The 45,365-nt window shown below is 72.7% G+C and carries 35 protein-coding genes; 16 read left to right on the top strand and 19 right to left on the bottom strand.

The features are described from left to right. Window positions 1-537: 537 nt before the first annotated feature. The gene (locus ACFW5B_RS30860) at window positions 538-1,545 is read right to left on the bottom strand and encodes a stage II sporulation protein M (RefSeq protein ID WP_386446825.1); all 1,008 of its coding nucleotides are present in this window, start codon (window positions 1,543-1,545) and stop codon (window positions 538-540) included. Between the two features lie 112 nt (window positions 1,546-1,657). On the opposite strand from ACFW5B_RS30860, the gene ACFW5B_RS30865 reads away from it, so the two are divergent. Beyond that, complete coding sequence (locus tag ACFW5B_RS30865) at window positions 1,658-2,806, top strand: RDD family protein (protein ID WP_386446828.1); 1,149 nt, start codon at window positions 1,658-1,660, stop codon at window positions 2,804-2,806. A gap of 501 nt (window positions 2,807-3,307) precedes the next feature. On the opposite strand, the gene ACFW5B_RS30870 is transcribed toward ACFW5B_RS30865, so the two are convergent. Continuing rightward, a complete protein-coding gene (locus tag ACFW5B_RS30870) occupies window positions 3,308-3,922 on the bottom strand; it encodes a hypothetical protein (protein WP_386446831.1) in 615 nt (204 codons plus the stop codon). 174 nt (window positions 3,923-4,096) lie between these two features. Continuing rightward, entirely contained in the window at window positions 4,097-5,554 is a 1,458-nt protein-coding gene (gene ahcY, locus ACFW5B_RS30875) for an adenosylhomocysteinase (protein WP_386446834.1), read from the bottom strand. A 525-nt stretch (window positions 5,555-6,079) separates the two neighbouring features. On the opposite strand from ahcY, the gene ACFW5B_RS30880 reads away from it, so the two are divergent. Further along, complete coding sequence (locus ACFW5B_RS30880) at window positions 6,080-8,272, top strand: fructose-specific PTS transporter subunit EIIC (RefSeq protein WP_386446916.1); 2,193 nt, start codon at window positions 6,080-6,082, stop codon at window positions 8,270-8,272. A 578-nt stretch (window positions 8,273-8,850) separates the two neighbouring features. Here the strand turns inward: ACFW5B_RS30880 and ACFW5B_RS30885 are convergent. The 6 genes from ACFW5B_RS30885 to ACFW5B_RS30910 all read right to left on the bottom strand — a co-directional run bounded on the left by ACFW5B_RS30885 (window position 8,851) and on the right by ACFW5B_RS30910 (window position 14,876). Next, the gene (locus ACFW5B_RS30885) at window positions 8,851-9,810 is read right to left on the bottom strand and encodes a cation diffusion facilitator family transporter (protein WP_386446837.1); all 960 of its coding nucleotides are present in this window, start codon (window positions 9,808-9,810) and stop codon (window positions 8,851-8,853) included. Between the two features lie 181 nt (window positions 9,811-9,991). Next, on the bottom strand, window positions 9,992-11,215 hold the full coding sequence (gene manA / locus ACFW5B_RS30890) for a mannose-6-phosphate isomerase, class I (RefSeq protein WP_386446840.1): 1,224 nt from the start codon (window positions 11,213-11,215) through the stop codon (window positions 9,992-9,994). Between the two features lie 117 nt (window positions 11,216-11,332). Continuing rightward, a complete protein-coding gene (locus ACFW5B_RS30895) occupies window positions 11,333-12,469 on the bottom strand; it encodes an SIS domain-containing protein (protein WP_386446842.1) in 1,137 nt (378 codons plus the stop codon). Window positions 12,470-12,546: 77 nt separating this feature from the next. Further along, complete coding sequence (locus tag ACFW5B_RS30900) at window positions 12,547-12,735, bottom strand: Trm112 family protein (protein ID WP_386446845.1); 189 nt, start codon at window positions 12,733-12,735, stop codon at window positions 12,547-12,549. A gap of 184 nt (window positions 12,736-12,919) precedes the next feature. Next, window positions 12,920-14,278 carry a phosphomannomutase/phosphoglucomutase gene (locus ACFW5B_RS30905; RefSeq protein ID WP_386446848.1) on the bottom strand — a complete coding sequence of 453 codons (1,359 nt, stop codon included), beginning with the start codon at window positions 14,276-14,278 and terminating at the stop codon, window positions 12,920-12,922. Window positions 14,279-14,435: 157 nt separating this feature from the next. Further along, window positions 14,436-14,876 (bottom strand): DUF3499 domain-containing protein, encoded by a 441-nt coding sequence (locus ACFW5B_RS30910; protein WP_078885876.1) that lies wholly within the window; start codon window positions 14,874-14,876, stop codon window positions 14,436-14,438. A gap of 259 nt (window positions 14,877-15,135) precedes the next feature. On the opposite strand from ACFW5B_RS30910, the gene ACFW5B_RS30915 reads away from it, so the two are divergent. Continuing rightward, entirely contained in the window at window positions 15,136-15,594 is a 459-nt protein-coding gene (locus tag ACFW5B_RS30915) for a metallopeptidase family protein (RefSeq protein WP_386446852.1), read from the top strand. Window positions 15,595-15,627: 33 nt separating this feature from the next. Here ACFW5B_RS30915 and ACFW5B_RS30920 read toward each other — a convergent pair whose 3' ends face one another. From ACFW5B_RS30920 to ACFW5B_RS30930, 3 genes are all read right to left on the bottom strand, one after another. Next, window positions 15,628-17,211: a DUF5719 family protein gene (locus ACFW5B_RS30920; protein ID WP_386446855.1), complete on the bottom strand. Its 1,584-nt coding sequence runs from the start codon at window positions 17,209-17,211 to the stop codon at window positions 15,628-15,630. Further along, window positions 17,208-20,948 (bottom strand): glycosyltransferase, encoded by a 3,741-nt coding sequence (locus ACFW5B_RS30925; protein WP_386446858.1) that lies wholly within the window; start codon window positions 20,946-20,948, stop codon window positions 17,208-17,210. Before ACFW5B_RS30925 ends, ACFW5B_RS30920 begins: the two co-directional genes overlap by 4 nt. Before the next feature lie 316 nt (window positions 20,949-21,264). Beyond that, the gene (locus ACFW5B_RS30930) at window positions 21,265-21,528 is read right to left on the bottom strand and encodes a WhiB family transcriptional regulator (RefSeq protein WP_003983763.1); all 264 of its coding nucleotides are present in this window, start codon (window positions 21,526-21,528) and stop codon (window positions 21,265-21,267) included. Window positions 21,529-22,222: 694 nt separating this feature from the next. Between ACFW5B_RS30930 and ACFW5B_RS30935 the strand changes: the two genes are divergently transcribed. The 3 genes from ACFW5B_RS30935 to ACFW5B_RS30945 are packed head-to-tail and all read left to right on the top strand — an operon-like array spanning window position 22,223 to window position 25,050. After that, window positions 22,223-22,732, top strand: coding sequence for a cysteine dioxygenase (locus ACFW5B_RS30935; protein ID WP_386446861.1), 510 nt, complete (start codon window positions 22,223-22,225; stop codon window positions 22,730-22,732). A 33-nt stretch (window positions 22,733-22,765) separates the two neighbouring features. Further along, window positions 22,766-23,722 (top strand): 2-phospho-L-lactate transferase, encoded by a 957-nt coding sequence (gene cofD, locus ACFW5B_RS30940; protein WP_386446863.1) that lies wholly within the window; start codon window positions 22,766-22,768, stop codon window positions 23,720-23,722. Next, complete coding sequence (locus ACFW5B_RS30945) at window positions 23,719-25,050, top strand: coenzyme F420-0:L-glutamate ligase (protein ID WP_386446866.1); 1,332 nt, start codon at window positions 23,719-23,721, stop codon at window positions 25,048-25,050. Before cofD ends, ACFW5B_RS30945 begins: the two co-directional genes overlap by 4 nt. Window positions 25,051-25,068: 18 nt before the next feature. Here the strand turns inward: ACFW5B_RS30945 and ACFW5B_RS30950 are convergent, their stop codons facing one another. From ACFW5B_RS30950 to ACFW5B_RS30960, 3 genes are all read right to left on the bottom strand, one after another. Beyond that, a complete protein-coding gene (locus ACFW5B_RS30950; RefSeq protein WP_386446869.1) occupies window positions 25,069-25,974 on the bottom strand; it encodes a DNA-3-methyladenine glycosylase family protein in 906 nt (301 codons plus the stop codon). 201 nt (window positions 25,975-26,175) lie between these two features. After that, window positions 26,176-27,258 (bottom strand): sugar phosphate nucleotidyltransferase, encoded by a 1,083-nt coding sequence (locus ACFW5B_RS30955; RefSeq protein WP_386446872.1) that lies wholly within the window; start codon window positions 27,256-27,258, stop codon window positions 26,176-26,178. A gap of 222 nt (window positions 27,259-27,480) precedes the next feature. Next, window positions 27,481-28,818: a peptidoglycan recognition protein gene (locus ACFW5B_RS30960; protein ID WP_386446874.1), complete on the bottom strand. Its 1,338-nt coding sequence runs from the start codon at window positions 28,816-28,818 to the stop codon at window positions 27,481-27,483. 129 nt (window positions 28,819-28,947) lie between these two features. Here ACFW5B_RS30960 and ACFW5B_RS30965 point away from each other — a divergent pair, with 129 nt between their 5' ends. From ACFW5B_RS30965 to ACFW5B_RS30980, 4 genes are all read left to right on the top strand, one after another. Continuing rightward, window positions 28,948-29,709, top strand: coding sequence for a TIGR03089 family protein (locus ACFW5B_RS30965; RefSeq protein WP_386446877.1), 762 nt, complete (start codon window positions 28,948-28,950; stop codon window positions 29,707-29,709). A gap of 161 nt (window positions 29,710-29,870) precedes the next feature. Further along, entirely contained in the window at window positions 29,871-31,109 is a 1,239-nt protein-coding gene (locus ACFW5B_RS30970; RefSeq protein WP_386446880.1) for an LCP family protein, read from the top strand. Between the two features lie 224 nt (window positions 31,110-31,333). Further along, window positions 31,334-33,106 (top strand): LCP family protein, encoded by a 1,773-nt coding sequence (locus tag ACFW5B_RS30975; protein ID WP_386446883.1) that lies wholly within the window; start codon window positions 31,334-31,336, stop codon window positions 33,104-33,106. A 71-nt stretch (window positions 33,107-33,177) separates the two neighbouring features. After that, window positions 33,178-34,878, top strand: a complete 1,701-nt coding sequence (locus ACFW5B_RS30980) for an LCP family protein (protein WP_386446886.1) — start codon at window positions 33,178-33,180, stop codon at window positions 34,876-34,878. Between the two features lie 306 nt (window positions 34,879-35,184). Here the strand turns inward: ACFW5B_RS30980 and ACFW5B_RS30985 are convergent, their stop codons facing one another. Then, window positions 35,185-36,216 carry a glycosyltransferase family 2 protein gene (locus ACFW5B_RS30985; RefSeq protein ID WP_386446888.1) on the bottom strand — a complete coding sequence of 344 codons (1,032 nt, stop codon included), beginning with the start codon at window positions 36,214-36,216 and terminating at the stop codon, window positions 35,185-35,187. 282 nt (window positions 36,217-36,498) lie between these two features. On the opposite strand from ACFW5B_RS30985, the gene ACFW5B_RS30990 reads away from it, so the two are divergent. The 3 genes from ACFW5B_RS30990 to ACFW5B_RS31000 all read left to right on the top strand — a co-directional run bounded on the left by ACFW5B_RS30990 (window position 36,499) and on the right by ACFW5B_RS31000 (window position 39,141). Then, window positions 36,499-37,962: an LCP family protein gene (locus tag ACFW5B_RS30990; RefSeq protein WP_386446891.1), complete on the top strand. Its 1,464-nt coding sequence runs from the start codon at window positions 36,499-36,501 to the stop codon at window positions 37,960-37,962. A 100-nt stretch (window positions 37,963-38,062) separates the two neighbouring features. Next, window positions 38,063-38,521, top strand: a complete 459-nt coding sequence (locus ACFW5B_RS30995) for a hypothetical protein (RefSeq protein WP_386446894.1) — start codon at window positions 38,063-38,065, stop codon at window positions 38,519-38,521. A 38-nt stretch (window positions 38,522-38,559) separates the two neighbouring features. Next, a complete protein-coding gene (locus ACFW5B_RS31000) occupies window positions 38,560-39,141 on the top strand; it encodes a VanZ family protein (RefSeq protein ID WP_386446897.1) in 582 nt (193 codons plus the stop codon). On the opposite strand, the gene ACFW5B_RS31005 is transcribed toward ACFW5B_RS31000, so the two are convergent. Further along, window positions 39,092-39,646: an acyl-CoA thioesterase gene (locus ACFW5B_RS31005; RefSeq protein WP_386446900.1), complete on the bottom strand. Its 555-nt coding sequence runs from the start codon at window positions 39,644-39,646 to the stop codon at window positions 39,092-39,094. The genes ACFW5B_RS31000 and ACFW5B_RS31005 overlap by 50 nt on opposite strands. Before the next feature lie 271 nt (window positions 39,647-39,917). Between ACFW5B_RS31005 and ACFW5B_RS31010 the strand changes: the two genes are divergently transcribed. Further along, entirely contained in the window at window positions 39,918-41,246 is a 1,329-nt protein-coding gene (locus ACFW5B_RS31010) for an LCP family protein (RefSeq protein WP_386446903.1), read from the top strand. 61 nt (window positions 41,247-41,307) lie between these two features. On the opposite strand, the gene ACFW5B_RS31015 is transcribed toward ACFW5B_RS31010, so the two are convergent. Next, window positions 41,308-42,483 (bottom strand): acyl-CoA dehydrogenase family protein, encoded by a 1,176-nt coding sequence (locus ACFW5B_RS31015; protein WP_386446905.1) that lies wholly within the window; start codon window positions 42,481-42,483, stop codon window positions 41,308-41,310. 361 nt (window positions 42,484-42,844) lie between these two features. Between ACFW5B_RS31015 and ACFW5B_RS31020 the strand changes: the two genes are divergently transcribed. After that, entirely contained in the window at window positions 42,845-44,185 is a 1,341-nt protein-coding gene (locus tag ACFW5B_RS31020) for a UDP-glucose dehydrogenase family protein (RefSeq protein WP_386446908.1), read from the top strand. A 7-nt stretch (window positions 44,186-44,192) separates the two neighbouring features. Here the strand turns inward: ACFW5B_RS31020 and ACFW5B_RS31025 are convergent, their stop codons facing one another. Next, window positions 44,193-44,762, bottom strand: coding sequence for a CGNR zinc finger domain-containing protein (locus ACFW5B_RS31025; protein ID WP_386446911.1), 570 nt, complete (start codon window positions 44,760-44,762; stop codon window positions 44,193-44,195). A gap of 74 nt (window positions 44,763-44,836) precedes the next feature. On the opposite strand from ACFW5B_RS31025, the gene ACFW5B_RS31030 reads away from it, so the two are divergent. Next, complete coding sequence (locus ACFW5B_RS31030) at window positions 44,837-45,214, top strand: VOC family protein (RefSeq protein WP_386446913.1); 378 nt, start codon at window positions 44,837-44,839, stop codon at window positions 45,212-45,214. Window positions 45,215-45,365: the final 151 nt, after the last annotated feature.

A 45,365-nucleotide genomic window follows, 5' to 3' on the forward strand; every position in this document is an offset into this window, starting at 1 on the left:
AAGGAACGGACGCTTCCTTTGTGCCTGTTTCACCAGGCTCTCCGGGCGCTTCCCTTCGGTCTTGCGTTTCCGACTCTATCAGATCCTTGCGGTTCCGATTTTCGCCGGTGCGTTTCGGCCTTTCGGCTTCTTCGCGGTTCCAACCGTACCAGATCCGTTTCCGTCTCTGGCCCCCTGTTGGAACGGGGTCGGCCGTTCGGCTTTCACTTTTCGGCCTTTCCGACTCTATCAGATTCGTTTCGGTCCGTTGCCGGTCCGAATTCGTTTCCGAATCCCCGTCGGAGGGGGGGTGCCTTTTGGCTTTTCCGACTTTATCAGAAGGAGTGCGACCGAATTAAATCGGCCGGGGCTTCCGGTAAGTGGTCGGTTGCGCTTCGCCGAATTGAAATTCCGGCCGAAGCGGAGAAGAGGCTAACGCGTCGCCGATGAACTTGTCCAGTTCGTTGCAACCGTTCGAATCTACCTCCCCCTGATGCCTGTGTCAACGGGCTTCTGGGGCGAAGAGGAGATTAGCAGGTCAGCGGGGCCCGATGCACATCACGCGGCGGTCGGCAGGGCGGCTTCGCGGTCGGCGAGGTCGACGTCGCCGGTGGCTCCGGCACGTACGGCACGGCCGCCCAGGACGTAGACGTACAGGAGGAAGGCCAGTTCGGCGGCTGTGCCGATGCCTATGCGGGCCCAGGTGGGGAGGCCGGAAGGCGTGACGAAGCCTTCCAGGGCGCCGGATATGAAGAGGACGGCGGCGAGTCCGATGGCGACGCCGAGGGCGGAGCGGCCTTCCTCGGCGAGGGCCGTGCGGCGGGTGCGCGGGCCGGGGTCGATCAGGGTCCAGCCCAGGCGGAGGCCGATGCCGGCGGCGACGAATACGGCGGTCAGTTCGAGGAGGCCGTGCGGAAGGATCAGGCCGAGGAAGGTGTCGAGGCGGCCCGCTGAGGACATCAGGCCGATGCCGACGCCCAGGTTGAGCATGTTCTGGAAGAGGATCCACAGGACGGGGAGGCCGGCGAAGGCCCCGAGGACGAGGCACAGGGCTACGGCCTGGGCGTTGTTCGTCCATACCTGGGCGGCGAAGGACGCGGCGGGGTGGCTGGAGTAGTAGGTCTCGTACTGGCCCCCGGGGCGGGTCATGGCGCGGAGGTCCTCCGGGGCGCCGATGGCTGCCTGGACCTCGGGGTGTGCGGCTATCCACCAGCCGAGGAGGGCGGCGACCGCGGTGGAGAGGATCGCGGTGGGGATCCACCAGTGGCGCAGTCGGTAGACGGCTGCCGGGAAGGCCGTGGTGAAGAAGCGGGCGGTGTCTCGCCAGGAGGCCTTGCGGGCGCCGGTCACGGTACTGCGGGCGCGGGCCACGAGGGCCGTGAGGCGGCTGGTCAGCGCGGGATCGGGGGCGCTGGAGAGGAGGAGGGAGAGGTGGGTGGTGGTGCGTTGGTAGAGGGCGACCAGTTCGTCGGCCTCGGCTCCTGTGAGACGGCGTTTGCGGCTCAGCAGTGCTTCGAGCCGGTCCCATTCGGCGCCATGGGCCGTGACGAAGACATCGAGGTCCATAGGTGTCGCTCCTCGCAGCGCCGTGGGTGAGTGCCGGGTCAGCTTGGCAGACTGGCCGTGTCCGGCGTGGGGTGGGCGGGAATTCGGGGATCGAGAGGGAGTGGGGCGCGGCGTGAGGGAACTCGTCACGGGTGAAGCGGTGGTGCTGGGGCTGCGGCCGGCCAGGCTGCCGAGCCGGGGGCTGGCGGTGGCGGTCGATGTGGCCGTGGCCTGGGTGATCTACATCGGCATCTCGCTGATGCTGGTGAGCGCGACCTCTTCCATGGACAGTGCGGCGGTGGCGGCCGTTTCGGTGGCGTCGTTCGTGCTGGTGCAGGTCGGGATCCCGATCGTCGTCGAGACGCTGAGCCAGGGGCGGTCGCTGGGAAAGCTGATCTGTGGACTGCGGGTCGTACGGGAGGACGGCGGGCCGATCCGGTTCCGGCATGCGCTGGTGCGTGGGGCCATGGGAGCCATCGAGATCGTGATGACCATGGGGGTGGTGGCGGCCATCGCGTCGCTGGTGTCGGCGCGGGGGCGTCGGCTGGGTGACGTGTTCGCCGGGACGTTGGTCATACGGGAGCGGATGCCGGTGGCGGCGGCCGGGACGGCGCTGCCGCCACCGCCGCCGTGGCTGGTGGCGGAACTCGGGGCGCTGGACCTTTCGCGGGTCCCCGATGGGTGGTGGCTGACCGTACGGCAGTACCTGGCGCGGATGGGGCAGCTGGATCCGCAGGTCGGCGGGGCGATGGCAGGGCGGCTGGCGGAGGACCTGCGCGGGTTCACCGGGGTGCCGGTGCCTGCGGGGGTGTATCCGGCCGCCTACCTGGCGGCGGTGGCCGGGGAGCGGCAGGCACGGGAGTCGCAGCGGGCGTTCGGGGCGTCGGTCGTCGGGCCTGCGGCGGGCGACGGGGCGGCGAGGCCTGTCGGCGCGGTGTCTGCGGAGCGCGGAGAGGGCGCGCCCGGTGGGCAGGCCGGTGCCGGTGGGGGCGGGGCTCGGGCCGGTGCGACTTGGTCGTCGGCTGCGCCTGTGGAGGCGGCGGGGGACGGCGTGGCATCCGGGCACGCAGGTGCGGCGCCGGCGGCGGGCGGAGCGTGGGCTCCGCCAGACGGTGGCGCGGGGGCACCTGCCGCGGTGGCCGGCGGCGGAGTTGCTGGTGGCGGGATGCCGCGTGGGGACGGTGGCGGGCTCACGGGCGCGTCGGGGACGGTGCCGGCGGGTCATGAGGGGGACGGCGGGGGTGAGCGGGCGCCGCGTACGGGGTTTGCGCCGCCGGTGTGAGGCGGGCTGTGAGGAGGCTGCCGGCGGGGCGGGGCGGGGGTTGTTGAGGTTTGCCGGGCGGGCGTGTGGTGAGGGCGCCGTCCGGGGTTCGCCGCGTGTCACATGTCGGCGGCGGGGCCACGTAGAGCCCGGTGCTCTGGCCCTGGTGTGGCCTGGCCCTGGGAGGGCGGAGCCGCAGTGCTGGGACGTACGTGCTGGCTGCTGGGTGCGTACGACGGGACAGGAGCCTGGCTCGGCTCGGGTTCGGCCAGGGTGTGCCCGGTGCCGGGAGGCGAGCCGGAGCGGCCAGGGGCGGTGGCCTCGTCGGCGCTACCCCTGCTGTCTGCCGTGGGGTGGGGTTGGAGCGTGCGGCCGCCGGCCCCGTAGCACGTTCGGCACGTTCGGCATGTGGAGTCGGCGCCGCGAGCCGCGGGAGCGCAACCGGCGGGCATGAGCCGGACGAGCACGGCGTGCGGCCAGCGGACCAGAGCGGGAGGGGAGCAACCGGCTGCGCCGGGCCGCTCAGGAGAACGTCGACGGTGGGGACTCGAGGGATTCGAGTTCGATGCCGGGGGCGGAGAGGACCACGTCGCCCGCGAGGTGAACGGTGTGCTGTTCGCCGGTCTCCAGGTCGTTGACCTGGTATTCGTCGGCGATGAGCGGGGCGTTGTCAGTGGCGTGTGGTGTGCTTTTCACCAGGGCCCAGGACTGGTCGAGCGTGCGGGGGGCGAGGACGGGGCGTGTGAAGGCGACGAGGCGGGTGCGGACGGCGCCGGCGCCGAGGGCGGGGCGCAGGAGGCGGGAGGTGGCGATGAGGAACGCGGGGGACGCGCCGGTGAAGGAGTGGGCCCGGACGTTGCCTTCGGTGGCGTGCTCGCCGGTGGGGTCGGTGCGTACCCAGGTGACGCCGTCCAGGGCGGCGCCGCGGACCTGCCAGGCGGAGGCGTGCAGTTCGAGGCGGAGGGGGCGGCCGAGTTCGTCGAGGGTGAGGTCGACGGAGCCGGTGTGCTCGCCGGAGGGGTTGACGATCTGGGAGACGTAGCGCCAGCCGGAGGGGCCGGTGGCGCAGTGGAAGTGCTCTTCACCCAGGGGGGTGTGATCGTGCGGGTCGTGGAGGGAGTAGTGGCCGCGGGGCATGGGGGTGCAGTCCTTCGGCCGGCGGTGCGGGCCGGTGAGTCGGGGATGGCGGGTCTGTACGGAGACCTTATGGGCCAGGCCCCCGCCGGGGGAGGCGAGGGCCTGGTGTCACCAGCTGCTGAGGAGGGGCACCGGCCGGTCAGGGGTGCTGACCCGCCGGTGACCGCCGCTGGATCAGTAGCGGTAGTGGTCGGGCTTGTACGGGCCCTCGACCTGGACGCCGATGTAGGCGGCCTGCTCGGGACGCAGCTCGGTGAGCTTGACGCCGAGCGCGTCGAGGTGGAGCCGGGCGACCTTCTCGTCGAGGTGCTTGGGCAGCACGTAGACGTCGGTCGGGTACTCCTCGGGCTTGGTGAACAGCTCGATCTGGGCCAGCGTCTGGTCCGCGAACGAGTTGGACATCACGAAGGAGGGGTGACCGGTGGCGTTGCCCAGGTTGAGCAGACGGCCCTCGGACAGCACGATCAGGACCTTGCCGTCCGGGTGGGTCCAGGTGTGCACCTGCGGCTTGACCTCGTCCTTGACGATGCCCTCGATCTGGGCCAGACCGGCCATGTCGATCTCGTTGTCGAAGTGACCGATGTTGCCGACGATCGCCTGGTGCTTCATCCGGGCCATGTCGGACGCCATGATGATGTCCTTGTTGCCCGTGGTGGTGATGAAGATGTCGGCGGTCTCGACCACCTCATCCAGGGTGGTGACCTGGTAGCCGTCCATCGCCGCCTGAAGGGCGCAGATCGGGTCGATCTCGGTGACGATGACGCGGGCGCCCTGGCCGCGCAGCGACTCCGCACAGCCCTTGCCGACGTCGCCGTAGCCGCAGACCACGGCGGTCTTGCCGCCGATGAGGACGTCGGTGGCGCGGTTGATGCCGTCGATGAGGGAGTGGCGGCAGCCGTACTTGTTGTCGAACTTCGACTTGGTCACGGCGTCGTTCACGTTGATCGCCGGGAAGAGCAGGTCACCGTCGCGGTGCATCTCGTAGAGACGGTGCACACCGGTGGTGGTCTCCTCGGTCACACCGCGGATCTCGGAGGCCAGGTTGGTCCACTTCTGCGGGGACTCCGCCAGCGTGCGGGTCAGCAGCTCCAGGATGGCGCGGTGCTCGTCGCTCTCCGCGGTCTCGATCGCGGGGACCTTGCCGGCCTTCTCGTACTCGACGCCCTTGTGGACGAGGAGGGTGGCGTCGCCACCGTCGTCGAGGATCATGTTCGGGCCGCCGGTGGGCGAGTTGGGCCAGGTCAGCGCCTGCTCCGTGCACCACCAGTACTCCTCCAGGGACTCGCCCTTCCAGGCGAAGACCGGGATGCCCTGCGGCGCGTCGGGCGTGCCGTTCGGGCCCACCGCGATGGCCGCGGCGGCGTGGTCCTGGGTGGAGAAGATGTTGCAGGACGCCCAGCGGACCTCGGCGCCCAGAGCGGCCAGGGTCTCGATCAGGACGGCGGTCTGCACGGTCATGTGCAGCGAACCGGTGATGCGGGCACCGGCCAGCGGCTGGGCGGCGGCGTACTCCTTGCGGATCGCCATCAGACCGGGCATCTCATGCTCGGCGAGGGTGATCTCCTTGCGGCCGAAGGCGGCGAGGGACAGGTCGGCGACCTTGAAGTCCTGGCCGGTGGCTGCTGTGGTCATGCGGGCTGCTCCTCGAGCGTCGAGGTGGATGGGCGGGCAGTCTGCGGCGCGGGCCTGGGTCTCCCCAGCTACCACTGGGGGAGTTCGAGCGTACGCGGAAGCGGACGCACCTCTCCCCCTGGCCGCAGCGCAGTCCGTCGGAGGCCCTCTCTCCCTCGGCCGGTCCGCGGTGCGGACCGCCCGACCGCCATCAGCAGCGACGTCTGGCACTGGGCACGAATCTACACCGGTCGGCCCAGTGAACCCCAGCCCGGAGGGGCCGGTCCGGTGTGGTCCCAGCCATGAAGGGAGGTGGAAGCGGCGTGTGATTCCAGGGGACCGGGGGCCGGGCGGCCCGCGTCCCGGCCGCCGCGGGCCGGGGTGGCCGGAGGGGTTTGCCTGCGCTGTGCCGTCGTGCAGGATGCCCGGAGCGCGGAACACTCGCACGACCGCGCGCACGTTCCTAAGGAGAGCCACGTGACCACCAGTCCAGCTGAGCCCCTCAAGGGCGCGGGGACGAGCGGAAAAGGGCTGAAGCTGCTCGCAGTGACCGCCTGCCCGACCGGTATCGCCCACACGTACATGGCCGCGGAGAAGCTGGCCGAGGCGGCCCGGTCCCTCGGGCACGAGATCAAGGTGGAGACGCAGGGCTCCATCGGGGCTGAGAATCAACTGTCTGACAACGATGTCAGCGACGCGGACGCCATCATCATCGCCGCGGACAAGGACGTCGACCGCAGCCGGTTCGTCGGCAAGCGGGTCCTGGCGGTCGGTGTCGCCGAGGGCATCCGGCACCCCGAGCAGCTGATGGAGCGGGCGCGGAACGCGCCGGTATACGGAGGCGAGGAGGGCGCCGGGGCCGGTACGGGCAACGGCGCGGCCCCGGCTACCGGCGGCAAGGAGCGCAGCGTCACGTACAAGGCGCTGATGAACGGCGTCAGTTACATGATCCCGTTCGTGGTGGTCGGCGGTCTGCTGATCGCGGTCTCGCTGGCGCTGGGCGGGCATCCGCAGGCCGACGGCGGGCTGGTCATCCCCGACGGGTCGTTCTGGAAGCACGTCAATGACATCGGCGTCGTCGGCTTCACGCTGATGGTGCCGGTCCTCTCCGGCTATATCGCCTATGCGATCGGCGACCGGCCGGCGCTGGTGCCGGGCATGATCGGCGGCTGGATCGCCAACACCGGCTCGCTGTACGACTCCAAGGCGGGCGCGGGCTTCATCGGCGCGATCGTCACCGGTTTCCTGGCCGGCCATCTGGTGCGGTGGATCAAGAAGGTCCAGGTTCCCAAGTTCGCCCGGCCGATCATGCCGATCATCGTGATTCCGATCGTGTCGACAACGGCACTCGGGCTGTTCTTCATCTACGTGATCGGGAAGCCCATCTCCTGGGTGTTCACCCAGCTCACGGGGTTGCTCAGCGGGATGACCGGGTCCAGCGCGATTCTGCTCGGTGCACTCCTCGGCCTCATGATCGCGTTCGATATGGGCGGTCCGGTCAACAAGACCGCGTTCCTGTTCGGTGCAGGGCTGATCGCGTCCGGCAACCAGACCGTGATGGGCATGTGCGCCGCGGCGATACCGGTGATGCCGCTCGGCCAGGGGCTGGCCACACTGGTCCGTCGCCGCCTGTACTCCGAGCAGGAGCGCGAGACGGGCATGGCGGCGCTGTTCATGGGGCTCTTCGGGATCTCGGAGGGCGCGATTCCGTTCGCCGCGGCGCGGCCCGCGCAGGTCATCCCGGCGAACATGCTCGGTGGTGCGGTGGCCGGCGCCCTCGCGGGGATGACCGGGGTGGCGGACGCGGTGCCGCACGGCGGGCCGATCGTGGCGGTGCTGGGAGCGGTCGGCGGGGTGCCGGCGTTCTTCCTCGCCGTAGTGGCCGGCTCGGTGGTCACGGCGCTCACGACGGTGACACTGGTGGATATCGCGGAGCGGCGGAAGGGCGAGGTGCGGGCAGCGAGTGGTGCGGGTGCCGGTGCCGAAGGAGGCGCGGGCGTGGGTGCGGTGGATTCCGTGGCTGTGGCTGCTGCCTCGGTTGCGGCGCCGGGGCCGGTGTCGGGACCGGGGCCGGTGTCGGGGTCGGGACCGGGGCCGGTGTCGGGGTCGGGACCGGCTGCGGAATCGGTTGCCGGGCCCGTCGGTGGTCCGGATCAGGAAGCGGAGGGTGGGGTCGCGGATTCCGCCGGGACGGCTGGCCGCGTCCCCACTGGCAACGATGTCAGCAGCGAGGGCGGCCGCGACGCGGGCCTCGATGCCGGCCTCGGTGCGGACCCCGGCGCGGAGGTGCTCTCCGGCTACGTCACCGGGCAGACCGTCAAGTCGCAGCTCGACGCCGACGAGAAGGAGGCGGCGATCCGTGAGCTGGCCGAGCTGGTGGCCCGCACCGGCAAGGTGGCGGACGTCGACGAGCTGGTCCGGGTGGCGCTGGCCCGTGAGGCGCAGGGCACGACCGGGCTCGGCGAGGAGATCGCCATCCCGCACGCCAAGACGGACGCGGTGACGGCTCCGGTCGTCGGCTTCGCGCGATCGGCGGACGGTATCGACTGGGGTTCGCTCGACGGCACGCGCGCCAGGCTGCTCTTCCTGATCTCGGTGCCGGAGGCGGCGGCCGGGGACGAGCATCTGCGCATCCTGGCGCTGCTGTCGCGGAAGCTGATGGACGCGGACTTCCGGGCCCGGTTGCAGGAGGCGGAGGACGGGGCGGCGATTCTGCGGGTGCTCGGGGAGATCCAGTAGGGCGGGGGCGAACACATCCCGTAGGGGTGGCGTGGGCCCCCTCGGGGCCGTCAACGTGGTGGGGGCGGGGCGGTATTCCCCCTGGCTCGCGGCGAGTTCGGTATTCCCCGTGGCTCGCAGCGAGTTCGGTATTCCCCGTGGCTCGCAGCGAGTTCGGCGGAGCGGAGGGGGAGGGCCGGGGAGGGAGGGCGGGGGCCGAGGCCGGAGGCCAGAGGTTGAAGGCCAGAGGCTGAGAGCCGGAGGTCGCGAAGCCGCCGGGAGGCCCGCGGGGCGAACGGCCCTGGGGCGGCAGCCCCCCGGGGCGGCAGACCTGGGGGCGAGAAGCCAGAGCGCCGGCCCCGGAGGTTCACCTCCCCGAGCCGACTGGCGTGGCGAGGCTCTTCCCGTACAGCCTGCACCGCCCTCCCCCGAAACACGCCAAGGCCCCCGCACTCCTCACGAGTGCGGGGGCCTTGCCACGTTCCACTACGGCGGGAGGGTCACAAGGACCGGCACCTCACAAGCGCGGCGCCTCAGCGGGCCCCTCGCCGGGGGCGGCGGCCAAGCTGCCGGAGCGCCGCCGTCCTCCCCCCGACCGCCTACTCCCCGCCCGGGGACGTCGACGCGTCGGGGCCTGCGGCGGCCGTGGCCTCGTTGTAGATATCGGGTTCCAGGTAGATGACGCGGGCGATCGGGACGGCCTCGCGGATGCGGGCCTCGGCGGCGTTGATGGCGTTCGCGATCTCGGTGGCGGTGTCGTCGTGCTGGACCGCGATCTTGGCGGCGACCAGCAGTTCCTCCGGGCCGAGGTGGAGGGTGCGCATGTGGATGACGCGGGTGACGACGTCGCCGTCGACGACCGCTGCGCGGATCTTGGCAACCTGCTCGGGACCGGCCGCCTCGCCCAGCAGCAGCGACTTGGTCTCCGCGGCCAGCACCAGGGCGATCACCACCAGCAGCGCGCCGATGCACATCGTGCCGATGCCGTCCCAGATGCCGTCGCCGGTGGCGAGGGTCAGGCCGACGCCGCCCAGGGCGAGGACCAGGCCGACCAGTGCGCCGAAGTCCTCCAGCAGCACGACCGGCAGCTCGGGGGCCTTGGCGCGGCGGACGAACTGGGTCCAGGTCTGCTTGCCGCGCAGCTCGTTGGACTCCTTGATGGCCGTACGGAAGGAGAAGCCCTCGGCGATGATCGCGAAGACCAGGACGCCGATCGGCCAGTACCAGTCCTCCAGCGGATGTGGGTCGTGGATCTTCTCGTAGCCCTCGTAGAGCGCGAAGACGCCGCCGATGGTGAACAGGACGATGGAGACCAGGAAGCCGTAGATGTAGCGCTCACGGCCGTAGCCGAAGGGGTGCTCGGCGGTCGCCGCGCGCTTGGCCCGCTTGCCGCCGAGCAGCAGCAGGCCCTGGTTGCCGGAGTCGGCGACCGAGTGCACCCCCTCCGCCAGCATCGACGACGAGCCGCTGAAGGCGAAGGCCACGAACTTCGCTGCGGCAATCGCCAGGTTGGCGCCCAGCGCCGCAACGATCGCCTTTGTCCCGCCTGATGCGCTCATAGGTGCCGCATGTCCCTTCCGTCATCCGGGCTTTACCGCCCCTTTAATGCTGTGCGGCGGTCATTGTTGCAGCCCGGCGGCGGGCGTCGGTCACGAGGCCACCTGACGGACAGTTTCCGGCCGTCGTACCGGCGTTCCGGCCACCGCCGCCCCGGGCGGAGGCGAGGGCCGGGGGCCTTGCTCAGGCCACCACCGTCGCGCGGAAGAGCGTGCCGTCTCCCGAGAGCGTGATCCGCTCGCCGGCCGGTACGAACGCGGACTCACCGGGTGCCAGCGTCAGCCCGGCGCCTGCCCCGGCGCCCGTCCCCGTCTTCGCAGCGTCCTCGCGCAGTTCGACGGTGCCGGCCGTGCACAGCAGGATCTGCGGCGTACGGGAGACCAGCGGGTGCGGTGCGGCGCCGGGGGCCAGGGCGAAGCGGGAGAGCCGGAACTCATCGATGGGGGTCTCGTAGACCTCCTCGCCGGCCACCTCCTCGGGGCGCAGCACGCCCGCGTCTCCGGCCTCGAAGCGGACCACCCGGAGCAGTTCCGGGACGTCCACGTGCTTGGGGGTCAGACCGCAGCGCAGCACGTTGTCGGAGTTGGCCATCAGCTCGACGCCGAGCCCGCTGAGGTAGGCGTGCGGGATGCCGGCGCCGAGGAACAGCGCCTCGCCGGGCTGGAGCCGTACGTGGTTGAGCAGCATGGCGGCGAGGACGCCGGGGTCGCCCGGGTAGTGGTGGGCGAGGACGGCGTAGGCGGCGTAGGCGTCGGCGTGCGGTCCGCCCTTGGCCGCCAGCTGGTCGGCGGCGAGGGCGGCGTGCTCGACGGTCCCGGCGAGGGCGTGGTGCTCGGCGCTGAGGACGGCGGTGAGGACCTCGCGCAGCGCGGCCTCCTCGGGGCTGGCGCGCAGGATGTCGACGTACGGCTTGAGGTCGTCGACGCCGAGGGCCTCCAGGAGGTCCGCGGTCTGCGCCGGGTGCCGGAACCCGCACAGGCCGTCGAAGGGGGTGAGCGCGACGATCAGCTCGGGCTTGTGATTGGCGTCCTTGTAGTTGCGGTGGGCGGCATCGAGCGGGACGCCGCGCCGCTCCTCGTCGGCGAAGCCCTCCGCGGCCTGCGTCAGGTCGGGGTGGACCTGGAGGGAGAGCGGGGAGCCGGCCGCGAGGAGCTTGAGCAGGAAGGGCAGCCGGGGGCCGAAGGCGCGGACGGCATCAGCGCCCAGTTCCGTCTCGGGGGCGGCGTCGATCACCTCGGCCAGGGAGACGGGGCCGGCCCCGCGGTCGATGCGGGAGGGGGCGCCGGGGTGGGCGCCCATCCACATCTCGGCCTGGGGTTCGCCGGTCGGCGCGGTGCCCAGGAGCTCCGGGAGGGCGGTGGTGGAGCCCCAGGCGTAGGGGCGCACGGTATTGGCGAGGCGGTCCATGGGGCGGCTGCTTCCTGACAGTGGTACGTGCTGCGGGGTGGTGCCGGGGCGGCGCGAGCCGGGCGGGGCTCCGCGTTCACGCCCTGGGGCCCGCGGGTGCGGGCCTGCCAGCAAAGATCACTCGGTCCCGGCGAGCGCCAGGTAAACGGCGGCGAAATCCACGATGGCGAGTAGTTCAGCGGCCTTCTCCAGGTCGCTGCCGGAGTCGGCCTCCAGCTCGCTGACGGCGGTGTCGCGCTCCTCGGCGAGGGCCTGGGCGGCGCGGGTGGCGGACAGCGGGCCCGGTTCCCCGTCGCGCAGCAGGACGACCCGGGCGTGCAGGGCGGCGGGCTGTTCGACCCGGTCGCGGAAGAAGTCGTCCGGGTCGGCGCCCGCGGCCAAGGCGCCGGCCAGCAGGGTGCGGTGGGTGGCGAGCGCCTCGGGCAGCTCGGCGGCGAGGGCGGGGCGGCCGGCCAGCCCGGCGAGTTCGGTGGCGAAGTGCCGGCCGACGGCGCCGGCGACGGTGCCCTCGGTCCAGATCAGCGGGAGCGCGTCGGCGAGGTCGGCGGCGAGGGTCTTGCCGGGGTTGGTGTAGGTCGGGATGGCCGGGCCGCAGCGTTCGGCGAGCTGGTCGAGGCGGTCGGCGAGCCGGCCGAGGGCCTCCGGCGGGGCGTTGAGCAGACCGATCCGGTCGGCGAGCGAGAGCAGCGGGATGAGCACCGACCAGAGGGTGCCGGGGGCGGCGGGCGGGGCGCCCTCGACGTCGAATTCGGCGTCGTAGGGGGTGGTCGCCAGGGGGACGGCGAGGCCGCGGGCCTGGGTGACGGCTTCGGCGAGCGGGCCGCCGGCCGGGGTGACGGCGACGACGGTGCAGCCGCGGCGGGAGGCCTGCTCGACGAGCTCGGCGAGGCCGGGGTCGGCGGCGTCCGGGCCGGGGAGCAGCAGCAGGTCCAGGGGTCCGGCCCAGCCGGGCAGCGCCCAGCGCAGTGCGCCGGGCAGCGGGGCGACGCCGGTGGGCTGGAGGAGGGTGACGGGGCAGTTGCCGCCGCCGAGCGCCCTGAGGAGGTCCGCCACGCCGGCCGCGGCGGGGCCGGGGCCGGCGACCAATACGGCGCGCGGCCGCCCGTCGGGGTTCAGCCCGGGGATGCCGGATTCGGCGGCGGAGCGGGCGGCGGTACGGACCCGGGCGCCGGATTCGGCGACGCCGCGCAGCAGACCGAAGCGGTCGGCGCCGGCCAGCGCGTCAGGGGTGTCGAGGAGTGACTCGTCGAGCATGGTGGGCGCGGCCTCCGAATCGCCGGGTCGGGCGGGGGTGTGCCGGGCGGCGCCGGGGCGGGCCCGGCGGGGCCCGGTCAGGCGGGGCGGCGGGCCTCGTCGACGAGGAGTACGGGGATGCCGTCCCGGACGGGGTAGGCGAGGCCGCAGTCGCCGGAGGTGCAGAGCAGCTCGGGGTCGGCGGCGGAGTCCGTGGTCCGGTCCTGGAGCGGGGCATGGCACGCCGGGCAGGCAAGGATCTGGATCAGGCTGGCTTCGACCGGCATGGAGAGTGCTCCTTCGGGGCGGTTGCGGCGTGGCCAGCGTACCGCCGTACGGGGTGCGGGGGCCTGCTCGGCAGGGATTACGGGTGGTGCACGGGGGTGCGGGCGGCAGGCTCGGCGCGGCCGCCCGCCCCCTCGGCGGGGTGCTCCGGTGGCCCGCCGCGGTGTGCCGCGGCGGGTGCCGGGGTCAGCCGCGGATGATCGCCAGGGCCTCGTCGCGGACCCGGTCGGCGGTGGCGGTGTCGCGGGCCTCGACGTTCAGCCGGAGCAGCGGCTCGGTGTTGGAGGCGCGGACGTTGAACCACCAGTCGTCGGCGGTGACGGTCAGCCCGTCCAGTTCGTCGAGGGTGATGCCGTCGCGGCCCTCGTAGGCGGTCTTGATCGCGGCGAGCCGGCCGGCCTGGTCGTCGACGGTGCTGTTGATCTCGCCGGAGCCCGCGTACCGGTCGTACTGCGCGACCAGCTGCGACAGCGGACCGTCCTGGCCGCCGAGGGCCGCGAGGACGTGCATCGCGGCGAGCATGCCGGTGTCGGCGTTCCAGAAGTCGCGGAAGTAGTAGTGCGCGGAGTGCTCGCCGCCGAAGATGGCGCCGGTCGTGGCCATCTCCTCCTTGATGAAGGAGTGCCCGACGCGGGTCCGGACGGGGGTGCCGCCGTGCTCCTTGACGACCTCGGGCACCGACCAGGAGGTGATCAGGTTGTGGATGACCGTGCCGCCGGGGTGCTTGGCCAGTTCGCGGGCGGCGACCAGGGCGGTGATCGCGGACGGGGAGACCGGGTCGCCGTTCTCGTCGACGACGAAGCAGCGGTCGGCGTCGCCGTCGAAGGCGAGGCCGAGGTCGGCGCCGGTCTCGCGGACCCGCGCCTGGAGGTCGACGATGTTCGCCGGATCGAGCGGATTGGCCTCGTGGTTGGGGAACGAGCCGTCCAACTCGAAGTACATCGCGTCCAGTTCGAGCGGCAGGCCCTCGAAGACGGTCGGGACGGTGTGGCCGCCCATGCCGTTGCCCGCGTCCACCACGACCTTCAGCGGGCGGATGCCGCTCAGGTCGACCAGGCCGCGCAGATGGGCGGCGTAGTCCCCGAGGACGTCCCGCTCGGTGACGGTGCCGGGCTTGCCGGCCGGCTCGGGGGCGCCCTGGTCCGACCACCGTTCGACCAGGGCGCGGATGTCGGCGAGCCCGGTGTCCTGGCCGACCGGGGCGGCGCCGGCCCGGCACATCTTGATGCCGTTGTAGCGGGCCGGGTTGTGCGAGGCGGTGAACATGGCGCCGGGCAGACCGAGGGCGCCGCTGGCGAAGTACAGCTCGTCGGTCGAGCAGAGACCGATCAGGGTGACGTCCGCGCCGCGGGCCGCGGCCCCGCGCGCGAAGGCGCCGGACAGGCCGGGCGAGGAGGGCCGCATGTCGTGGCCGATCACGATCGCGTCCGCGGCGGTGATCTCGGCGAAGGCCGCTCCGAACAGCTCGGCCAGGGTTTCGTCCCACTGGGCGGGGACGACGCCGCGTACGTCATACGCCTTCACGATCTGCGACAGATCAGTCACAGCAAGCCCTCCTGGAGAGTCTCTACGTCCTCCCAACCTACCGGGCGGCGTGGCGCGGCGGCCGGGCATCCCCGGGTGCGGGCCGTGGCGGCGGGCGGGTTGACCGGATGCGGCGGGCGGGCCGGGAGGCCGGCCGTCGGTGGTCCGCCGGCGGCGGTCAGGAATCCGGTGAGCGCAGCACCCGGAGGTGGCCGCGGCGGGCGACCTCCATGGGGTGGGTGTCGCGGTCGCCGGGGGCGTGGGTGCCGCCGGCGGCGCGTTCCTGGGGGCGGGCGGCCTCGCGCACGGCGTTCGCCAGTGCTTCGAGGTCGTCGCCGCTGGGGCGGGCCGGGCCGGAGTCGAGGGCGAGGCGGACGACTTCCCAGCCGCGGGGCGCGGTCAGCCGCTCGGAGTGCTCGGCGCACAGGTCGTAGCAGTGCGGTTCGGCGTAGGTGGCGAGCGGTCCGAGCACGGCGGTCGAATCCGCATAGACGTACGTCAGCGTTGCGACGGCGGGGCGGCCGCACGCAGTGCGCGAACAGCGACGTACAGGGCTCACGACGTTGGACGGTACCGCACTCTTGAGCGGGCCGCGACGACTCTCCCCCGGCTCACCCAACCGTGTCGTCCCGCTTCGTCCGATGCGTCTGACCTGCACCCGCTCGACCTGACCTGGCCCGGCCGGGCCGGTGAGGACCGTACGCGGCGCGGAAACCCGTCACGAGTCGATGCATTTCCCGCCATTCCGGCGTCGATCTGCGATCTCATGCCGGTATGCAAACGAACACAACGTGGACACGTCCGGTCACCCGGCGACATGCCCCCTCTTGCCGCGCTCCCCGGTGTCCGAGGGTGCTTGACGGCTACGCTCGATGCTGATGGACAGTCCTGTACCTCCCCGACCGCCGGAGCCGCGGCTCCGGCGCCGCGACCGCCACGGCCGCGGCATGCGCGGCCCGATCGCACCGCCCCAGGTGCCGCTGTCGGTGACCCGCGCCGAGGCCTTCGTGGACCTGGTCTACGACTCCCGGGACCGGCTGGAGCGCCGCTGGCCGCAGCTCTCCCGGGTCGACTTCCTGGTCCTGGAGGTGCCCGGTTCCGGCCCGGACGACGGGCCGGACGCGGCGGGCGACCCGCAGACCGTGCCGCTGGGGCGGATGGTGCCGGCCGCGGGCGGACATCGCGACCGGATCGTGATCTACCGGCGGCCGGTGGAGATCCGGACGAAGGGCCGTGACGAGCGGGCGCTGCTGGTCCACGAGGTCGTGGTCGAGCAGGTCGCCGAACTCCTCGGACTGGCCCCGGAGTCGGTGGACCCGCGCTACGGCCAGGAGTGAGGCCGCCGCGCGGGTCCTTCGGACGGTCCGCGGTCAGTTGGTCAGGACCGACAGATCCTGGCCCGCGGTCGGGACGAGGCGGGAGCCTCGGTCATCGGGCATCGGCTGGACGGTGAACGCGGGGAGCCCGCCCTGGGGCCGGGCCAGCATGCGGGCCGCGTAGACGGGGCCGCTGCCGGCCTCCGGCTCCACCGTCAGCGCGTAACTCCCCTTCAGGCCCTGCGGACGGGGCGGCTCGACGTCGAGGCTGCTGCCGCCCTTGACCGTGTAGGTCTTGGTGACCGGGGTGCCGCCGCCGCTGCCGGCCGACGCGGTGACCTTCACCTTGGCGTCCTTGCCCTTCTCGGGCGCGACCAGCGAGAGGGTGCTGCCCCGGTCGCGGTTGTCGGCGGCGGTGGCGCGCTTCTCGACCGGCCGGGTCGCGGGGATGAACGCCATCTCCTGCTTGGCGCCCTTGCCGCGGGTGACCCGCAGCGCGGCCGTCACCGGGGTCTTGGCGTCGGCGTCGGTGGGCGTGAGCACCAGTGAGCCGGCCTCGCCCTTGGTGAGGTCCTTGAGGTCCACGGCGGTGGTCATCCCGCTCTTGAGGTGCAGGGTCTCCAGCCCGGCGGGCGTGATCAGCCCGGTCGGGGTGGCCAATTGGACCTTCAGGTCGGCGTCGGACTCACCGGGGGCGAGGGCCACCAGCCGGACGGAGGTGGCGTCCTTCGGGATGCCGGGCAGCACCACGCCGGGTGCCGGGTCCGCGGCGGGCGGCAGCCAGTCGCTGCCGAGCTTGCCGTCGCTCGCCTGGACGGCGGCGCCGACCCGGCCCTCCCTGGCGACCACGTGCAGCGCGGCGTTGGTGGCGGGACTGCTGGTCAGGGTGGAGAGCAGCACCGGGACCGTGGTGTGCGGCGGTACCGAGATGTCCTCCCCCGCCGAGCCCGCCAACGACCCGTCCTTGCCGTGCAGTTCGAGGTCGACGACGGCCGGGGTCGCGTCGGGGTTGGTGAGGTGCACGTAGTCCTGGCGGTCGGTGGCGGTGCTGACGCCGGGGAACCAGAACGTCGTGTCGGGGGCGGTGCAGCTCAGCCCGAGGAGGCCGCGGCCCGCGCCGGCCGCGACGGAGGTGGTCTGCTGCACCGTCCAGCCGGGCGCGAGGGTGCCGTCCGCGTCGCCCACGAGGGCGGGGGCGTCGGCGCTGTCGGTGGTCGTGGTGACCGGCTCGCCGGCCTCCTGGAGGGGCACCACGGGCTTGGTGTCGCGGGGGGCGACCCGCTGCCCCGCCGCGGAGTCCGCGGCGGCCTCGCCCTTGTCCTTGCCCTTCTGCTTGCCCTTGCCGGCGGCGCCGTCGCCGGCGTCCCGCACGGTCCCGGCGGGCAGCAGCCGGGCGGTGCCCTTCTTGCCGCCCGCGCCGGCCGCGGCGCCCTTGGGGGCGAAGGCCGTGTACGTGGTCTCGCCGACCTCGGAGGAGGTCGGAGCGGGGCACAGCAGCGCGGAGCGCTGGACGGGCAGCCGGCTGCCGCCGCGGGGGACGGCCGGGCCGCCGTCGTCCGGCGCGGCCACGGCGGCGACGCCGGTGACCGCGCCCAGCGCGACGGCCACCCCGATCAGGGACATCATGGTGCGCTTCACTGCTGGTCGCTCCCGTCACGGCGCGGCTCGGGGTAGGAGCCGGGGTAGGTCCCGCCGTCGTCGTAGGGCTGCTGATGCTGCGGGCCGCCGTCGCCGTACTGCTGCTGCCCGTAGCCGTACGGGTCGTAGGCGCCCGCCTGGAAGGGGTCGGCGTACGGGTCGGCGGCCTGGTAGGGATCGGCCGGCGGGTACGGTCCGGGCCGGCCGTCCGGGTAGGCGTCGGCCGGTGCGTAGGGCTGCTGCCCGGGGGCCTGGCCCGGAGGCACGGCCTCGCCCGGCACGGCCTGCTGGGCGGCCTGCCACTCCGCGTAGGACGGCTGCTGCGGCACCGCCGCATACGGGTCGCCGGGAGTCAGGGGGGCATCCGCCGGGTCGCCGGCCGCGGCGGGCGGCTGGTCATCCGTGCCCGCCGCAGGGGCGCCGGCCGCCTCGGCCTGGGCCCGCAGACGCCGCGCCCGGCGGCCGTCGCCGGACGCCGCGGCGGCCTGCGCGGCGGCCGCGTCCTCGGGCAGGTCGTCGTCGATCTCCCGGCGGCGGCCCGGCAGCGCCAGCACCACCAGGACGACGGCGAGCAGGCCCTGCGCCCACAGCCAGAGGGTGTGGCCGATCGGGTTCTCGTGGGTGAGGTCGAGCGTGCCGCCCTCCGCGGGGAGCGCGAAGCCCTGGGCCCAGCCGTCGACGGTCACCGGCTTGAGCGGGGTGCCGTTGAGGGTGGCCTGCCAGCCCTCGTCGGCGCTGTCCGCGAGGCGCAGCACCCGGCCGCTGTCCCCGCCGGCCACCTTGGCGTGCGCCTCGACGGGACCGGCCGGTACGGCGACGGGGGCGACGGCCTCGCCCGCGCTGGTGCCGTCCTTGGCCGCGCCCGGGACGATCGAGACCCGCGAGACCCGCCGGTCGACGCGCCACAGGGCGCTGCCGTCGTCCTGGCTGAGCCGGGTCAGACCCGGGGTCGCGTCCAGCACCCGGCCCATTTCGCGCGGCGCCCCGTCCCTGACCAGGACGTAGCGGACCGCGTAGCCGCCGAGCTGGCTGGTCTGGTCGGCGCCGGAGCCGGCCACGAGGTGCGCGACGATGCCGCCGAGCCGCTTGTCCTCGCCCGCCGCGGCGGCCAGATCGGCGTCCCCGAGCCGGGCGCCGGAGCCGCGGACGAGGGTGTAGTCGACATGGCCGGGCGTGCCGTCGAGGACGAGGGTGCGGGCCCGGTCCGCGGTGCCGGACTCCTCGGCGACGAACGCCGGGACCTGCTCCGGGTTACGGCGCTCCAGCGGGCCGGACGCACCGGTGATCATCCAGCTGACCGCGGCGTAGAGCGGGGCGAGCACGGACGCCACCGCGATCAGCACCGCGACCGGCTGCTTCCAGCCGAAGCCGAGGCTGGCCATCCGGGTGCGGATGCCCTCGGCGCCGAGCGCCGCGGCGCACAGCAGCGCCAGGCCGTAGACCAGCATCGCGGGCCCGGTCCAGCCGGAGGCGTTGCCGAGCGCCGCGAAGAGCAGCCCGGCCAGCGCCACCGCCCAGGCGATGCGGATCGCGCGCTGCCGCTCGTCGCGGAGCGTCGCGGCGAGCGCGGCCAGCACGATGCCGAGGAACAGCACCCCGCCGGCGGCCTTGGGACCGCCGGGGCTGAGCCCGATGAGGTCGAGCACGGAAGCGGAGCCGGCGCCGTAGTCGAGCCCGGCCTCCTGGAAGAAGCCGGACGGCCGGCTCAGCAACGACAGCGACCAGGGCGCCAGCACCACGAACGGCACGACGGCCACCACCAGGAAGCGCAGCCCGTAGGCGAGCAGCAGCTCACGATTGCCGTCCAGGAAGCGCAGCACCAGCAGCGCGACGCCGAGCAGCACCGCGACCGGCCAGACGACCGGGGTGAAGGCCATGGTGAAGGTGATCAGCAGCGTGAACGCCCAGGTGGCGCGCCAGCTGGGCCGGGTTCCGGCCGGCAGCCGCAGCCCGCCGGCGGCGATCGCGGCACGCGCCATCAGGGGCAGCAGGACGGCGAGCACCGCGGTGCCCAGCCGGCCGCCCGCCAGCGCGCCGGCGGCCGCGGGCAGGAAGGCGTAGGCGATGGAGGCCCAGGCCCGCAGCAGCCGGGAGGCGACCAGCGGGCGGGAGGCGAAGTAGGCGGTGAGTCCGGCCAGCGGGACGGAGCAGACCAGCAGCAGGGTGACGGCGAAGCCGGTGCTGCCGAGGCAGACGCTCGCCACCAGGGCGACGACCGCCAGGTAGGGGGGCGCGGAGGCGCTGCCGCCGACGCCGACCGCATGCCAGCTGTCGAGGTACGCCGACCACAGGTCGGACACGCTGCCGGGGGCGGGCAGCATCGCGCCGCCGGTCAGGGCGCCGGAGCCGAGCAGTCCGCGGCAGGCGACCAGCGAGACCAGCAGCAGGGTGAGGAAGAGCAGCGGGGCCGGTTTGCGGGCGATCCGCTTGAGCCGGGCGAACTGCTCGATCTCCAGGAAGTCGGCGTCGTCACCGCCGGGCCCGGACTCCACCGCGCCGTGCCGGCCCGCCGAGGCGACATCCGGAGCGGCCCGCCCGGCGAGGTTGCCGGCGACCTGCTCGACGGTGGCCCGGACGGTCGCGCCCGGTGGCGGGAAGAGAGGCCGCAGCTCGCTCCCGTCGACCGCGGGCCGGCCTCTGCGTTTGCGTGCGGCGAGGATCTTGCCGGGCCGCAGCAGGGTGCCGAAGAGCCCGGCGAGTTCGTCCAGCGCCTGGCCCGGGACCTTGCCGACGAGGTAGGCGAGCACCCGCAGGAAGGTGCCGATCAGCAGCCGCAGCAGGACGTACGGGAGGATCGCGCCGCGGGTGTTGGTGAGCAGGGTGTAGACGGCGCCGGCCTTGTCGACACGGTGCGGGTTGGCGACGGAGCGGCCGACGCAGTCGATCGGGCGGCGTTCGCGGGCGGCGGCCTCGGCGTGCCGCAGGATGGCCTCCGGCGCGACCAGGACCTGGTGGCCGGCGGCCTGGGCGCGCCAGCACAGGTCGACGTCGTCCCGCATCAGCGGCAGCCGGCGGTCAAAACCGCCCAACTCCTCGTAGACGTCACGGCGGATGAGCATGCCGGCGGTGGAGACGGACAGCACCGAGCGCACCTGGTCGTGCTGGCCCTGGTCCTGTTCGCGGCGGTCCAGGCCGGTCCAACGGCGGCCGCTGCGGGCGATGCTGACGCCGGCCTCGAGCAACTGCCGGCGGTCGTACCAGCTGCGCAGTTTGGGGCCGACGATCACGGTGGAGGGGCTGGCGTCGGCGACCCGCAGCAGCTCGGCGAGCGCGTCCGGCTCGGGTGCGCAGTCGTCGTGCAGCAGCCACAGCCACTGGACCGGTTCGCCGTGCGGCAACTCCGGCATCTCGTACGCCTCGTCGCGCCAGGTGCGGGTGACCGGGTCCCAGCCGCTGGGCCGGCGCAGATACGGCAGATCGTCGGGGGTGAGCTGCGGGGCGGTGCGGACGGCTTCGTCGACGGCGGTGCCGAACCCGGAGCGGCGGGCGAGGTGCAGCACCCGCTGGTCCCCGATGGCCTCGGCGAGCAGCTGGGCGGAGCTGTCCGCGCTGCCGGTGTCGGCGCCGATGACGTTCTGCACCGGGCGCTCCTGGCCGAGCAGGCCGTTGAGCGCGTCGGGCAGCCAGCGGGCACCGTCATGGGAGACGATCACGGCGGTGACGACGTGCCGGGGGAACTCTGGGGTGGCAGCTGCGTGTGAGGCGGCCTGGGCCGCCGACTGGCTGTGCACGGACATCGAGGTACGGGCCCTCCGGACCCGGGAGTTCGAAGGCCCGCGGCGAAGTCGCGCTGGGCCCCGCCCCCGGAAGACACTGCGACGGACTACGAGGCGACGCGCGCGCCCGGCGGGGCGGCGGCGCATCTCGGACGGGGCCCCACACTAATGGTTCGCGCCGGTGCCCCGACCGGGTCCGTACACAGCAGTCCGCCTCCGGCGAGCAGGTCGCTGGAGGCGGAGGGTTCGCTATAGGGGGATATGGGGAGTTGGGGTGGTACGGCGGCGTGGCGCTCGGGGCCGCCCGCCCCCGATGGGTCCGGCTCGGCTGTCATCGTCAGACGGCGGCCTTCTTGAGCCGGCGCCGCTCGCGCTCGGACAGGCCGCCCCAGATGCCGAAGCGCTCGTCGTTGGCGAGCGCGTACTCCAGGCATTCGGACCGGACTTCGCAGGCGAGACAGACCTTCTTGGCCTCGCGGGTGGAGCCACCCTTCTCCGGGAAGAAGGACTCGGGGTCGGTCTGGGCGCACAGTGCGCGCTCCTGCCAGCCGAGCTCCTCGTCCGCCTCCTCGACCAGCAATTCCTGGAACAGCTCGGTCATGTGCGCCCCTCGTCTGTCTTTACGTCCCCGTGATCAAGCCGTGATCGATTTCGGCTGAACGACACGAGTGAAATTACAAGTGTGGTGATCCGGGCCAGTCAAGCCGAGATCTGCTATTGAGCCTCTTATTCACTCGGCGGAACCAAGCGGATGCGGAAAGTGTTCAAATCAGTAAAAACCAGGACACTTCCCCGGGCGCGCCCTCCCGGCGCGTCCTCTTCACACCTCAAGACGCGACCAGGCGGCGTTCACGTTGCACCCCCGCGCGCCGAAGCGGGGGAGATCACAGGCGGATCACGGGGCCACAGCGGCGTTTGAAGGCGCGGTTGCCGGTCGATGTCTCCGCACCTCACAGTGCACAAACCTTTCGTCGGGCGGAGTAACCGGATGAGGTGAAAGATTTACGTCAAACCAGACATCCGGTTGACATCGCGCCGCGAACCCGGTCTCCTTGACCCCATGCCAGCGACCCTCGCGCCCCGACCGACCTGTGCCCACGGGTCGCTCCGCGCTGCGCAGGCTCGCTGTTGTTGTCGCTGTTCCAGCTGTTGAAGCCACCGAGCTCCAGCTTCCCGCTCGCACCACCCCGCAGCACCCCTGCTCCGCGCCGCCGCGCCGCGCCCCCTACAGGGAGAGCCCGCGCCGCGCCGCAGCCCTGCGCCACCCCAGCACTTCGCCGAGGAACCCGAAACCCATGAACAGCGACGTCCAGATCGCCGGCGACCCGCTCGCCCTCCCCCACCTCCTCCCGCCCGTTCCCGCACACCCGGCCACCGTCGCCGGCTTCGCGGGGCTGGCCCGCGCGATCGCCGCCGACCGCGCCGCCTGGGCCCCGCTGGTCCGCTACGACGCCACCACCCGCTGGTACCACCGGCTGCACACCGGACCGGGCTACGAGGTGTGGCTGCTGAGCTGGGTACCGGGCCAGGGCAGCGGGCGGCACGACCACGGGGCGTCCTCCGGTGTGCTGACCGTTCTGGAGGGCGAGTTGACCGAACACACCCAGGACGGGCCGGGGACGCTCAGCGCCGGTTCGCAGCGGGTGTTCGCCCCCGGCTACGTCCACGAGGTCGTCAACGACGCCCTGACCCCGGCCGTCAGCCTGCATGTGTACTTCCCCGGGCTGACCGACATGCCGATGCACCCCAGCCAGGCCGCGGATTCCGGGGCCGCGACCGCGCCGCCCGGGGTACTGGCCCCCTGACACCGCGGCGCACCGCCCTGCCATGCTGGGGCCATGCGAATCGTGGTTCTGGCCGGCGGTATTGGCGGCGCCCGCTTTCTGCGGGGACTGAAGGCAGCGGCTCCGGACGCGGACATCACCGTCATCGGGAACACCGGCGACGACATCCATCTGTTCGGGCTCAAGGTGTGCCCCGACCTCGACACCGTGATGTACACGCTCGGCGGCGGCATCAACGAGGACCAGGGCTGGGGACGCACCGACGAAACCTTCCGGGTGAAGGAGGAGTTGGCCGCCTACGGCGTCGGCCCCGAGTGGTTCGGGCTCGGTGACCGCGACTTCGCCACCCACATCGTGCGGACCCAGATGCTCGGCGCCGGATATCCGCTCAGCGCCGTCACCGAGGCGCTGTGCGCGCGCTGGCAGCCCGGCGTGCGGCTGCTGCCGATGTCCGACGACCGGGTCGAGACCCATGTGGCCATCGACGAAGAGGGCGAGCGCAAGGCGGTCCACTTCCAGGAGTACTGGGTGCGGCTGCGGGCCTCGGTGCCCGCGCACGCCGTGGTGCCGGTCGGCGCCGACCAGGCCAAGCCGGCGCCCGGCGTGCTGGAGGCCATCGGCGCGGCGGACGTGGTGCTGTTCCCGCCGTCCAACCCGGTGGTCAGCATCGGGACGATCCTGGCGGTGCCGGGCATCCGGGAGGCCATCGCGGACGCCGGGGTGCCGGTGATCGGGCTCTCGCCGATCGTCGGCGACGCCCCGGTCCGCGGGATGGCGGACAAGGTGCTGGCGGCCGTCGGGGTGGAGGCGACCGCCGCGGCCGTCGCCCGCCACTACGGGTCCGGGCTGCTGGACGGCTGGCTGGTCGACTCCGTGGACGACGGCGCGGTGGCCGACGTCGAGGCGGCCGGAATCCGCTGCCGCGCCGTGCCGCTGATGATGACGGACCTGGACGCCACGGCCGCGATGGTGCGCGAGGCGCTGGAGCTGGCCGCGGAGGTCCGGGCGTGAAGGACGCCGCCGAGGTGCCCGCCTACCGGGTGTGGGCGCTGCCGGGCGTGCCCGAGGTGCGGCCCGGCGACGATCTCGTCAAGCTGATCGCGTCCGCGGCGACCGCCGAGGGGATGCCACAACTCGCCGACGGCGACGTGCTGTTGGTGACCTCGAAGATCGTCAGCAAGGCCGAGGGCCGGGTGGTCGAGGCCACCGACCGCGAGGCGGCGATCGACCGGGAGACGGTGCGCGTGGTGGCCCGGCGCGGCACCCTGCGGATCGTGCAGAACCGGCAGGGGCTGGTGATGGCCGCGGCCGGAGTCGACGCCTCCAACACCCCCGCGGGGACGGTGCTGTTGCTGCCGGAGGACCCGGACGCCTCGGCGCGCGCCCTGCGCGCGGGCCTGCGCACCGAACTCGGCGTCGACGTCGGGGTCGTCATCAGCGACACCTTCGGCCGGCCGTGGCGCAGCGGGCTGACCGATGTCGCGATCGGCGCGGCCGGGGTGCGGGTGCTGGACGACCTGCGCGGCGGCACGGACGCGTACGGCAATCCGCTCAGCGCGACGGTGGTGGCCACCGCCGACGAACTGGCCGCCGCGGGCGACCTGGTGAAGGGCAAGGCCACCGGGCTGCCGGTCGCGGTGGTGCGGGGCCTGGCCCATGTCGTCGGGGACACCGGCGAGTCGGACGGGGCGCGCGCCCTGGTGCGGGCCCCCGAGGACGACATGTTCCGGCTGGGCACCTCGGAGGCCGTACGGGAGGCGGTCACGGCGCGGCGTACGGTCCGCGCCTTCGCCGACGAGCCGGTCGATCCGGGGGCGGTCCGGCGGGCCGTGGCGGCGGCGCTCACGGCTCCGGCGCCGCACCACACCACGCCCTGGCGGTTCGTGCTCCTGGAGTCGCCGGAGGTGCGGGTGCGGCTGCTGGACGCGATGCGGGACGCCTGGATCGCGGATCTGCGCCGGGACGGCAAGACGGAGCAGTCGATCGCCAAGCGGGTCCGGCGCGGGGACCTGCTGCGGGCCGCGCCGTATCTGGCGGTGCCGTGCATGGTGACCGACGGCTCGCACGCCTACCCCGACGCGCGGCGGAGCACGGCGGAGCGCGAGATGTTCATCGTGGCCAACGGCGCCGGGATTCAGAACTTCCTGGTGGCGCTGGCGGGCGAACGCCTCGGCTCGGCCTGGATCTCGTCGACGATGTTCTGCCGGGACGTGGTGCGGGACGTGCTGGGGCTGCCGGAGGACTGGGAGCCGATGGGGGCGGTGGCCATCGGGCGTCCGGCGGCGGCACCGGCACAGCGCCGGGCACGCTCCGCCGAGGACTTCGTCGTCGTGCGCTGACCCGCCCCCGCCCGGCGGTCACAGCCGGGCGATGTCACCCACGGGGAAGCGCGGGGCGCGGCGCGGCGGGACGCGGCCGGACAGCAGGATCAGCCGGGCGGCGCGGTGCCGCTGGCCCTCGTAGGGCGCGAGGAGTTCGAGCATCTCCGCGTCGGTGGTGCCGCGGCGGCCGGTGAGGGCGTAGCCGATGATCTTCGGCAGATGCAGATCGCCGACCGTGATCGCGTCCGGGGCGCCGAGGGTGCGCTGCAGGGTCTCCGCGGCGGTCCAGGGGCCGATGCCGGGGAGCGCCGTGAGCCGCCGGGTGGCGTCCGCGAGGTCCATCCCCGCGGCCTCCTCCATACGGCGGGCGGCCCGCACGGCGCGCAGGATCGCCGAGGAGCGCTTGGCGTCAACGCCCGCGCGGTGCCACTCCCAGGAGGGGATCAGCGCCCAGCCGCGCGGCTCCGGCATCACCCGCATCCGCTCCCAGGGGCCGGGGGCGGGCTCGCCGTGCCGCTGGAGCAGCAGCCGCCAGGCACGGTAGGCCTCGTCGCTGGTGACCTTCTGCTCCAGGATCGAGGGGATCAGCGACTCCAGGACCAGGCCGGTGCGCGCGAGCCGGACGCCGGGGTGGCGGCGGCGGGCCTCATGGACGACGCGGTGCCGGGCGGTCAGCCGCTCCGGGTCATCGGACTCCCCCAGTAGCTCGGGGAGGTGCTCCAGCAGCCAGTCGGCGCCCGGCCCCCAGGCCTCGGCCTCGATCCGGGCGGCGGCGGGCCGGGCCGCGACACGGAGCGTGCCGGGCCCCTCGGGGGTGCGGCAGGCGCGCCACAGCTCACCGCCGCGCACCGCGAACGCGGGGTCGCCGGGGCCGCGCTGCAGCACACCCAGCGTGCGGTGCAGGTCGAACGGGCCGGGCGGACCCCAGGTACGGGCGGGCATGCGGCCAGGTTAGGGGATGGGGGTGACAGCGGGGCGGGGCGTCGGTGGGTCCGGGGGGCGGGGCGTGGGGGTTACCGCGGGGCGGACCGTAAGGGGTGGGCGAACGCATCCCGTAGGGGTGGCGAGCGCCCCCTCGGGGCCTCAACGCGGTGCTGCCGGGCGGCATTCCCGCGGGGAGTGGCATTCCCGCGGGAGCGGCATCTACTGGTCCGACGAGAAGCGGACCGAGCCGGCCGGGATCACGGCGTCGCACCAGATGCGGATGCCGTCGCGCAGCTCGTTGTCGGCGCCGATCCGTGCGCCGTCCCCGATGACCGCGCCGTCCAGGACCGCACGGGCCCCGATGTGCGCCCCGGCGCCGATCAGCGAGTCACGGATACGGGCGCCCGGTTCGATGACCGCGCCTTCGAGGACGGCGCTGCCGTCGAGTGCGGCACCGGCACCGATGACGGTGCGCGGGCCCACGACCGTGCCACCGGAGAGCTTGGCGTCGCCGGCGACCTCTGCGGTCTCCAGGACCAGGCGCTCCCCGCGGCGGCCGGGCACCGCCGGGGACGGGGCGCGGCCGAGGACCAGGTCGGCGGAGCCGCGGACGAAGGCCTGCGGGGTGCCCAGGTCGAGCCAGTAGGTGGAGTCGACCATGCCCTGGAGGTGGGCGCCGTCGGCGAGCAGGCCGGGGAAGGTCTCGCGCTCCACGGAGACCGGGCGGCCGGCCGGGATGGTGTCGATGACCGACCGGTTGAAGACGTACGCCCCGGCGTTGATCTGGTCGGTGACGATCTCCTCGGGGGTCTGCGGCTTCTCCAGGAAGGCGGTGACCCGGCCGGTGCCGTCCGTGGGCACCAGGCCGAAGGCGCGCGGGTCCTCGACCCGGGTGAGGTGCAGCGAGACATCGGCGCCGGAGGTGCGGTGGGTGCCGACCAGGGCGGCGATGTCCAGGCCGGTGAGGATGTCGCCGTTGAAGATCAGCACCGGGTCGTCGGGGGCGGAGTGCAGCCGCGAGGCGACATTGCGGATGGCGCCGCCGGTGCCCAGCGGCTCCTCTTCGGTGACGTACTCCAGGTGCAGGCCGAGGTCCGAACCGTCGCCGAAATACGGTTCGAAGACCTCGGCGAGGTAGGAGGTGGCGAGAACGATGTGCTCGACACCGGCCGCCCGGGCGCGGGCCAGTTGGTGGGTGAGGAACGGCACACCCGCCGCCGGGACCATGGGCTTGGGCGTGTGCACCGTCAGCGGGCGCAGCCGGGTGCCCTTGCCGCCGACCAGGAGGATCGCTTCAGTCACTGTGTCCTCTGTTCGCTTCTCCGCCCGTGCAGCGCAGCGGTGCGGCTCTCGTCGTCGACCACAGCCGAGCGGCTGCACGTGCGACGCTCACTGTGGTCTCTGCTTCCTGCTGGGGTCGGCTGATCGGCCGACCAGTGTAGGCAGACGGGCTCCCGGATGCCCTCCGTGATGGGGCGCCCGGGTGCCGTTCAGGCCACGGGAGGAGCGCGGGCCGGAAGCCGGTCAGCGACCCTGCAATTCGGCCGCGGCCAGGCGGGTGGCGGCGAGCTTGTTGTAGAGGTGGACGCCGGGGCAGTCGGTGGTGAAGCCGTCGCGGTGGCCGGAGATGACGTGCAGAGGGACCTTGGTGCCCTTGGGGAAGCGGTTTCCGCCGCCGGACAGCATCTGGATGGTGGCGCGCGGATCGACGCTGTGGAGGCCGAGCTTCCAGGCCGTCAGACGGGCGATGGCGTCGACGGCGGGCTGCGGCGGCTCGTCGTCGGTGAAGGTGCCGAGGACGGCGATACCGGTGCTGTCCGTATTGAAGCCGAGGGTGTGGGCGCCCATGACGGGCTTGGCGACGCCGCCCGCCCGGCCCTCGTAGACCGTGCCGCACTTGTCGATGAGGAAGTTGTAGCCGATGTCCCGCCAGTGGTTGCTCTTGACGTGGAAGCGGTACATGGCGCGGATCAGTGAAGAGGCCTCGGCGCAGTCGTAGTTGTTGCCCGAGCCGCTGTGGTGGACGAACGCGGCGCGGACGGTGCGGGTGTAGGTGAAGGCCTTCTCGCGCAGCTGCTCGTCGGCGCCCCAGCCGGCCCGGGTGACGATCCGCGGGCGCGGTCCGACGTAGGTGCGGCCCGGCGGCGCCCCGTCCTCCGCGACCGCGTCGCCCTGCGAGGCGGCCTGGTCGAGGGCCGGGATCTCGGTGGCGCCGAGCGGGGCGAGCCCGGCGTTGGCGGCGGAGGCCGCGGTGGCCTCCGGGCCGAGCGGGGCGGGCGGGTCGGCGTGCGCACCGCGGACGCCGCGCGGTGCCCGGCCGGGGTCGACGAGTTCCAGCCGCAGCCCGCCGGGGAGGCCGGCGCGGGCGCGGTCGTGGGTCTCGGGGGTGATGCGCAGTTGGACGGCGTCGGAGTCGCCGACCCACAACGGCGCGGTGCTGCCGCGGACCGCGCTGTCGCGCCGCTCGGCGGAGCCGAGGTCGGGCGCGTCGTCGTTGTGGACCTGGACGTCCTGCCAGCCGGACCAGGCGCCGCCGCCGGTGGCGCGGGTGCGGACCTGCACCCGGCCGCGCAGTTCGGCGGCGGCGTCGTCCCAGACCACCCCGAGGAGGGAGAACGGCCGTACGGTGCGGGCCGGCAGGCCGAGGGACTGCGGCGTGGGGGTGCCGAAGTCGCGGGCGTCGGGGTGCGGGGCGGGTGCGCCGAGCGCCGCCACCGGCAGGGACTGGGTGCTGCCCGGCAGCTCGCCGGAGCGGGCGGGGTGCGGCGCGGGGGCGGCGCTCGCACCGGCGCTCGGCGCGAGGGGCAGGGCGAGGGCGGCGGTGCACAGGGCGCCGCAACAGAGCGTGAGGAAGGGGCGCATGGACAAAATCCTGGACACGGCCGCAGCGAACGCGCCAACGCTGATCTGACGGGGCATCGGCCGATCCGGTGGCGCGGGCCCGCCGGGCCCGGCCCGCCGCCGGCCGCCGCCGCGCGTACCCTGGCCGCGATGAACGCCACCGATCGCACCCCCGCCGACCTGCTGAGTTCCGCGCTCGCCGCGGACCCGGCCCGCCCGCTGGTGACCTTCTACGACGACGCCACCGGCGAGCGCGTGGAACTGTCCGTCGCGACCTTCGCCAATTGGGTGGCCAAGACCGCCAACTATCTCCAGGGCGATCTGGCCGCCGCACCCGGCGACCGGCTCGCGCTGCTGCTGCCCGCGCACTGGCAGACCGCCGTCTGGCTGCTGGCCTGCTCGTCGGTGGGTGTGGTGGCGGAGGTGGACGGCGATCCGGCCGCCGCTGATCTCGTGGTCGCCGGGCCGGACCGGCTCGATGCGGCCCGCGCCTGCTCCGGGGAGCGGGTGGCGCTGGCGCTGCGCCCGCTGGGCGGCCGCTTCCCGCAGCCGCCGGCGGGCTTCGCGGACTATGCCGTGGAGGTGCCGGGCCAGGGTGACCGGTTCGCGCCGTTCGTGCCGGTGGACCCGGGTGCCGCGGCGCTGGCCGTCGGCGGCGAGGAGCTGACCGGTGCCGGGGTCGGGGCGCGTGCGCTGGCCGACGCGGAGGCGGCCGGGATGCCCGGGGCGCCGCGGGTGCTGTCGCGGCTGGGGTACGACAGCTGGCAGGGCCTGTCGTACGGGCTGTACGCGCCGCTGGCGACCGGCGGCTCCGTGGTGCTGTGCCGTCATGCGGACGGACTGGGCGCCGAGGCCGCGGCGGACCGGGAGAACAGCGAGAAGATCACGTTCCGGGCGCCGCTGCCGCACTGAGGGCGCCGTGCTCCCCCGTCCGGCGGACCGGACGGGCCCAGGGCGGGCCGGTACGTCCGTTTCAGGCCAGGATCTTGAGTACGTACAACCATGCGCGGGTTTCGTCCGTCTCTTGTTCCGTCCGGGCCCTGCGTGCGGGCGCGACGCCGACTCCGTGAGGGATGGACGCACACGTGACCGATACCCCCGAGCCCCCCAGGTTCGCCGGCTGGGGCGCACGCCCGGCCGGGGGGCCGGGGGCGGACGGGCCGGGGCCGCCGCGCATCCCGCCGTACCGATGGCACTGGCGCCGCTGGGCCGCGCTCGGGGTGGCCGGTTTCGTACTGGCCGGGGCCGGGACCGGCTGGGCGGTGTACGCCAAGCTGAACAGCAACATCCACACCGACAGCGCCACCGAGCGGGAGCTGCGGAAGTGGGAGTCCGAGCGGCCGCCGGCGGGCCCGCCGAACGCCGAGAACGTGCTGCTGATCGGCTCCGACAGCCGGAAGGGCGGCAACGGCAGATACGGCCACAGCCGCGGCCAGCGCTCGGACACCACGATGCTGCTGCACCTCGCGGCCGACCGGAAGAGCGCCACAGCGGTGAGCATTCCGCGCGATCTGATGGTCGAGGTGCCGCACTGCAAGCGTCCGGACGGCACGGAGACCGCGCCGCGGCCGGCGCAGTTCAACGCGGCGTTCGCGGCCGGCGGCCCGGCCTGCACGATCCGCACGGTCGAGAAGCTGACCGGAATCCGCATCGACCACTACTTGATCATCGATTTCGTCGGTTTCACGAGGATGGTGAACGCGGTGGACGGCGTCGAGGTCTGTCTGCCGCGGCCGGTCCATGATCCCGAGGCGCATCTCACCCTGCCGGCGGGGCGGCAGACCCTGCACGGTGAGGCCGCACTCGGTTACGTACGGGCACGAAAGAGTCTGGGCAACGGCAGCGATACCCAGCGCATGGAGAGGCAACAACGATTTCTTGGCGCACTCGTGAAGAAAGTGCAGAGCAATGGTGTCCTACTCAATCCGACGCGGCTGTATCCGGTGCTGGATGCCGCGACGAGTTCTCTGACCACGGACACCGAGCTCGCTTCCCTGCGGGGGCTGTACGAATTGGTGCGCAGCACCCGGCGCATTCCCACCGGCAAGGTCCAGTTCATGACCGTGCCGCGGCGGGAGTACCGCCTGGACCCGAATCGCGATGAGCTGGTGCAGCCGGACGCCGGGCGGCTCTTCGGGCAGTTGCACAGCGATCTTCCGGTGACCGTGGCGCCCCCGCAGGGCGCCGGGGAGGAACCGGTCCGCACCGGAAACGGATCTTCGGACGACCGGCCGGACGAACCGTCCGTACCGTCGCCGAGTTCGGGCCCGACCTTTCCCGGGACGACGGCGGAACGCGGGATCTGTGAATAAAGAGGCCGCAAAACAAGCCGACGACTCGAATGGATTGGGCGGATTGCCCAGTTGTAGGTAAGTGGAATTTGTCACGGGCGTCGCGGGGCGCTGAACTGGGCGGATAGTGTGAGCGATCCGGTCGCACGACCAAGCCGACCGATGAACCAAGCAATGCACAATCGACCTACCGAGCGCCTTGAGGGGATGGCGCCGCGTGGCACCGACGGAGGACTCAAGGCACCGTGGACGCGCAAGGCCGTGGGCGGGCGGGCGACAACAACGTCGATCCCGCCGATCAGTGGGTGTTCGATCCGGACACCGGCAACTACGAACTGCGGCTTGACCCTGCCGGTCAAGCCGCCGCTCGCCCCTCCGACCGCACTGCGGTCGGCAGACGCGCCGCCCGTAAGCGGGACGCCGAGGTCGGCGACACCGACACCCGTCCGCTGCCGACGCAGCGCGCCGGCCGGGACGGCGGCGCCGCGGACGGGGACGGGGAGCGTCCGGCCGGCGGCCGGGCCGCGCGCCGGGCGGCCGCGAGCCGCACGGCCACCGCGACGGCGGCCGAGGCGGGCTCGGCGAGCCGCCGCAAGCGCAAGCCGAAGAAGTCGGGCAAGAAGAAGGCGCTGCACTGGACCGCCGGTGTGGTGGGCTTCGTGCTCGTCGCCGGCTGCGGCGCCGCGTACTTCGTCTACCAGCAGCTCGACGGCAACATCAACAAGGTCGACGTCGGCGTGGAGAACGAGGCGGTCTCCGACGGCCCGGTGAACCTCCTGATCATCGGCACCGACTCGCGCTCCGGTAAGGGCAACGGCGGCTACGGCGATGCGGGCAGCGTGGGCCACGCGGACACCACGATCCTGATGCACATCTCCAAGGACCGGACGAACGCCACCGCGCTGAGCATCCCGCGCGACATGATCACCGACATCCCGAACTGCCCCACGAAGAAGGGCGGCTCGACGAAGAACATCCCGGGTGAGCACGGGGTGCGCTTCAACACCAGCCTGGGCCAGGAGGGCCGGGACCCCGGCTGCACCTGGCGCACCGTCGAGAAGATGACCGGGCTGAAGATCAACCACTTCATGATGGCCGACTTCAACGCGGTCAAGGAGCTGTCCAACGCGGTGGACGGCGTCGAGGTGTGCGCGGGCAAGGACATCAACGACCCCAAGTCGCACCTGAAGTTGAAGGCCGGCCGGCACGTCGTCAAGGGTGAGCAGGCGCTGGCGTTCGTCCGTACCCGGCACACCGTCGGCTTCGGCAGCGACCTGAGCCGTATCGAGCTGCAGCAGCAGTTCCTCAGCTCGCTGATCCGCAAGCTGAAGTCCAGCGCCTTCAGCAGCCCCGGCAAGCTCTACGACGTCAGCCAGGCGGCGACCAAGGCGCTGACCGTCGACACCGGTATCGGCACCGCCGGCAAGCTGCTGGACTTCGGTACCGACCTGAAGAAGGTCGACATCGACAAGGTCACCTTCGCCACCGTGCCGGTGCTGGACAACCCCGACGACCCGGCCACCGTCATCATGGACAAGGCCAAGGCGGACCCGCTGTTCGCGATGGTGCGGGCGGACCACACCCTGGCCAAGGACAAGAAGAAGGGCAAGAAGAAGAGCTCCGGCCCGGCCAAGAAAGCCCCGGCCGGACTCGTCCGGGTCGATGTCACCAACGGCGGCGGGCCGATCGGCTCGGCCCAGGAGACCGTGGACTGGCTGCAGAACACCAAGGGCGCCAAGCTCTCCACCAACGCCGGCAACGCGCCGGAGAAGCTGGCCGCCACCCGCCTCGAATACGCGCCCAACCAAGCCGACCAGGCCGCCACGCTGGCGGACTGGATGGGTCTGCCGAAGAGCGCGCTGAAGAAGTCCGGGCAGAACGCCGGGGACCGCGAGCCGATGAAGCTCGTCCTCGGCAAGGACTTCAAGGCGCCGGGTTCGCCGATCGAGGCGCCGACCGAAACCCCGGACGGGGTACAGAACGTCAATGCAGATGACAAGAACATCTGCGCAAAGTGAATTGAGCGGGTTCCGGCCGCCCCGCCGAGGCGCCGAGCGCACCACCGGACGGATAACGGGGAGAGGGCCGCATGGGGCTGAGCAGTGTGCGTGGTGACCGGTCGCGTCGCAGACGCGAACCGGTAGTGGAGGAGCCGGCCGGTGACGACGGCGGCTACGAGGACAAGGGGCTGCCCCCGGACGCGCCCGGCTGGACGCCGTCCGACGGCGGCGCCGTGCCCTCGGCGGACGGCGCCGGTGACGGCGGTGCGCCCGCCGACGGCGGCGGGCGCCGCACGGCGGGGCAGCCGCGCCGCAAGGGCCGCAAGGCGCTGCGCTGGACCGCCGTCACCCTCGCCGTCCTGATAGCGGGCGGCGCGGGTGCCGGGTACTGGTACTACGAGCACCTCAATGCCAACCTCCGCAAGGCCCCGCGGTCCCTGGGCGGCGGCGGCCTGAAGAAGCCGGACCCCAACGCCTTCGGGCAGAGTCCGCTGAACATCCTGCTGCTGGGCTCCGACGGCCGGAACAGCGCCAAGAACATCGAGCTCGGCGGCGCCCGGCAGGACGCGGACCGCAAGCCGCTGGCCGACGTGCAGATGCTGGTGCACGTCTCGGCGGACCGCAGCAACATGTCGGTGATCTCCATCCCGCGGGACACCCGGGTGACGATCCCCCGCTGCACCGACCCGAAGACGCACGAGGTCTTTCCGCAGACCTCCGCGGCCATCAACCAGTCGCTCCAGCACGGCGGTCCGGGCTGCACCCTCGCCACCTGGCAGGAGCTGACCGGCATCTACATCGACCACTTCATGATGGTCGACTTCGCCGGTGTGGTGGACATGGCGGACGCCATCGGCGGCGTCCCGGTCTGCGTCGACAACAACATCTACTCGCACGACAGCAAGGGCCACGGCAGCGGGCTGAAGCTCACCAAGGGCACCCACCCCGTCAAGGGCGTCCAGGCCCTGCAGTGGCTGCGCACCCGCTACGGCTTCGAGGACAACACCGACATCGGCCGGGCCAAGGCCCAGCACATGTACATGAACTCGATGGTCCGCCAGCTGAAGGCCGGCACCAAGCTCTCCAACCCGGGGCAGCTGCGGGATCTGGCGGAGGCCGCCACCCAGGCGCTGACCGTCGATGACGGGCTCGACACCGTCAAGAAGCTCTACGACCTCGGCGGCGACCTCAGCCGGGTGCCGACCAAGCGCATCACGATGGTCACCATGCCCTGGCAGTACGGCCCCGGCGAGTCGTATGTCATGCCCAAGCCCGGCGACGCGGAGGCGACCTTCGGGCTGCTGCGCAACGACACCGCGCTGGACGGCAAGGACAAGAAGAAGAAGGCCACCCCGGCGCCGAAGCCGGCAACGCCCAGGGACCAGCTGAAGGTTGTGGTGCAGAACGGCACCAACAGCACGGTGAACGGCCCGGTCTCCGGCCGCGCGTCGGCCGTCCAGCAGCAGCTGTCCGGCCTGGGCTACACCGCGGCCGGCACCGACCCCGCGCTCACCACGCAGGCCGACACCACGATCACGTACCAAGACAAGGGGCAGCGGGGCGACGCGCTGACACTGGCGAAGGCGCTCGGGCTGCCCAAGAGCGCGGTCCGGGAGTCGAGTTCGGCCACCGGGATGCGGCTGGTCGTCGGCAACGACTGGCGCAGCGGTACGGCGTACCCGAAGCAGGGCGACGAGAAGGGTGCGGACAAGGCACCGGACAGCGCGGACGCCCTCAACGGCGAGGACACCAAGGCCTGTATGAAGGTGAATCCTTCGTACACCTTCTAGGCGGTTTCTGGGCGGTGTAGGCCTTCTGGACGTGGTACGCCTCCAGGGGCGTGGTACGCCTGGGCGTGGCACGTCTTCTGGGCGTGGCACGTCTTCTGGGCGTCGCGCACCTTCTGGGCGGGGGCGGCGAGTTGGCCGCCCGGGGTTTTTCCGCCGCCTGGTTTTTTCCCCGCCGCCCACCCCCCTTCGGGGGGTGGGCGGGTGTAGAGGAGAGGTTCCCGCCGTGGAGCGGACGTTCCCGCGTGGAGCGGACGTTCCCGCCGCGGCTCAGCCGCACGGGCCTCCGTCAGCGGGCCGGCGGCCCCGTTACTCGGCGTCCGCCGCCGGGGTCAGGACCGCCGGGCGGCGGCTGGCGATGACCTTCTTCGCGAGCGAGCGGGGGCTGGTCAGGAAGCCCGCGCCCCAGGCCATGTGCATGGTCGCCAGGGCGACCGGGATCTGGGCGCGGGCCTTGAGCGACAGGCCCTTGCCGGCCGGCACCGAACCCGCGGTGATGGCGGCCAGATAGCCCGCCGGGACGACCAGGCCCCAGGGGGTGACGGCCGCGCCGATCACCAGGCCCGCCGCGATGGCGCACACCGCGGTCGGCGGCGCGAGATAGCGCAGATTGATCGAACCGGCGTGGTAGCGGGCGACGACATGGCGCCACTTGCCGTAGTCCTTGTACTGCTTGGCCAGCGCCTTGATGCTCGGCCGCGGGCGGTACTGCACCCGCAGCTCGGGCGAGAACCAGATCTGCCCGCCGGCCTCGCGGATGCGGAAGTTCAGCTCCCAGTCCTGGGCGCGGATGAACTCCTCGTTGTAGCCGCCCTGCTGCTCCAGCGCCTCGCGCCGGAACACCCCGAGGTAGACGGTCTCGGCGGGACCGGCCTGCCCGCCGGTGTGGAAGGCGGCGTTGCCCACGCCGATCTTGGAGGTCATCGCGGCGGCGACCGCGTCCTCCCAGGCGTTCTCGCCCTCGGCGTGCATGATGCCGCCGACATTCGCCGCGCCGGTCTCCTCCAGGAGGCGCACCGCGGTGGCGATGTAATTCGGCGAGAGCATGCCGTGGCCGTCGACGCGCACCACGATCGGGTGCCGGGATGCCTTGATCGCGGCGTTCAGCGCGGCGGGGGTGCGGCCGGTGGGGTTGGGCACGGTGTGCACCCGGGCGTCCTCGGCGACGAGCTCGGCGGCGATCTCGTCCGTACGGTCCGTGGACGGGCCGAGGGCGATCACCACCTCCATCTCACCGGCGTACTCCTGCTCCAGGATGTGCCGGACCGAATTGCGCAGGTGACGTTCCTCATTGAGCACCGGCATGATCACGGAGACGGCCGGGGACTGCTGCTGCGGCATGTTTCCTCGGGGGGACGGCCCGCGGCGGAGCCGCCAGCGGCGGCAGCGCCCGCCGGGAGACTGCAGGGATCGCGCCTCACGTTACCGCGAACGGCGGACACCCTCGGACGCAGCCGGGTGGCCGGGCGGCGGATGCCCGGCGTGTGGCGCTTTGCAGCCGATCGTATCGACCTACGGTGCCCTGGTCGGATTGACCGCTGCTTCTCCCGTTCCTCCCGTTTCCGCCCTGCCCCGCTCCCCGCCGGGCCCCGAGCACGCCGTCCAGCCGCGGAGGTGTCCCCCGTGACCGCGCCGTTCCGCTCCCCCCGTCCGGCCCGGCGCCGGGCCGTCCGGCCCCGTGCGCGACGGCGCCCGCCGGGGCCGCGCTGGGGGCTGCGAACCGGCGCGCTCGCGTCCGTACTGCTGCTGGCCGCGAGCGGCGTCGGGCACGCCGTGGTCACCGGCGTGGAGAGCGGTATCGGCCGGGTGGACGCCTTCACCGGCATGAGCAACCGGCCCGGGGGCGGCGACGGGCTGAACTTCCTGGTCGTCGGCACGGACGGGCGCGACCGGCTGACCTCGGCGGAGAAGCAGCGGTACCACCTGGGCGGTGCGCCCTGTCACTGCACCGACACCCTGATGCTGGTGCACCTCTCCGCCGACCGGGACCGCGCCAGCGTGATCAGTCTGCCCCGCGACTCCTACGCCGAGGTGCCCGCGCACACCGACGCCGTCACCGGCCGGCCGCGCGCCCAGCACCCCATCAAGCTCAACGCGGCCTACGCCGAGGGCGGCGCCAACCTCACCGTGCGGACCGTCGAGCACATGACGGGGGTGCACATCGACCACTACCTGGAGGTCGACTTCACCAGCTTCATGCGCAGCGTGGACGCCGTCGGCGGGGTGGAGATCTGCACCGTACGGCCGCTGCGGGACAGCTTCACGGGGCTGGATCTGCCGGTCGGCCGCTCGCGGCTCAACGGCGGCCAGGCGCTGCAGTACGTCCGCGCGCGGCATGTGGACGGCTCCGCCGATCTCGGCCGGATGCAGCGCCAGCAGCGCTTCCTGGCCGCCCTCATCCACAAGATCACCTCCTCCGGAGTGCTGATGAACCCCATCCGCTTCAGGGACGTCGCCGACACGATGCTCAAGTCCGTACGGGCCGATTCGGGCTTCGGGGCCAATGACCTGGTCGATCTCGGGCAGGCGATGCGCGGCTTCACCCCGTCCTCCTCGGAGTTCACGTCCGTGCCGCTGGGCGATGTGGCCCAGCCGGTGCCGGGCGTCGGCTCGACCGTGCGCTGGGATCCGGTGCAGGCGCCGAAGCTCTTCCGGGCGATCCGCGAGGACCGGCCGATCGCGGTGCCCCGGAACCGGAAGGAGCCGCGGGCCAAGGTGGTGGACGTCCCGCCGGGCCAGGTCCAGGTGCAGGTCGACAACGGCAGCGGCCGGGCCGGGCAGGCCGCTGCGGTCGCCGGTGCGCTGCACGCCACCGGCTTCGCGACCACCGGCACCCCCGGCAACTCCGCCCTCGGCACGGTGCCCCGCACGGTGATCGCCTACGACCCGCGCTGGGACCGTTCGGCCCGCTCGCTGGCCGCCGCGCTGCCCGGCGCGGAGCTGCGGCCGGCCGGCGGACGGGGTCCGGTGATGCAGGTGACGGTCGGCCGGAACCACCCGGCGGTGCAGCGGGTACGGGCCGAGGAGCCGCCACGGAAGCCGGGCCGGATCTCGGCGATCACCGGGGACGAGGCCGTGTGCCCATGAGGGAGCGCAGCATGGGGCCCCTCCCGGCCGGAGGCCGGTGGATCACGGGCAACGGGTGGGTACCTCGCACCGGCGGGGCCGGGCGGAGCGAGGGTGCGGCATGAGCGTCCCCGCGCCCCGTCGCACTCTGCCCAGGCCGCCGGTGCGCCGGCCGGAGGCCCGCTGCCGGGCGCGCCGGGCCACGGTGGCCGCCGCCGCGCTGTGCCTGGTCGCGGGCACCGTCGCCGCGGCGCCACCGGCGCCCCCGGCACCGACCGGCTGCGGGGACCTGGTGCGCGGCCAGCTGTGCCTGCAGGGGCCGGTGGGCGCCGACGGGACGTACACCGCGACCTACCGGCGGCTCGGGCCGGCGGCCGGGCTCGACGAGATCGTCGTGCGGCTCGGCTACCAGCGCAAGAACGAGCGGATCACCGCGTTCCCCGGCTGGTTCGGCACCCGGCGGACCGAGGGTGGCACCGTCGGGCTCAGCGGCCGGGTGGAGATGCTCGCGGATGAGTGCATCCGGGGCGTCATGGAGCGGGGGGAGACGTTCTACGTCACGAAATGGAGCTGCAGTTGATGTCCTGGATGTTCGCAATGTCCTGAAAGGGGCGCACTGTGTGGCAGGTTGTGCTGGGCATCACCCCCACCACGGTGGCGCTCTTCCTGGCGCTGGCGCTGGCGGCGGCGATGGCGCTCGCCCTGTGGACGGCGCTCGCCCCCGACAGCGGCGTACCGCGCACCACGTCCCGGGTACTGCTCGCGGGCTGGCTGCTGCTGCTCCTGCTGGCGACGCTCGCGCCCAGCCAGCCGGTCGGGTCCGGGGACGCGACGGTGTGGTGGCGCCCCGGTGAGGGGCTGTTCGACCTGGGCGCCCAACTGGAACCCGGGGAGCTGGCGATGCTGGTGCGGCGGCAGATCGCCAATGCCGCGCTGTTCGTGCCCGCGCCGCTGCTGCTGCGGTTCGCGGCACCGCGCGCGTCGGCCGCCGGCGCCTTCCTGCTGGGCGTGGGTCTGTGTCTGGTGATCGAGACGGCGCAGCTGCTGATGCGGGCCGGGCGGATCGCCGATATCGACGATGTGATCTGCGCGGCGGCCGGCACCGTCGTCGGCACCGGGCTGGCGCTGGCCGCGCAGCACGCGGTCGCCGCTATGCGTCGTCGAGGCCTTCCGCGGCGCGCCGTTCGCGCAGCTCCATGATCGCGCGCCGCCGGGCGAGGCGGTGTGTCCGGCGGATCTGCGCCTCCTGGTAGCGGCGCTTGTCCCGCTCGGTCTCGGGGAGCACCGGCGGCACCCGGCGCGGCCTGCCCTGCTCGTCGACGGCGGCGAAGACGAGGTAGGCGGAGCCGACCTGCTGGGCCGGGGTGGACTCGTTCCAGCGCTCGGCCAGGACCCGTACGCCGACCTCCATCGAGGAGCGCCCGGTCCAGTTGACCTGGGCGCGGACGTGGACGAGGTCGCCGATGCGGACCGGTTCGAGGAAGGCCATCTCGTCCATGGAAGCGGTCACGGCCGGGCCGCCGGAGTGGCGTCCGGCCACCGCACCCGCCGCGTCGTCGACGAGTTTCATGATCACGCCACCGTGCACCGTGCCCAGGAGGTTCGTGTCGCCGGCCGTCATGATGTGGCTGAGCGTGATGCGGGACACGGAAGTGGGCTTGCCCACCACTTCGCCCTCGGGGTCGTCGGTGACGAGTTCGGTCATGGAGCCAGCCTAAGCGGCGCCCGTGCGGCCCCGTCCCGTGCCGTTCGTGAGACTCATCTCGCCGTTTGCGCAGGTCCGTGACACAGGTCTCACCGCTCCCGCCGCAAACCTTCCGGAATGGTCGCTTCCATTCGTGCAGGTCGGAATGGTCATGGCCCCTTGCGGTATGCGGTGGAAGACCTCCGTGGCTTTGCATCAGCTCTGCAACAGCACGGGCCCGATCCCGCACCCGCCCTGTAAAGCACCCTGCTCCGGCGTGCACACTCCTCATATGAATCAGTGGCAAGGGGGCACCTCCCGTCCGAGCGGAGCCGAGAACGGGGGCGGGTGGTCCGGCGACCAGAGCGGCAACCGGTACGGATACGGCAGCGGCAGTGCCGAGCCGGAGGGTGCGCGCGCCATGCCCCAGGTGCGGCGCGACGCAGGCCCCGGCTATCAGCGGCACGAGCCTCCGATGCCGTCGTCGATGTCCCCGCGCAGGGGGGCGTCCGTACCGCCGCAGCAGTCCCAGGGCTACGACGACGCGTACGACGACGGTTACAACACCGGCCAGGTCTACGGCGGCGGCCGTGGTGGCGGCGGCCGCTACGACGACGGCTACGACGGCCCCGGCCGGCCGCGCCCCCGCTGGGGCAAGCGCATCAAGTGGACGGTCATCACCCTGGTCGCGGTGCTGGCGGTCACCTCGGTCGCCACCTACTTCTGGGCCGACGGCAAGCTCCGCCGCAAGGTCGACCTGAGCAAGGTCATCGACCGCCCGGAGACCGGCGACGGCACCAACTACCTGATCGTCGGCTCGGACAGCCGCGAGGGCATGACCGCCGCGCAGAAGCGCAAGCTGCACACCGGCTCCGCCGAGGGCAAGCGCACCGACTCGATGATGATCCTGCACGACGGCAGCAACGGCCCGACGCTGATATCCCTGCCGCGCGACTCGGACGTGGAGATACCCACCTACATCGGCTCGGACTCCGGCAAGAAGTACCCGGGGACCGGACGACACACCAAGCTCAACGCGGCCTACGCCGAGGACGGCCCGGAGCTGCTGGTGCGCACCGTCGAGTACAACACCAAGCTGCACATCGACCACTACGTCGAGATCGGCTTCGCCGGCTTCGCCAACATCGTGGACGCCATCGGCGGCGTCGAGATGGACCTCCCCAAGGCGATCAAGGACAAGGACTCCGGCGCCGATTTCCCGGCCGGCAAGCAGACCCTCAACGGCCAGCAGGCGCTCGCCTACGTCCGCACCCGGCACGCCTTCGCCCAGCAGGACCTGGACCGTACGAAGAACCAGCAGAAGTTCCTGGCGACGCTGGCGAGCCAGACCGCCACCCCCGGCACGATCCTCAACCCCTTCAAGCTCTACCCGACGATGAGCGCCGGCCTGGACACGCTCGTCGTCGACAAGGACATGAGCCTGTGGAGCCTGGGCGAGATGTTCTTCGCGATGAAGGGCGTCACCGGCGGCGAGGGCAAGTCCATGAACATGCCGGTCTCCGGCAGCAACGGCGGCAACCTGGTCTGGGACAAAGCCAAGCTGCGGCAGCTGGTGCAGCAGCTCAACAACGACGAGAAGGTCACGGTCAGCAGCAACTGACCGGAGCACGAAGGGCCCCTGACCGCCGCTGCGGTCCGGGGCCCTCTGCCGTCCGTGCGCCTTACTGCGGCAGGTTGCGCGCCATCACGATGCGCTGGACCTGGTTGGTGCCCTCGTAGATCTGCGTGATCTTGGCGTCCCGCATCATCCGCTCGACCGGGTAGTCACGGGTGTAGCCGTAGCCGCCGAGCAGCTGGACGGCGTCCGTGGTGATCTCCATGGCCGCGTCCGAGGCGTAGCACTTGGCCGCCGCGCCGAAGAACGTCAGGTCCTCGCCCTTGCCCCCGGCCGATATCCGCTCGGAGCGGGCGGCCGCGGCGTAGGTGAGCTGGCGGGCCGCCTCCACCTTCATGGCCATGTCGGCGAGCATGAACTGCACGCCCTGGAAGTCACCGATCGGCTTGCCGAACTGCTTGCGCTCCTGGACGTAGCCCTTGGCGTAGTCCAGGGCACCCTGGGCGATGCCGAGCGCCTGGGCCGCGATGGTGATGCGGGTGTGGTCCAGGGTCTTCATGGCGGTGGCGAAGCCGGTGCCCTCCGCGCCGATCATGCGGTCGGCGGGGATGCGGACGTTGTCGAGGTAGACCTCGCGGGTCGGCGAGCCCTTGATCCCGAGCTTCTTCTCCGGGGCGCCGAAGGAGACGCCCTCGTCGCCCTTCTCGACGACGAAGGCCGAGATGCCCTTGGAGCGCTTCTCCGGGTCGGTGACGGCCATCACCGTGTAGTACTCGCTGACGCCGGCGTTGGTGATCCAGCGCTTGACGCCGTTGAGGACGTAGTGGTCCCCGTCGCGGACCGCCTTGGTCTTCATGCCGGCCGCGTCCGAACCGGCGTCCGGCTCGCTCAGGCAGTACGAGAACATCGCGTCGCCCTTGGCCAGCGGGCCCAGGTACTTCGCCTTCAGCTCCTCGGAGCCGGAGAGGATCACCGGCAGCGAGCCGAGCTTGTTGACCGCCGGGATGAGCGAGGACGACGCACAGACGCGGGCGACCTCCTCGATGACGATGACGGTGGCCAGCGCGTCGGCGCCGGCACCGCCGTAGCTCTCCGGTACGTGGACGGCGTGCAGGTCGTTGGCGACCAGCGCGTCGAGCGCCTCCTGCGGGAAGCGGGCCTCCTCGTCGACCGCTGCGGCGAACGGCGCGATCTTCGCCTCGGCGAGCGAGCGCACCGACTCGCGGAGCATGTCGTGCTCCTCGGACGGCCGGTACAGATCGAAATCAGCGGTTCCCGCCAAGGTTTCTCACTCCCCTGTGAGCTGACTGCTAGTGCTAACTACCGTTAAGTAACCCGATACGTCTCCGGATTCTAGGCGCCGAGCCCGGCTGCGGATACGTGAGGTTGCCGACAGTTACACCGGCAGCGCCTCCATGGCTGGAGTGGGCCATTCCCCTCCCGACTATGCTCGGTCCGCGCCGTTTCCCCTGCCCACCCGACCACCGCCCCTCAACGCCGGCGCTTCGCGCCGCACCCGCCCACCCGTCGCCCGACCACCGCCCCTCAACGCCGGCGCTTCGCGCCGCACCCGCCCACCCGTCGCCCGACCACCACCCCTCAACGCCGGCGCTTCGCGCCGCACCCGCCTGTTTGGAGCGTCCATGCCCCTCAAGATCACCGTGATCGGCACCGGCTACCTCGGCGCCACCCACGCCGCGGCCATGGCCGAGCTGGGCTTCGAGGTGCTGGGGCTCGACGTGGTCCCCGAGAAGATCGAGATGCTGCAGCGGGGCCAGGTCCCGATGTACGAGCCCGGTCTGGAGGAGCTGCTGCGCCGCCATGTCGCCGGGATCGAGGGCGCGACCGGCCGGCTGCGCTTCACCACGTCCTACGAGGAGGCCGGGGCCTTCGGTGACGTCCACTTCGTCTGCGTGAACACCCCGCAGAAGCACGGCGAGTACGCCTGCGACATGAGCTATGTGGAGAGCGCCTTCGACGCGCTGGCGCCGCATCTGACCCGGCCCACCCTGGTCGTCGGCAAGTCGACGGTGCCGGTGGGCAGCGCGGCCCGGCTCGCCGCCCGGCTCGCCGCGGCGGCCCCCGCGGGCGAGGCCGCAGAGCTGGCCTGGAACCCGGAGTTCCTGCGCGAGGGCTTCGCCGTCAAGGACACCCTGCACCCGGACCGGATCGTCGCCGGGGTGGCCGGCGCGCGGGCCGAGGAGCTGCTGCGCGAGGTGTACGCCGCCCCGATCGCCGAGGGCTCGCCGTTCATCGTCATGGACTACCCGACGGCCGAGCTGGTGAAGACCTCCGCCAACTCCTTCCTGGCGACCAAGATCTCCTTCATCAACGCGATGGCGGAGGTCTGCGAGGCGGCCGACGGCGATGTGGTGAAGCTGGCCGAGGCCATCGGGCACGACGACCGGATCGGCAAGAAGTTCCTCCGGGCCGGCATCGGCTTCGGCGGCGGCTGCCTGCCCAAGGACCTGCGCGCCTTCATGGCACGCGCCGGTGAGCTGGGTGCCGACCAGGCCCTGACCTTCCTCCGCGAGATCGACTCGATCAACATGCGGCGCCGCGGCCACATGGTCGAGCTGACCCGGGACGCGGTCGGCGGAGGCTTCCTCGGCAAGCGGGTCGCCGTCCTGGGTGCGACCTTCAAGCCGGACTCCGACGACGTCCGCGACTCCCCCGCGCTCAACGTCGCCGGTCAGATCCACCTCCAGGGCGGCCAGGTCACCGTCTACGACCCCAAGGGCATGGAGAACGCCCGGCGGCTCTTCCCGACGCTGGCCTACGCGGACAGCGCGCTGGAGGCGGTGCGCGGCGCGGACGTGGTGCTGCATCTGACGGAGTGGCGCGAGTTCCGCGAGCTGGACCCGGCCGCCCTCGCCGAGGTCGCCGCCGAGCGCCGCATCCTGGACGGCCGCAACGCCCTGGACCCGGTGCTGTGGCGCAAGGCCGGCTGGACGTACCGCGCCCTGGGCCGCCCGCAGGCGTAGCTCCCGGTTACCCGGACTCCGCACGCCGGGCCCGGTAGGTCCGCATTTTCGCCCGGCTGCCGCAGACCGCCATGGTGCACCAGCGGCTGCGGCCGGCCGGGCTCCGGTCGTAGAACACCCAGCGGCAGTCGTGGGTCTCACACGCCTTGAGCCGCTTCCAGGTGCCGTCGGTGACCGCGGTCGCGATCCCCGCGGCGATCCGGGCGGTGAGGTACGCGCTGCCGACGAGCCCCGGGGCCGGCCGCAGCGCGGCGCCGCCGTCCGGCTCCATGGCCAGGACGAGGGGCGCGGCCGCCAGCAGCCGGTCCAGCGAACGGATCGCCGCCTCGGGTACGGCGGTCCCGGCGGTGTGCGCCAGACACACGTCCCGGAGCGCCTCCCGCAGCTCACCCAGCTCCCGCAGCTCCCGGGGCTCCACCTCGCCGTGCCCCGGGGCGGATTCGGGCACCCCGTGGTCGCGCAGAAAGACGCCGGCACCGCCATCGGCGGCCAGCGTGTCTTCACCGGTCTCGATATCGAGCGTGTTCACCAGATCCTGCACCCACCGCAGGGAGTCCGGCGCTGTTCGGGATGCCACCCTTGCCACGTTACCGATAAACCGCAATCATGCGGTAACGCAGTTACCGGTTGAAGGCCTGAGGAGGTAACGCCATGAGTCTGATCAAGCTGGGCGTCGTCGCACTGGACTGCCCCGACCACCGGGCACTCGCCAACTTCTACGCCGAGATGCTCGACTGGCAGGTCACGGGCAGCGACAACGACGACTGGATCGAGATCGCCGGCCCCACGGGCCGCACGCTCGCCTTTCAGCGCGTACCGGACTACCGCCCCCCGCAGTGGCCCGGCCAGGAGGTCCCCCAGCAAATCCATCTGGACTTCGACGTGGCCCACTCCGACATCGAAGAGGCCGAACGGAAGGTCCTCGCCCTGGGCGCGAAGCTGGTCCAACACGATGAGGGCATCCGCGACTTCCGGGTCTACCTCGACCCTGCGGGCCACCCCTTCTGTCTCTGCTTCAGCGCGAAGTAGTTCTCCCCCACGTTTCGGCTGCGCTTTGCTTCTATCCCACGTTTTCGGCTTTCCCGCCGTGGTGGGTTTTCGCCGTTGCGCCTTCGGCGGGCGGTTCCGCTGCGCGGGGCTGTCGGGTGCGGTGACGGGCCTGCGCGGGTGGGGTGTGCCG

Source organism: Streptomyces sp. NPDC058773 (assembly GCF_042746015.1).
Classification (GTDB): domain Bacteria; phylum Actinomycetota; class Actinomycetes; order Streptomycetales; family Streptomycetaceae; genus Streptomyces.

Coding starts and splice junctions, on each gene's coding strand:
- ACFW5B_RS30925 (WP_386446858.1), bottom strand. CDS start 20,948: ATGTCCGTGCACAGCCAGTCGGCGGCCCAGGCCGCCTCACACGCAGCT.
- ACFW5B_RS30870 (WP_386446831.1), bottom strand. CDS start 3,922: ATGCCCCGCGGCCACTACTCCCTCCACGACCCGCACGATCACACCCCC.
- ACFW5B_RS30915 (WP_386446852.1), top strand. CDS start 15,136: ATGGACAGTCCTGTACCTCCCCGACCGCCGGAGCCGCGGCTCCGGCGC.
- ACFW5B_RS30950 (WP_386446869.1), bottom strand. CDS start 25,974: ATGCCCGCCCGTACCTGGGGTCCGCCCGGCCCGTTCGACCTGCACCGC.
- ACFW5B_RS30900 (WP_386446845.1), bottom strand. CDS start 12,735: ATGCCGGTCGAAGCCAGCCTGATCCAGATCCTTGCCTGCCCGGCGTGC.
- ACFW5B_RS31030 (WP_386446913.1), top strand. CDS start 44,837: ATGAGTCTGATCAAGCTGGGCGTCGTCGCACTGGACTGCCCCGACCAC.
- ACFW5B_RS30930 (WP_003983763.1), bottom strand. CDS start 21,528: ATGACCGAGCTGTTCCAGGAATTGCTGGTCGAGGAGGCGGACGAGGAG.
- manA (WP_386446840.1), bottom strand. CDS start 11,215: ATGGACCGCCTCGCCAATACCGTGCGCCCCTACGCCTGGGGCTCCACC.
- ahcY (WP_386446834.1), bottom strand. CDS start 5,554: ATGACCACAGCAGCCACCGGCCAGGACTTCAAGGTCGCCGACCTGTCC.
- ACFW5B_RS30970 (WP_386446880.1), top strand. CDS start 29,871: ATGGACGCACACGTGACCGATACCCCCGAGCCCCCCAGGTTCGCCGGC.
- ACFW5B_RS31010 (WP_386446903.1), top strand. CDS start 39,918: ATGAATCAGTGGCAAGGGGGCACCTCCCGTCCGAGCGGAGCCGAGAAC.
- ACFW5B_RS31005 (WP_386446900.1), bottom strand. CDS start 39,646: ATGACCGAACTCGTCACCGACGACCCCGAGGGCGAAGTGGTGGGCAAG.
- ACFW5B_RS31020 (WP_386446908.1), top strand. CDS start 42,845: ATGCCCCTCAAGATCACCGTGATCGGCACCGGCTACCTCGGCGCCACC.
- ACFW5B_RS30860 (WP_386446825.1), bottom strand. CDS start 1,545: ATGGACCTCGATGTCTTCGTCACGGCCCATGGCGCCGAATGGGACCGG.
- ACFW5B_RS30995 (WP_386446894.1), top strand. CDS start 38,063: ATGAGCGTCCCCGCGCCCCGTCGCACTCTGCCCAGGCCGCCGGTGCGC.
- ACFW5B_RS30960 (WP_386446874.1), bottom strand. CDS start 28,818: ATGCGCCCCTTCCTCACGCTCTGTTGCGGCGCCCTGTGCACCGCCGCC.
- ACFW5B_RS30935 (WP_386446861.1), top strand. CDS start 22,223: ATGAACAGCGACGTCCAGATCGCCGGCGACCCGCTCGCCCTCCCCCAC.
- ACFW5B_RS30980 (WP_386446886.1), top strand. CDS start 33,178: ATGGGGCTGAGCAGTGTGCGTGGTGACCGGTCGCGTCGCAGACGCGAA.
- ACFW5B_RS30895 (WP_386446842.1), bottom strand. CDS start 12,469: ATGCTCGACGAGTCACTCCTCGACACCCCTGACGCGCTGGCCGGCGCC.
- ACFW5B_RS30885 (WP_386446837.1), bottom strand. CDS start 9,810: ATGAGCGCATCAGGCGGGACAAAGGCGATCGTTGCGGCGCTGGGCGCC.
- ACFW5B_RS30985 (WP_386446888.1), bottom strand. CDS start 36,216: ATGCCGCAGCAGCAGTCCCCGGCCGTCTCCGTGATCATGCCGGTGCTC.
- ACFW5B_RS30965 (WP_386446877.1), top strand. CDS start 28,948: ATGAACGCCACCGATCGCACCCCCGCCGACCTGCTGAGTTCCGCGCTC.
- cofD (WP_386446863.1), top strand. CDS start 22,766: ATGCGAATCGTGGTTCTGGCCGGCGGTATTGGCGGCGCCCGCTTTCTG.